The sequence below is a fragment of the Streptomyces sp. NPDC059009 genome (assembly GCF_042740175.1).
Lineage (GTDB): Bacteria > Actinomycetota > Actinomycetes > Streptomycetales > Streptomycetaceae > Streptomyces.
Genome location: NZ_JBHYJB010000045.1, coordinates 6,684 through 58,772 on the forward strand (window position 1 = coordinate 6,684; position 52,089 = coordinate 58,772).

A 52,089-nucleotide genomic window follows, 5' to 3' on the forward strand; every position below is an offset into this window, starting at 1 on the left:
GCGGGTGGGGTTTTTCACAACCACCGCATGCGCCCCGCCCAAAACCTGTGCCATGGGGACTGCCCCCCTCACCCCCCCCGGGGGGGGGGGGGGCAAAACTCATCGAGCCCGCCCGGCCCTCGCCGTTGCTGCTGCGCCCCGGCTCCGTACGGCAGCTGCGCCCCGGTCCCGTATGACATCTGTCATCTCCGACTCACCACACTCGACACTGCCGCCCCGCGCCTGTGACCAGCCACGATGGATCACATGACGACGACAGCAGGAGGAGCTGCCCCGGTCGCCCCCGTGGTGAGCTTCACGCAGGTGAGTAAGAGTTACGGAGACGTCCGCGCCGTGGACGCCCTCACGCTCGATCTCCATCCGGGCGAGACGGTGGCCCTCCTCGGGCCGAACGGCGCGGGCAAGTCCTCCACGCTCGACCTGCTGCTCGGCCTGCGGCAGGCCGACAGCGGCACCGTCCAGGTCTTCGGCACCCCGCCGAGGGACGCCATCACGGCGGGCCGGGTCGGGGCGATGCTGCAGAGCGGCGGCCTGATGGACGAGGTCACGGTCCGCGAACTGGTGCGGCTCGCCTGTGCGTTGCACCCCCGGCCGTACCCGGTCGGCGACGTCCTCGCGCGCGCCGACATCAGCCAGATCGCGGACCGCAAGGTCAACAAGCTCTCCGGCGGCCAGGAGCAGCGCGTCCGCTTCGCGCTCGCCACCGCGGGTGCCAACGACCTGATCGTCCTGGACGAGCCGACCACCGGCATGGACGTCACCGCGCGCCAGGCATTCTGGGCCACCATGCGCGAGCAGGCGGACCAGGGCCGCACGGTCCTGTTCGCCACCCACTACCTGGAGGAGGCCGACGCGATCGCGGACCGGGTCCTGGTCCTGCACCGCGGCCGCCTCCTCGCCGACGGCACGGCCGCCGAGATCAAGGCCAAGGCGGGCGCCCGCAAGGTCGCCTTCGACCTGGAGGTCATCGACGCGGCGCTCGCCGAGCAGCTGCGCGCGCTGCCGTTCCTCACCACGCTCGACGTGTCCGGCCACACGGTCCGGCTGCAGTCGACCGACGCCGACGCGACCGTGCACGCGCTGTACGGGCTCGGCGTCTACCCCCGCAATCTGGAGGTCGCGGGCCTCGGCCTCGAGCAGGCATTCGTCGCGATCACCGCAGCCGAGGAGGCCAAGGCGGCATGACCAACACCCTGAGCGCGCCCGGGACTTCGTACGTCCGCAGCGCCTTCGCCTCGCGGGCGCTGATCAAGCTGGAGATCACCCGGGCCCTGCGCAACCGCAAGTTCCTGTTCTTCTCGGTGATCTATCCGTCGATCCTCTTCCTGATCGTCGCGGGCAGCCAGGACAGCGGCAGCCGGGTCGACGGCACCGGGCTGAGCGTGCCCGCGTTCATGATGGTCTCGATGGCCTCGTTCGGCGCCCTGACCGCCGTCCTCATGGGCAACAGCGAGCGCATCGCCAAGGAGCGCGAGAGCGGCTGGGTGCGCCAGCTGCGGCTGACGAGCCTGCCGGGGCGCGGCTACGTCCTCGCCAAGACGGCGAGCGCGGCCGTGGTCAGCCTGCCGTCGATCATCGTGGTCTTCGCCGTCGGCGCGCTCGTCAAGGACGTCCGCCTGGACGCCTGGCAGTGGCTCGCGCTGACCGGCGCGATCTGGGCGGGCAGCCTCTGCTTCGCCGCGCTCGGCGTCGCCATCGGCTATCTCGCGTCCGGCGACGCGGTCCGCCCGATCACGATGATCATCTACTTCGGGCTCTCCATCCTCGGCGGCCTGTGGATGCCGACGACGACCTTCCCGCAGTGGCTGCAGGACATCTCCTCATGGCTGCCCACCCACGCGTACGCTGCCCTCGGCCGGGCCATCGAACTGGGCGACGCCCCGCACGCGAAGGACGTCGTGCTCCTCGTGGCGTACTTCCTGCTCTTCGCGGGCGGCGCGGCGTGGCTGTACCGGAAGGACACACTGAAGGCGTGAGCGTGACAGACGCGGAGGGCACCGGGGCGGGGGGTACCGGTGCCGGGAGCGGCGGGAGCGGCGGGAGCGGCGGGAGCGGCGATTCCCATGAGTCCCATGAGTCCCACCCCCTGCACACCTTCGGGCGGCCCCCGCAGGGCCGCCGGGCGATCCTGACGAAGTCGCTCTGGATCGGCATCTGGCTGGTCTTCCTCGCCTCTCCCGCCAAGGACCTGGCCGACGGCCACCACTCGGGCCCGGCCACCCTCCTCGGCTGGTTCGGCCTCACGGCCTTCGCGGTCTGCTATCTGACGCTGGTCTTCCGCTACACCACCAAGATCATCGACTGGGGCGTGGTCCTCGCCTCGATCGCGCTGCTGTTCGTCCTCGCCGTGGTCCTCGCCTTCTGCTTCGGCGACGCGTGGCTCGGCCTCTTCGTGTACGTGGCGGTGTCCGTCGCGGCGGTCCTGCCGATGCGGTACGCGCTGTGGGCCATCCCCGGCGTCACGCTCGTCATGATCCTGGTGGGGCTGCGCGACGACGGGCTCGGCGACCTCATCACCAACCTCGGCATCATCACCCTCCTCGTGGGCTTCGCGATGACCGGCGTGCGCGAACTGGTGCGCACGACCATCCAGCTCCGCCAGGCGCGCGCGACCGTCGCCCAACTCGCCGCCAACGAAGAGCGGTTGCGGCTCGCCCGCGACCTGCACGACCTCCTCGGCCACTCGCTCTCCCTCATCACGCTCAAGAGCGAGCTCGCCGGGCGCATGCTCCCCGACCACCCCGACAAGGCCGCCCAGCAGGTCGCCGACATCGAACAGGTCAGCCGCCAGGCCCTGGTGGACGTCCGCCAGGCGGTCACCGGCTACCGCAGGCGCACCCTCGCGGGCGAGCTCGCCGGGGCCCGTACGGCGCTCACGGCGGCCGGCGTCGAGGCGGACGTCCCGCTCGAGGCGGAGCGGCTCCCCGGCCGGGAGGAGGAGACCGCGCTCGCCTGGGCGCTGCGGGAGGCCGTCACCAACGTCGTACGGCACAGCGGCGCCCGCCGCTGCACGGTGACCCTCGCCGCCCGCGAGACCCTCGGCGGCCCCGTCCTCCAGCTGACGGTCACCGACGACGGCACGGGGCCGGGTGGCGCCCCCGGTGGTGCGGCCCCGGGCAACGGCAACGGCAACGGCCTGACGGGGCTGACCGAGCGGCTCGCGGCGGTCGGCGGCGTCCTGGAGACGGCCCCCGCACCCGGCCGCGGCAGCGGCTTTCAGCTCACCGCGCGGGTCCCGCTGACCGCCGGCGAGGGTGATGCGCCGGGCGCCCAGGCGCCCGCCATAGGATCACCGGCATGAGCGACGACCGCAGCATCCGAGTCCTCCTGGCCGAGGACCAGTCCATGGTCCGCGAGGCGCTCGCAGCGCTGCTCGGCCTCGAGCCGGACATCGACGTGGTGGCCCAAGTGGCGCGCGGCGACGAGGTGTTGGACGCGGTGCGCGCCCACGAAGTGGACGTGGCGCTCCTGGACATCGAGATGCCGGGACAGACGGGGATCGAGGCGGCCGCCGAGGTCAGGGCCGCGCTCCCCGGCGTGAAACTGGTGGTCCTCACGACGTTCGGCCGCCCCGGATACCTCCGCAGCGCCATGGAGTCGGGCGCCGACGCGTTCCTGGTCAAGGACGCCCCGGCGGCCCAACTCGCCGAGGCGGTGCGCAAGGTGCTCGCGGGCGAACGGGTCATCGACCCCACCCTCGCGGCGGCGGCCCTGGCCGAGGGCGCGAACCCCCTGACGGACCGCGAACGCGAGGTCCTGCGCGCGGCCGCGGACGGCTCCACGAACGCGGAACTGGCGGCGGCCCTGCACCTGTCGCAGGGGACGGTGCGCAACTACCTGTCGACGGCGATCCAGAAACTGGCGGCACGGAACCGGGCGGAGGCGGTACGGATCGCGCGGGACAAGGGCTGGCTCTAGCTCGCGCCTGTCCGGTCCTGCCCTGTCCTGCCCTGCTCTGCTCTGCCCCGTCGCGTCGTGGGGGCGGGGTGGGGACGCGGCGGTATGTCCGTCCTCGAAAAGCCGGGGGCGCCGGACGAGTTCATGAGTACTGGCTTGGGTTGCTTGCTGTACTGCGGGCGGACATACCGCCGCGTCCCCACCCCTTGCGCCGTCGTCCGCCTGCGGGCCGTCGCCCCTTCCCTCGCTACTCGCCTCTTGGCCGTCGCGCGTCTGTAGGCCGTCCTCGCTTACCTGCCCCTTGGCCGTCGCGCGTCTGCAGGCCGTCCCCGCTTCCCGCCCGTCCCCGGCTTCCCTCCCGCCTTGCCCCTGCCTTTCCCTCCCGCCCGGCCTCCCCTTCCCGCCCTTCCCACCCCCCCAACGGGGTGCCTCGTCAGCCTCGCTCCGGGGGGTGCCTTTCAGCCCGTCCGGCATTTGAGGACGAGGCCGTTCAGGCCGATGGGGGTCTGGGGGCGGAGCCCCCAGGAGGGTGCGCCAGGGCCGACGGAGTCGGCGGATTCGGGAAGGGGCGGGATTGGGGAAAGAGCCCCGCAGGGACCACCCGCACCCCCCGGCGAACGGTGCCCCACCCAAAAGCCCAGCCCCAGGGACTAGTTCAGCCGAGCTCTCGCCGCCCGCGCCAGCGCCCGCACACGCTCCGCCGCCTCCTCGTCCACCGCGGTCACCACCTCCGCGTAACCCTCCAGTTCCGCCGCCCCCTCCAGGAACTCCCCACGCTGTACGAGGAGTTGAGCCCGCTCATAGCGCAGCCGGGCCGGGTGGGAGGGGAGGAGGAGGGAGAGCTCCACGGCCCACAGGGCGACGTCCGAGCGCTCGGGCCGGGCGGCGGCCCATGCACGGATGTTGTTGAGCACGCGCAGCACGATGTCGAGCGGATCGGCGGGGCTCAGCATCGACGGGTCGAGCGGCGCCCCCGTCGCCCCGGCCACCAGCAGCTCCGCGTCCGTACCGGTCAGGACCCGTCCGCTGTCGAACGGGTCGGCGAGGACCTGGTTCTCCAAGTCGCCGCCGGGAACGCCCCCTTGAGGGCCGAAGCCGACCACGAAGTGACCCGGCAGGGCCACCCCGTACACCGGCGCCCCGGCCCGCCGCGCGACCTCGATCCACACCACGGACAGCAGGATCGGCAGGCCCCTGCGGCGCCGCAGCACCTCATGAAGGAGCGAGGACTCCAGGCGCTGGTAGTCGGCGGGCGTGCCCTGGAAACCGCAGCGGACGCCGAGGAGTTCGGCCAGCGCGGTGGCCCACTGCCGGGGGCCGCCGGGCCGGAAGGGGACCAGCCCGGCGAGCCGGTCGAGCTCGATCTGGGCCGCGTCGAGCCCCGCCTCGTCCAGGCCGGGGTCCGCCTCGGCGCCGATGAGCAGACAGAGCAGGGCCAGGTCGGGCCGCTCGGACCTGGCCTCTTCGGCGAATCGACGGCGCCACTCGGCGGAGCCGGATCGGGGATGCATAGGAGCCTCGTGCCCTCTCAGTCCGATCGCTAGCGGTCGGAGTCGGGAAGTCGGAGTCGGGAAGCGGGTGGGTCGGCGGGTGGTGGCCGGGGCCTCGGCCACCCCCGGCCGCGCGCCCCCGGCAGAGGGCGTCCGAGGGCGGCCCGGGGCTCTACGGGCGCTCTCGGCCGTGGTCGGCCGTGCGGCCCTGCGCGGGCTCCCGGTAGTGGTGGTAGGCGTGGTGCCGCGCGAAGCCCATCCCGTCGTACAGCGCCCGCGCACCCTCGTTGTCGTCCTCGACCTGGAGCCATGCCGCCGACGCCCCCTCCGCCAGGGCCTGCCGGGACAGCGCGGCCATCACGGCGGTGGCGAGCCCCTGCCGCCGGCACCCGGGGTCCACCTCGACGGCCATGAAGCCCGCCCAGCGGCCGTCCACCACACAGCGCCCGATCGCCGCGGGCCCCGCGTCGGGGCTCTCGCCGGGCACCGTCGCGAACCACACCGAGGGGCCGCTGCCGAGCACCTTCAGGACGTCGGGGCCCGGCGTCCCGAGCCGCTGGTAGCGGCCGAGCCAGGCGTCGTCCACGGAGCGTGCGAGCCGCACCCGGTCCGCGTCGGCGTCCAGGTCGGCGACCGGGGCGAGCCCGCCGATGTGCACCGCGGCCGAGACCTCCAGGGACCAGCCCCGCTCCGCCAGCTGCGCACAGAGCGTCTCCTGCGTTCCCTCCGCCCCGGTGGCCGTCTGGACGTAGGCGGGCAGGGAGCGATCGGCGTACCAACGGCGTACGTACGCAAGGGCGTCGTCCAGCGGCCGGTCCGGATCGCCGGTCGGCAGCACCGAGTTGGCCCGGCGGGTGAAGCCGGACGCCGCCCGCAGCTCCCAGTCGCCGAGCCGCTCGCTCTCCACCGGCTGCCAGGCCCGCGCCGTGACCCGCGCCAACTCCTCGTACGAGGCGGCAGGACCGCGCCGGCGCGCGGGGGCTGCGGGGACCACCTTGCCCGCGACCAGCGTGTCCTCGGCGATCCGGACACTCTCGCCATTTCGTCGTGTGATCACCACCACACCGTTGTCCCACGATGTGAGAACACCCACCGTGTCGGTGAATGTGCCATCTGTTGTTGCCGGTTCGTATCGGCGCCGAACAGAGACACGTTTGCCCACGTCAGATGGGGTGATTCGGACTTCTAGCCGTCCGCCCGCAGTGAATTCCACAGCTCTGTTCGCCCCTCCTGTACGGATCATGCCCGGGAACGGTGATACTAGGGGCGGGCATCGACGACGCCGCGCTCCCGCGCGCCAGGCGAGCGGAGCCTGAGGACGGCCCGCCAACGCCCGTATCGAGGAGGAACGACAGCGTGACCTACGTCATCGCGCAGCCTTGTGTCGACGTCAAGGACAAGGCGTGCATCGAGGAGTGCCCGGTCGACTGCATTTACGAGGGCTCCCGGTCCTTGTACATCCACCCGGACGAATGCGTCGACTGTGGAGCCTGTGAACCGGTCTGCCCGGTCGAGGCGATCTTCTACGAGGACGACACTCCGGAAGAGTGGAAGGACTACTACAAGGCGAACGTCGAGTTCTTCGACGAGCTCGGTTCGCCCGGCGGTGCGAGCAAGCTCGGTCTCATCGAGCGGGACCACGCCTTCATCGCCGCGCTGCCGCCGCAGAATCAGTAGCAGCGGCCGCTCGGAGCGTCATGCCCCGGTCCCGTACGGCAGTCTGCCGTGCGGGACCTCGGCATGTACGCCGAAGCCGTCGCACCGCACGGACGATCGGCACGACGGCCGCAAGTAACCTGCGCACCACGGGAGTTGCCCCATGACCACACTGAATGACCGCCTTCCCGCGTTCCCCTGGGACAAGCTGGAGCCCTTCAAGGCCACGGCCAGGGCCCACCCGGGCGGCATCGTCGACCTCTCCGTGGGCACTCCCGTCGACCCCGTGCCCGAGCTCGTCCAGAAGGCGCTGACCGCCGCCTCCGACTCCCCGGGCTACCCGACGGTGTGGGGTACCGCTGAGCTGCGTGACGCCATCGCCGGCTGGTGCGAGCGCCGGCTGGGCGCCCGTGGTGTCACCCACCAGAACGTGCTCCCGGTCGTCGGCTCCAAGGAGCTGGTGGCCTGGCTGCCGACCCAGCTCGGCCTCGGCCCGGGCGACGTGGTGGCCTACCCGCGGCTCGCCTACCCGACGTACGAGGTCGGCGCCCGCCTCGCCCGCGCCGAGTACGTGACGTACGGGGACGACCCGACCGCGCTCGACCCCACGAACCTCAAGCTCCTCTGGCTCAACTCGCCCTCGAACCCCACCGGCCGGGTGCTCTCCAAGGAGGAGCTGACCCGCACCGTCGCCTGGGCGCGCGAGCACGGCGTGCTGCTCTTCAGCGACGAGTGCTACCTGGAGCTCGGCTGGGAGGCGGAGCCCGTCTCGGTCCTGGACGAGGAGGTGTGCGGCGGCTCGTTCGAGGGCATCGTCGCCGTCCACTCGCTCTCCAAGCGGTCCAACCTGGCGGGCTACCGGGCCGCCTTCATCGCCGGTGACGCGGACGTCCTCGGCGACCTGCTGCAGATCCGCAAGCACGGCGGCATGATGACCTCCGCGCCGACGCAGGCCGCCACCGTCGCGGCCCTCGGCGACGACGCGCACGTGCACGAGCAGCGCGCCCGCTACGTGGCCCGCCGCACCGCCCTGCGCGACGCGCTCGTCGGCCACGGCTTCCGCATCGAGCACAGCGAGGCCAGCCTCTACCTCTGGGCCACCCGCGACGAGTCCTGCTGGGACACCGTCGCGCACCTCGCCGAGCTCGGCATCCTCGTGGCGCCCGGCGACTTCTACGGCCCGGCGGGCGACCGCTTCGTACGGGTCGCGCTCACGGCGTCGGACGAGCGCGTCGCCGAGGCGGTCGAGCGGCTCTCCTGAGCGGGCCCACGGCCTGGCCGGTCCGCGTACGCGAGTCCGAGGGCGACCGCCACGGACACCGTCGAGACCAGGGCCATCGCGTCCGCGGGTGACGTCCACTGCGCCACGGCACCCGCGAGCGCGGCCCCCACGCCCTGCATCGTGAGCATCCCCGAGGCGTGCAGGCCGAGCGCGTGCCCGCTCAACTCGTCCGGCGTCAGGGCCATCAGGCGCTCCTGGTGCAGCAGGCTCGCCGAGTACCCGGCCGAGGACAGCACCACGGCGGCCACCGCGACGGGCAGCGAGGGGTCGAGGGCGAAGGCCAGATAGGGCGCCGCGAGCAGCAGGTTGAGGGGGAGGCGGAGCCGGGAGCGCCAGTGCGCGGGCACGAAGCGGCCGGTCACGATGTCGCCCGCGAGCATGCCGAGCGCGGCGCAGGCGAACAGGAGGCCCGCGTTCCGGGGTGCGTACGGGACGTAGAGCGACTCACAGCCCACGATCAGGCCGTTGGGCACCCACAGGACCAGAAAGGTGTACCGGCGCGGCCTGCTCGACCACAGCAGGGCGTTGGTGCGCCAGGTCGCGCGCGCCGACGCGCGGCCGGTGGCCCGGGGCGGCCTGCGGCTGAGCCCGCAGCGGGCGCAGAGCGCGGCGGCGGCGTAGAGGGCGGCCCCGGTCAGCAGCGTGCCGCGCGGCGAGAGCGCCGTCACGAGGATGCCGCCGGTGGCGAACCCGCAGATCTGCATGGCCCCCGCCGCCATGTTGAACACGGACCGGCCGAGCAGGTAACCGTCCCTCGGCAGCACCTCGTTGAGCAGCCCGTATCGCACCCCGCCGCCGAGCGAGCCGAGCACGCCCAGGGCGAGCACGACCCCGAAGGCCGCCCCCACCGCAAGGCCCGGCAGCGCGAGCGCGGCGGTGCCCACGGCGAAGGCGAGGGCGAGCAGGCTCAGCGCGGCGCGCGGCGGCAGCCGGTCGGCGGCCGACAACAGCACGGTCGCGCCCACGACTTGGGCGAGCGAGGGCCCGAACATGGCGAGGGCGGACAGCAGGGGAGAGCCCGTCGCCGCGTAGATGAGCGTGGCCAGGCCCAGCCCGCTCACGGTCTGGGCCGCCACGGTCGCGGCGGCCGTCAGGAAGAGGGGCGTGAACTCCGGGGTGCGGAAGAGCTCGCGATAGGTGCGCATGAGCGCCGAGTCTCGGCGGGGGCGGGCAGGGCGCGTTAACGTTTCGCGGCAGGGCGAAAGGTCGAGACGTACGCGGTCCGGGGCGGCTGGGCGGGCGAGCGGCCGGGCGGGCGGGGGAGGGGCACGGCGATGAGCCAGTGGCGGATCAGCGCGGACACGCTCGCGGAGACCCGGTTCACCGTGTCGCCGCTGGCGGAGACCACCGCGTGCCTCTTCGCGCTGGCCCGCGAGGCGGCCACGCACCCGGGGGAGCGGGCCTGGCTGCGGGACCATCTCCCCGCGTACCGGCGGCGGTTGGCGGCCGACCCGGTCACCGCGCGCCTCGTCCCGGCCGCGACCGGCGACGCCACCCGCTGGATCGCGGACTTCCTGACGCCCGCGCCCAGCGGCGAGGGCGAGCGCTCGTTCGCGGACGAGGTCGCGGAGGTGCGGGCGGCGCCTGCCGAGTCCGCCCGCGCGGACCTGACCGTCTCGCACGGCGGCCCGCTCCCCGCCGAACTCCGGGAGAGGTCGGATCTGCCGGACCGTGCCGCCGATCTCCTGGAGTGGGTGTGGGAGACGGCGGTGCTCCCGGACTGGCCGCGGCGGCGCCGGATCATCGAGGCCGATGTGCTCGCCCGCACCGCCCAGTTGGGGCAGGGCGGCTGGGTCGCGGCCCTGGCCGGGATGCGTCCGGGGATGCGCTGGCTCGGGGAGAGCACGCTCCAGGTGAACACGCATGTGTACCCGCCGCGCGATGTGACGGGGGCCAGGCTGCTCTTCGTGCCGGTGACGCCGACGCAGGGCTGGGTCTCCTGGCGGACCTCCGACTCGGCAGATGCGACAGATACGTCGGATGCGACAGATACAGCAGATGTGGCAGATACATCGGATCAATCGGCCCGTGTGCTGGATCAGTACGCGGTGATCTACCCCTGCTCGGGCGCCCTCGCCGACGTGGACCGCACGGTGGCGCCCAAGGCGCTCGCCCGACTGCTCGGCCCGGGCCGGGCGGCCGTCCTCATGCTCCTGGCCACGCCGAAGAGCACGACCCAACTGGTGGCGCTCACGGGGCAGGCGCTCGGCTCCGTGGGCCGCCATCTGCGGGTGCTGCTCGACGCGGGGCTGGCGGGGCGGCGGCGGGCGGGGCGTTCGGTGCTCTATTTCCGGACGGGGGCGGGGGAGGTGCTGGTGAAGGCGCAGTCGGAGGGGGCGGGGGCGCGTTCCTGAGCCGCGTACTTACGGGGGGGGGTGGGCAAGCGAAGAGGGTGTGGGGAGCGTCAACTCCCCACACCCTCATGCGTGTTGCTCGAGCAGCCGGGCTCAGCCGCCCAGCGGCAGGCCCTTGAGCGGGAGCGAGTCGGCGGCGGGCAGGCCACCGGTGGGCAGGCCGCCCTTGGTCACGGCGTCGGTGGGCAGACCGCCGCCGAGCGCGTCGGTCGGCAGGCCGCCCTCGGTGGCCGCACCCGCGGTCTCGCCGAGGACCTCGCCCGCGCTGCCCGCGACGTCACCGGCGGCCTTCTGCGCGGCGGGGGTCGCGGTCTTCGCGCCCTTGCCCACGGCCTTGCCCGCGGTCGGGACGGCCTTCTTCACGGCCTTGCTGCCGGTGTCGCCGGCGAGGCCGCTGACGTTCTGAGCGGCACCGTCGACGGTGTTGCCCAGGCCGGCACCGTCCAGAGCGGTCAGGCCGCCCAGGTCGGGCGCGGCCGGGAGGTCCACGGCGCTTGCGGAGCCGGCCGCACCGACCGCGGAAGCTACGCCGGCGGCACCCAGCAGGGCGGCACGGGCGATCCGACGGGTCAGGGGGAGGGACATGATGCTCCTTCAGACGGGAGAGAACGTTGGGGTGTCCGGAGATCCGGGGAAGCGACCGGGCTTGATCGTCTCCAGCGTTCGGACGCAGTGACTACCGACTCGACGGCCGCGAAGGTTGCGGTGGCCCTGCGTAAAGAGTTGGTAATGCGTCGCATTATCGACCGCGGATAAAATCGGGCAAAGGGCATTGCCCGTCAGGCCCGGACGAATCCTTAATTCCCTTTGTTCTCAAGGGATTTGAAGCCCGTGACGCCTGAGGGGAAAGAAGTGCGCACCGACGTCCAACCGGTGCGCTCGCGGTCGCCTGATCGAGTGAGGCGCCGCACTACTGCGCAGTGACGATTCGGACCTCGTCCGCACCCCGGTCCCCGCCTTCGCCGCCCTTTCCCGCGCCCGCGGCGGACGTCCTGCGCCACTCATTCCCCGCCGCGTCGGCGCTCCACTCCCGGCCCGCGTAGGAGACCCGTTCGATACGCAGCGCGGACGAGTGGGCCACCGCCCAGTGGGCCAGCTCCCAGCCGCGCTGCGGGGCGCCGCCGTCCGTGCCCGCGCGCGTCGCGTACACCGGGACGGCGAGGGTGCGGCCCCGCTCACCACCGGACGCCTTCCCGCTTCTCGCGTTCCCGCTTCTCGCGCTTCCGGGGACCGTGCCCGCGCCGAAGTCGCGGTCCAGGGCGGCCCTGACCTTCGCCGGGTCACCGGCGGCCGCGACCGGGCGGCCCTCGCAGGTGAAGGCCGCGGGGGCGCGGCCGGTGAGCGCGGCGGCGAGCAGTGCGGCGTCCGGCTCGTGCTTCGCGTACGCCTGGGGGAAGCCGCTGCGCTGCACGCGCTGGGCGGCGACCGTCAGGGGCAGCCGGGAGTAGCCGGGGACCTTGTCCAGGTGGGCGTAGAACCGCGCCGCCGAGTACGCCGGGTCCATGATCTGCCGCTCGTTCCCCCAGCCCTGCGAGGGGCGCTGCTGGAACAGGCCGAGCGAATCGCGGTCGCCGTGGCTGATGTTGTAGAGCCCCGACTCCTGCAGCGCCGTCGCGAGGGCGATGGTCACGCCGCGCTCGGGCATGCCGCGCGAGGTGCCGACGGCGGCCACCGTCGCCGCGTTCTCCGCCTGTTCGGCGGTGAACTCGTACGACGCCCCGGCGCCTTCGCGGGAGTTCGCCGACACCACCTCGCAGCGTGGTGCGGGCTTGCCCCCGGAGACGTAATCGACCACCACATAGCCCGTGACCGCGAGCAGCACCGCGACGGCTGCTCCGATACGGGAGGGGCGGCCGCGCCGGACGAGGGTGGGGGGCTCAGGCACGCGCACCAAGGTACTGGAGGGCCCAGAGGGCGCTGACAAGGCGGCGCGCCGAGGTGGCGTGGGGTGGCGTTAGGGTCGAAGTCATGGCTGACACGTCGCTTGACCTCACGCTGGACGCCGCCGCGCTCACCGCCCGGCTCGTCGACTTCCCGTCCCCGAGCGGCGCCGAGAAGGCCCTCGCGGACGCCATCGAGGCGGCCCTGCGCCCGCTGCCGCACCTCACCGTCGACCGGTACGGCAACAACGTGGTGGCCCGCACGAACCTGGGCCGCGCCGAGCGCGTGATCCTCGCCGGGCACATCGACACGGTCCCGATCGCGGACAACCCGCCGAACGTCCCGTCCCGCCTCGACGAGGACGGCGTCCTGTGGGGCTGCGGCACCTGCGACATGAAGTCCGGCGTCGCGGTCCAGCTGCGCATCGCCCAGACGGTCACGGAGCCCAACCGCGACCTCACCTTCGTCTTCTACGACAACGAAGAGGTCGCCGCGCACCTCAACGGCCTCGGGCACGTCGCCGAGGCCCACCCGGACTGGCTGGCGGGCGACTTCGCGGTCCTCCTGGAGCCCACGGACGGCCAGGTCGAGGGCGGCTGCCAGGGCACGCTGCGCGTCTTCCTGAAGACGACGGGTGAGCGGGCGCACTCCGCGCGCGCGTGGATGGGCGACAACGCGATCCACAAGGTGGCCCCGATCCTCGCCAAGCTCGCCGCCTACGAACCGCGCACGCCCGTCGTCGACGGCCTCCAGTACCACGAGGGCCTCAACGCCGTCCGCGTCGAAGCGGGCGTCGCCAACAACGTCATCCCCGACGCCTGCACCGTGGTCGTCAACTTCCGCTACGCGCCCGACCGCACCGAGGCCGAGGCGGAGAAGTTCGTACGGGACTTCTTCGCGGACTGTGACATCGCGGAGTTCATCGTGGACGACCACACCGGAGGCGCCCGGCCCGGCCTCACCCACCCCGCGGCTGTCGCCTTCATGGCGGCCGTCGGCGGCGAGGCCCGCCCCAAGTTCGGCTGGACCGACGTCTCCCGCTTCAGCGCGCTCGGGGTGCCCGCGGTGAACTACGGCCCGGGCGCCCAGCTGCTCGCCCACAAGGTCGACGAGCGCGTCCAGGCATCCCTGATCCCCGAGGCCGAGGAACGCCTGCGTGCGTGGCTCACCTCCTGAGTGACGCCATGAGTTACGCCATTCGTCACCCCCGTCCACCTACGCTGAAGTGGCACTTCCAGCAACACCAGGCAAGACCGTCAGCGGAAGGGGACGTTCATGGGCAGTCCGGAAGCGCAGGGTCCGCCGGAGGAGCAGTACTTGGGGCCGGTGGTGAGGCGGCGCGAGCAGATCACGCCCGGCACCACCGACCAACGCCTCCTCGACTCCGAAGGTGACTCGGAGTGGGTGCACACCGACCCCTGGCGGGTCATGCGCATTCAGTCGGAGTTCGTGGAGGGCTTCGGCGCCCTCGCCGAACTCCCGTCCGCCATCAGCGTCTTCGGCTCGGCGCGCACCCCGGCCGACTCTCCCGAGTACGAGGCGGGGGTGTCGATCGGCCGGGCGCTCGTCGACGCGGGCTTCGCGGTGATCACGGGCGGCGGCCCGGGAGCCATGGAGGCGGCCAACAGAGGAGCGCGTGAGGCGAAGGGCGTCTCCGTCGGCCTCGGCATCGAGCTCCCCTTCGAGCAGGGCCTCAACCCGCACGTCGACATCGGCGTCAACTTCCGCTACTTCTTCGTGCGCAAGACCATGTTCGTCAAGTACGCCCAGGGCTTCGTGGTCCTGCCCGGCGGCCTCGGCACCCTCGACGAACTCTTCGAGGCGCTCACCCTGGTCCAGACCCGCAAGGTCACCCGCTTCCCGATCGTCCTCTTCGGCTCGGCGTACTGGGGCGGCCTCGTCGACTGGCTCCGCGACACGGTGGTGGCCCAGGGCAAGGCGTCGGAGCGCGACCTGCTCCTGTTCCACGTGACGGACGACGTGGACGAGGCGGTGGCGCTGGTGACGAAGGAGGTCGGCCGCTAGTTCCTCATCCGCTGGACGGGCTGGACCACTCAGCCCGTCCGGCGTTTGAGGACGAGGCCGTTCAGGCCGATACGGGGGTCTAGGGGCGAAGCCCCAGGAAGGCCCGCCCAGGGGCGACGGAGTCGCCGTTTCGGGAAGGGGCGGGATCGGGGAAAAGAGCCCCCGGCAGGGCCCCCTACGCCAGCCCCCGCCGGGCGACAGCAGGCGCACGATGCCCCGCGATCGTCGCCACCATGTCCACCACCTGCCGTGTCTCCGCGACCTCATGCACCCGGTACACCTGCGCCCCCAGCCACGCGGACACCGCAGTGGTCGCCAGCGTCCCCACCACCCGCTCCTTCACCGGCTTGTCCAGCGTCTCGCCCACAAAGTCCTTGTTGGACAAGGAGACGAGCACCGGCCACCCGGTGTCGACCATCTCGCCGAGCCGCCGCGTCGCCTCCAGCGAATGCCGCGTGTTCTTCCCGAAGTCGTGCCCCGGATCGATCAGCACGGACTCCCGCTCCACCCCGAGCTCCACGGCCCGCTCGGCGAGCCCCACGGTCACCCGCAGGATGTCCGCCATGACGTCCTCGTACGTCACCCGGTGCGGCCGCGTCCGCGGCTCCGCGCCCCCGGCGTGCGTGCAGACGAGCCCCACCCGGTACCGCGCCGCGACCTCCGCGAGGCGCGGATCGACGCCGCCCCACGCGTCGTTGAGCAGATCGGCGCCCGCCTCGCAGACGGCCTCGCCGACCTCGTGGCGCCAGGTGTCGACGCTGATGACGACGTCGGGGAAGCGCCGCCGCACCTCGGCCACGAAGCCCACGGTGCGCCGCACCTCCTCCTCGGCGCTCACCTCGTCGCCGGGACCGGCCTTGACCCCGCCGATGTCGATGATGGCCGCGCCCTCGGCCACCGCCTGCTCCACGCGCGCGAGGGCGGGCTCGTCGCGGAACGTGGCGCCCTGGTCGTAGAAGGAGTCCGGGGTCCGGTTCACGATCGCCATGATCACCGGCTCGTGCGCGTCGAACTCGCGCCGCCCAAGCCTGAGCATCCGCCGTGGCCCTCCTCGTGGTTGTTGCCGTTGGTGCCGATCAGCCGCCTGCGACCTTAACTGTCACACCCGCATGGCACGATCGGACCCTGACACTTGCAACACAGTCCGGCAGTCGAGCGTGGGGACCGAAGAGATGGTCTTGTTCTTGTTCTTGGTCATCGCCCTCGTCGTGGTGGTCGCGGCGGTGACCCTCTCCGTCGTCGGAGGGGGCGGCGGCGCGCTGCCCGAGACCGCGCCCGAGCACCTCGCCGACCCGCTGCCCCAGGACCGCCCCCTGCGCCGCGCCGACGTGGACGCGCTGCGCTTCCCGATGACCCCGCGCGGCTACCGCATGGCGGACGTGGACGAGGCGCTGGCCCGCGTCGGCGCCGAGCTCGCCGAGCGGGACGCCCGTATCGCGGAGCTGGAGGCGGCGCTCGCCGGCGCCCAGGCGACGGCGGTCGGCGGCCCCGCCCTCTTCAAGGAGTACGGTGCGGCGCGCACCGCCAAGAACCCCTCCGGCACCCAGGACCAGCCGGATCAGCTGGACGCACCGGACGCACAGGAACCGCAGGACAAGCAGCCCGAGCAGGGCGAGCGGACGGGGGACGACAAGTGATGACGACGGACGCACTCCGCGGGCCCGACGGCGGCCTGCGCTGCCCCTGGGGCCTGTCGGCCGAGGACTATGTGGCGTACCACGACGACGAGTGGGGCCGCCCGGTCCACGGCGACGACGCGCTCTATGAGCGGCTCTGCCTCGAAGCCTTCCAGTCGGGCCTGTCGTGGCTCACGATCCTGCGCCGCCGCGAGGGCTTCCGCACCGCCTTCGCGGGCTTCGAGATCGCCAAGGTGGCCGCGTTCACGGAGTCGGACCGGGAGCGCCTGCTCGCCGACCCGGGCATCATCCGCAACCGCGCCAAGGTCGACGCGACGCTCGCCAACGCGCGCGTGCTGGCCGACTGGTCCGAGGGCGAGCTCGACGAGCTGATCTGGAGCCACGCCCCGGACCCCGCGAGCCGCCCGGCCCCCTGCACCCTCGCCGACGTCCCGGCGATCACGGACGAGTCGACGGCCCTCTCCAAGACCCTGAAGAAGCGCGGCATCCGCTTCGTCGGCCCCACCACGGCCTACGCCCTGATGCAGGCGTGCGGCCTGGTCAACGACCACCTCGCGGACTGCGTGGCCCGCGAGGCGTCGGGTGCCCGCTGACGTTCAGCTGCTCGTTCAGCGGCTCGTTCAGCGGCCCAGATACGTCGGCTTCTCCTTGGCGATGAACGCCTTGACGGCGATCGTGTGGTCCTCGGAGTTGCCCGCCCGCTCCTGGAGCTCGTCCTCCTTCTCCAGTGCCTCGTCCAGGGAGTGGCTCGCGGCGTAGGCGAGGGACTCCTTGAGCGCGGCGTAGGCGAGGGTCGGCCCCTCCGCCAGCACCCGCGCCACCTTCCGCGCCTCGTCCGCCAACTCCGCCGCCGGTACGACCCTGTTGGCGATCCCCAGGTCCAGGGCCTCCTGCGCCTTCACGGTGCGCGGGAACAGCAGCAGGTCGGCGGCGCGGCCGGGCCCGATGAGCCGGGGCAGCGTCCAGGAGACCCCCGAGTCGGCGGTCAGGGCGACCCCGGCGAAGGACGTGTTGAAGGAGGCGGTGTCCGCGACGACCCGGAAGTCGGCGGCGAGCGCGAACCCGAAGCCCGCCCCCGCGGCGACGCCGTTGACCCCGGCGACCACCGGCTTCGGCATCCCGGTCAGGGCCCGCACGATCGGGTTGTAGTGCTCGGAGACGGTGCTCATGGTCTTGCCGGAGCCCGCGTCGCGCGGCGCCGAGAGCGAGCCGATGTGCTCCTTCAGGTCCTGGCCCACGCAGAAGGCGCGCCCGGTCGCGGTCAGCAGCACCGCCCGCACCGCGGGGTCCGCCTCGGCCGAGCGCGCCGCCTCCCGCAGGGCGACCTTGGCCTCGGTGTTCATCGCGTTCATCGCCTCGGGGCGGTTCAGCGTGATCGTCGCGAGTCCGTCGCTCACTTCGTAGAGCACGGTGTCGGCCATGGTGGGTCCCCTCCGCTGTCCTGCGCTGGTCTGCGCGGTCGTGGTCGTCCGGTACGTCCGAGCCCAGCATGACGGAGATCATCGGCCGCGGACATGAGCCCGGATATGTGACCTGCGTCAAACAATTCCGGCGCGCAGGGACACGAGAGGCGGCGAAGTATCGCAGCCACATCCCCGAATTGAGTGGTTTTGCGGGCGCGCGTTGCCCAAGCGATGCCGACCGATGTTGGTCATCGGGTCCTGCGATGCGGGATAATGGCCTGGAAGCAATGTGTTCGATGCCGGTGACACCTGGGTTGTCGGCTGCGATGAGCTGGTTTCAGGAAGGGGAACGAGCATGGCGGCCATGAAGCCGCGGACGGGCGACGGCCCGCTCGAGGTGACCAAGGAGGGGCGGGGCATCGTCATGCGCGTTCCCCTCGAAGGCGGCGGTCGACTTGTCGTCGAACTGACCCCGGACGAGGCCGACGCGCTCGGCGACGCCCTGAAGAAGGTCGTCGGCTGACGCGGAAGCGCCCACACTTTTCATGCACTGCCCCGGCATCGTACGACGGTCCGGGGCAGCGCTGTGTCCGGGGTCCCGAGGCCGTACGTGATCTTGATGGGGCCGCCTTCGCGAGGGCCTACTTCTTGACCGCGCAGAGCAGTCCGTCACCCACCGGCAGCAGCGTGGGCACCAGGTCCTGGCTCTCCCGCACCGTCCGCAGCAGCTCGCGCAGGCGCAGCACCTCCACGGGCTGCGGCCCCGAGTCCACCGTCCGCCCGTCCGAGAAGACGCCCTCGAAGCAGACGAGGCCGCCGGGGCGGAGCAGGCGCAACGATTCAGCGAGATAGTCGAGGCACTCCATGCGGTCGCCGTCACAGAAGACGAGGTCGTAGCCCCCGTCCGCGAGGCGCGGCAGGACGTCGAGGGCGCGGCCGGGGATGAACCGCGCGCGGTTCCCGGCGAAGCCGGCCGCCCGGAACGCCTGCCGGGCGAACTGCTGGCGCTCCGGCTCCGGGTCGACGGTGGTGAGGACGCCGTCGGGGCGCATGCCGTGCAGCAGATGGATGCCGGACACGCCCGTGCCCGTACCGATCTCGGCGACCGCCTTGGCGTCGGCGGTGGCGGCGAGCAACCGCAGCGCGGCGCCGGTGCCGGGCGACACCGAGGGCAGCCCCGCCTCGCGGGCCCGGTCCCGGGCCCAGCGCAGAGCTTCGTCCTCGGCGACAAAGGCGTCAGCGAACGCCCAGCTCGTCTGCCGGTTGCCGGTAATGGCCCTCTCCTGTCCCCGTGTATGCCTGGCCGTGACTGTATCCGTTGGGGGCGGGAACCCGCAGATGGGACCGGGCGTTTAGAAGGGGTGTGAGGGCCTGCGGCCGAGACGGGGCACAACCCGTTGAGGCGCGTACGGAATTCACGTACGGCCAACTGGCAAATCTCGGTAAAAACGCTTATCCGGAGCTAACGGGCGGGGTGGTTATGGTAGGGGCTCCACTGGACACCACCAGAGCCGACAGGGGAGGTGCGGCTGCGTCCGCGGATCGGGGAGGAGCGCTGAGGCGCTTTCTCGGATTGGCGGGTGAGCCGAAATCCGTGACCAACAACGCTGCACGAACCCACGCCGCCGACTCCGCGCAGACCGCGACCTTTGCCGCTGACGCGGAATCGCAGGCGTGGACTCCGCCCACCTGGGAGGAGATCGTCAGCACGCACAGCGGCCGCGTCTACCGCCTCGCCTACCGCCTGACGGGCAACCAGCACGACGCCGAGGACCTCACGCAGGAGGTCTTCGTCCGCGTCTTCCGCTCGTTGTCGACGTACACGCCGGGCACCTTCGAGGGCTGGCTGCACCGCATCACCACCAACCTCTTCCTGGACATGGTGCGCCGCAAGCAGCGCATCCGCTTCGACGCCCTGGGGGACGACGCCGCCGAGCGCCTCCCCAGCCGTGAGCCCTCCCCGCAGCAGGCGTTCAACGACACGCACTTCGACGCGGACGTCCAGCAGGCCCTCGACACCCTCGCCCCCGAGTTCCGTGCCGCCGTGGTCCTCTGCGACATCGAGGGCCTGTCGTACGAGGAGATCGCCGCGACCCTCGGGGTCAAGCTCGGTACGGTCCGCAGCCGTATCCACCGTGGCCGCTCGCAGCTGCGCAAGGCCCTGTCCCACCGCTCGCCCGAGGCCCGCGCCGAGCGCCGCTCGCTCGCGGTCACCGGAGCCCTGGCGCTGGGAGGAGGGGGCGCGACCGCGTGAGTGGATCACGGTCGAATCCTGCCGAACGGCATCTCGCCGAGGCCGAGCAGCATCTGGGGGACCGACTCGCCGCCCTGGTGGACGGGGAGTTGGGCCATGACGCGCGCGAGCGCGTCCTCGCACATCTGGCGACCTGCGCGATGTGCAAGACCGAGGCCGACGCGCAGCGGCGGCTGAAGAGCGTCTTCGCACAGACCGCACCGCCGCCTCCGTCCGACAGCTTCCTAGCCCGCCTCCAGGGCCTCCCCGGAGGTGACCCGTCAGGCCCGAGAAGCCCCTTCGGTGACGAAGGCTTCGCCACGGGCTCCACCGACTCGGCCGGGCTGCCCCCGTCCGGGCTCTTCGGATCCCGCGCCGAGCCCTTCGAGTACGTGCCCTCGGGCGCCCATGCCGCCGTGCTGCCCAGCGCGGGGCGGGGCCTGCGCATCCATGACGTCAGCCGCCACGAGGCGGAGCGGTCGGCCTGGCGCGGGCGGCGGTTCGCCTTCGCCGCGGCGGGCGCGGTCTCGCTCGCGGCGATAGCGCTCGGCGGCGTCTCGGCGGGTGTCCCCACGGACACGACGGACCGCGCGAGCGGCTCGGGCAGCAACAGCAATGTGACGCCGCAGCGTTCGGCGGGCACGGGCGCCTCGGCGGCCACCCCCGACTCCCTGCGCCGCCGGAGCCCGGGTCCCTTCGCCCTGCGCGGCCAGCGGCCCGGCGCCCTGTCCGCGCCGGTCTCCCCGACCGAGGCGGCGGCGCCGCTGCTGCCGGGGGTGCCGTCGATGCCCGCTCCGCCCGTGGACGGGGGCGCGTCGCTGCCCGGTCTGCATGAGCTCACGGCGCCGCTGAGCGCCGGGGCCGCGGTGATGTCCCCGCTGATACGCCCGGCGACACCGACTCCTCCCTCCGACCCGTCCCCGTCGGCCTCGGTATCGGCCTCGCCCTCCGCGACGGCCGCCGCCGGACCCGTGGTGCCGCCCCTGGGAGCGGCGGGCGCTCCGGCCGACCCCGCGGCCGCACCGTCCTCGACGCCCCTGCGGGCTTCGCAGGCCGGCTCGACGTCCATCCGCTGACGCCCTCTGCGCGACGGCGGCGGAACCTGATTGAATCCTCGGTGGGCCAAGGCCCGCCGGGGATTCCGGCGTGTGCGGGGCCCGGAAAACAGTCAAGGTGCGGCTACCGCCGCGCGGCGGGTGGCTCAACGGGCGCCCGGCGCAGGCCAGTTGTGGGGAGAGCATGGACCAGGGGAAGCCCACGAAGGCGAAGTGGTGGAGCCGTCCCAGGGCCCAGGCGCCGGGGGCGCCCGAGGGCATGGACACGCCGCCGCCCGTCGCCGGGCCGGAGGAACCGCCCATGGCCGGGCCGGGCGTGCCGTCCGTCGCGGGACCGGGTGCGCCGCTGAGCGCCGGGGCGGACGTGCCGCTCACGGCGGGGCCCGATGCGTCTCCCGCCGTGGGGGCGGAGGGATCGCCTGCGGCCGGGTCGGATGTGTCTCTCACAGCTGGGCGTGATGTGCCCTTCGCTGCCGGGACGGAAGGGGCGCCTGTCGTGGGGCCGGAGGGAACGCCCACGGCCGGGCCCGAAGCGCCGTTCACCGCAAGGGCGGACGCGATATCCGCGCAGGACGCGATACCCCCGCAGGGGACGGCCCCCCACGCGGACGCGGCCCCCCACAGCGACACCATGAGCGCCTCGACCCCGGCGGATGCCGCACCCCGGACGCCCGCGCCCACCCCGGCCGACACCGAGCGCCCCCGCCCCCTCCACGACCCCGACCCCTACAGCACCCCGCCCTACGGCGAGCCCGGCCCCTGGGCGCCCGCACCGCCCGTCCAGCACCCGGTGGCGACCCCGGCCCACGGCACCCAACTGCCGCCGCAGGCCCCGCAGCCCCCGGCCCCGCAGCCCCCGGCCCCGGCGGTCACCACCCCGACGCACGGCACCCACCTCCCCCCGCAGGCGCCCCAGCCACAGCTCCAGCCGCAGCCACTGGCACCGCAGGCGCCCCAGCCCCCGCAACCGCAGCCGCAGGCCCAGCAGCCCCCCGCCCCAGCGCCCGCCCCGGCCCCCGCCTGGCAGGGCTACGACCCCTGGAACGCGAACGCGCCCCTGCAGCAGAACGGGGCCCTGCCGCCTCCGTCAAAGGAGAAGCGGCAGAGGAGCAGTCGGCGGATCTTCGTGACCTACACCGCCGTCGTCGCCATCATCTCGGGCCTCATCGGGGGCGTCGCCGGGGCCTACCTGGAGCGCGACGGCAGCCTCAGCGACGTACAACTGGACCAGCCCGGCGCGGAGTCCAAGGCCCGGCCCAAGGAGAGCGTCGCGGGGATCGCCGCGCGCTCGCTGCCCGGCGTCGTCACCCTGCATGTGCGCGGCGACGACGGACAGGGCACCGGCACCGGCTTCGTCCTCGACGGCAAGGGCCACATCCTCACCAACAACCACGTGGTCGAGCCCGCCGCTGCGGGCGGCGACATCTCCGTGACGTTCAGCGGCGGCCAGAGCGCCAAGGCCAAGGTCGTGGGCCGCGACACCGGTTACGACCTCGCCGTCGTGAAGGTCTCCGGCGTCCGGGGCCTTCGGCCGCTGCCCCTCGGCAACTCGGAGAACGTCCAGGTCGGCGACCCCGTCGTGGCCATCGGCGCGCCCTTCGACCTCGAGAACACGGTGACCTCGGGCATCATCAGCGCCAAGGAGCGCCCCATCACCGCGGGCGGCGAGAAGGGCGACGGCAGCGACATCAGCTACGTCGACGCGCTGCAGACGGACGCCCCCATCAACCCGGGCAACTCGGGCGGCCCGCTGGTCGACTCGCAGGGCCGCGTCATCGGCATCAACAGCGCCATCCGCTCCGCCGACAGCGGCTCACAGCCCGAGGGCGGCCAGGCCGGGTCCATCGGGCTCGGCTTCGCCATCCCGGTCAACCAGGGCAAGCGCGTCGCCGAGGAACTCATCAACACCGGCAAGGCCACCCACCCGGTGATCGGCGTCACACTCGACATGCAGTACTCGGGCGACGGCGCCCGCGTCGCAGCCAAGGGCAACACCGGCGGCCCGGCCGTCAACCGCGGCGGCCCCGGCGACAGGGCCGGGATCAAGCCCCGCGACGTCATCACCGAGGTCGACGGACAGCGCGTCCACTCCGGCGAGGAACTCATCGTCAAGGTCCGGGCGCACCGGCCGAAGGACAGCCTCCAGCTGACGGTCGAGCGCGGCGGCGCCCAACGGAAGGTGACCCTGGTGCTCGGCGCCTCGGACGGTGGCTGAGGGCGGCGGCTGACGGCGGTCATTGAGGGCGGTCATTGGTGGCGGCACCGATCCTGATCCACGTTGTTGCCCAGCGGCTACCGGACGGACAGCCTCGCCGGGTACCGTGGTCGAGGTTCGGATGGCGAGGAGCTGAAGGTGTTCACAGACGTTGGCCCCCTGGAAGTGGTGGCGCTTGTCGTCCTCGCCGTGCTCATCTTCGGCCCGGACAAGCTGCCGAAGCTGATCCAGGACGCCTCGCGCACGCTGCGCAAGATCCGCGAGTTCTCGGACGGCGCGAAGCGGGACATCAGGGACGAGCTCGGCCCGGAGTTCAAGGACTTCGAGTTCGACGACCTCAACCCGAAGAAGTTCATCCGCAAGCAGCTGGACAACGACGAGCTCGGTCTGAAGGAAATCCGTAACGGATTCGACCTGAAGAAGGAGATCAACGAGGTGGCGGACGCGGTGCACGGCCGCGACAGCGACACCTCCGACGCCGACGGCGACTCGTCCGGCGGCAAGCTCGACATGCGCAAGAAGCCCGACATGGTGAAGAAGCCGGAGGCCGTCACGGCCGACGAGCGACCCCCGTTCGACGCCGACGCCACCTGACTCACACGGGGTCCGGCCGCCCGCTCAGGAACCGTCTGAGACCGGCCAGATGACCTGCCGCCGCCCCCTGCCTCGAACCCCCGCGCAAAAGGTGTGGCTATCCTGCCTTGTTGTCCGGCGTGAGGACGCCCGAGGGGGGCGGGCCGCTCCGGACCGACGAGAGCGAGGAGGCGGCCGGGTACATGGAGACGACAAGTCGGGTGGGCGCGCAGGCGCCGACCGAGGACGGCACTGCCCAAGCGGTGCCCTCCGCCCGACGCACGGTCGACGGCTACCTGCTGGCGCCCTTCCCCTGGTACGGCCTCGACGAGGCGTTCACGGGACAGCGCTGGCTGATGCAGGTCGGCACGGCTGCGGACGGCGCGGTGGAGCACGGTTCGATCGGCCACGGCGATGAGCCCTCGGTCCGCGCCGAGGGGAGCCTCGGCAACAGCGACAAGGAGCGCTTCGCGGTCGTGGTGACCGTCGCGGCCAACCCCGTGCGGCGCAGCGCCGACGGCACGGGCGTCCTGGAGGCCACCTCGGTCTCCTCGGCGGCCTGGCTGGCCGGCGTCGGACTGCTGTCCTTCACCTGGCCGGGCCAGATGGACCACACCCTGCGCGACGACTGGCTGGACCAGCAGACCGAGACCGCGTGGGTGCTCGCCGACGATCTGCACGGCGCGGACTGGTCCACGCTCTCGCTGCCGGTGGACGGGGTCCCGACGCCGTTCCACTACCGCGAGTCCGAGTTCGGCTGGGTGCTCGCGGGCTCCACCAAGGAGGGGGTGCACCTGGGCGCGTACGGGCGCGGCATGAGCGCGTACGGGCTGGGCTTCTCGGTGGTCAAGGACATCACCGAGTACTCGGGTTAGCGCTCCGGTACGTACGAGAAGGGGGCGCCGTCGCGATGACGGCGCCCCCTTCTCGTATGCCGGAGGACCCGAAAGACCCCGGAACCGCTCAGAACTTGTTGCGCGGCGTGATCCCCAGGGACATCCCCGAGAGCCCGCGCTGGCGCCCGCCCAGCTTGCCCGCGATCGTGCGCAGCGCCGAGCCCGCGGGGGAGTCCGGGTCGGACAGGACGACCGGCTTGCCCTCGTCGCCGCCCTCGCGCAGACGGACGTCGATCGGGATGGAGCCGAGGACGGGGACGTTGGCGCCCGTCGTCTTGGTGAGGCCCTCGGCGACCTTCTGGCCGCCGCCGGTGCCGAACACGTCGACCATCTCGCCGCAGTGCGGGCAGGGCAGCCCGGACATGTTCTCGACGACGCCCACGATCTTCTGGTGGGTCTGCACGGCGATGGAGCCCGCGCGCTCGGCGACCTCGGCGGCGGCCTGCTGCGGGGTCGTCACGACGAGGATCTCGGCGTTCGGCACGAGCTGTGCGACCGAGATGGCGATGTCGCCGGTCCCCGGCGGCAGGTCGAGCAGGAGCACGTCCAGGTCGCCCCAGAAGACGTCCGCGAGGAACTGCTGGAGGGCGCGGTGGAGCATCGGGCCGCGCCAGACCACCGGGGCGTTGCCGGGCGTGAACATGCCGATCGAGATGACCTTCACGCCGTTCGCCGACGGGGGCATGATCATGTTCTCGACCTGGGTGGGCCGGCCCTCGGCGCCGAGCATGCGGGGCACACTGTGGCCGTAGATGTCCGCGTCCACGACGCCGACCTTGAGGCCGTCCGCCGCGAGAGCGGCCGCGAGGTTCACCGTCACCGAGGACTTGCCGACGCCGCCCTTACCGGACGCGACCGCGTAGACCCGGGTCAGCGAGCCCGGCTTGGCGAAGGGGACCTCGCGCTCGGCGGTGCCGCCGCGGAGCGCGGCGGCGAGCTCCTTGCGCTGCTCGTCACTCATCACGTCGAGGGTGACGTCGACGCGGGTGACGCCCTCGACGCGGCCGACCGCCTCCTGGACGTTCGTGGTGATGGTGTCGCGCATCGGGCAGCCGGAGACCGTCAGGTACACGGTGACCGCGACGGTCCCGTCCGCGCCGATGTCGACCGATTTGACCATCCCCAACTCGGTGATGGGTCGCTGGATCTCGGGGTCGTTCACCGTCGCCAGTGCTTCGCGCACCGCGTCTTCCGTAGCCATAGGGTCGATAGTACGGCGCGGTAACCCGGGCCCGGAAAGGGCCGTCAGCGGTCGCCTACGTCACGTCCGCCGCCCGCCTCCGGCGGGAATAGTGCGCGCTGCTCCTCCAGCTCCTTGACCAGGTCCTGGAGTTCGGAGCGGATCCAGTCGCGGGTCGCCACCTCGCCGAGGCCCATGCGGAGCGAGGCGATCTCGCGGGTCAGGTACTCGGTGTCCGCGATGGACCGCTCGTTCTGCCGCCGGTCCTGTTCGAGGTTGACGCGGTCGCGGTCGTCCTGGCGGTTCTGCGCGAGCAGGATCAGCGGGGCCGCGTACGACGCCTGCAGGGACAGCATCAGCGTGAGGAAGATGAACGGGTACTGGTCGAAGCGGAGGGCGTCCGGCGCCGCGATGTTCCACACCACCCACAGGATGATGATGACCGTCATCCAGACGATGAAGCGCCCCGTGCCGAGGAACCGCGCGATCCGCTCCGAGAGCCGGCCGAACGCCTCCGGGTCGTAGTCCGGCAGCAGCTTGCGCCGGGGCGCCCGGGGCTGGTCGAGGCGGAGCCGGGGCGGCCGGGCCGCCTCCGGCCTGGCGCCGTCCCGCTCGCGGTCAGCCGCCGCCATGGTGGTCGCCCCCTTCCTCCTGGTGGAACTCGGTCTCGCGCCAGTCGTCCGGCAGCATGTGGTCGAGCACGTCGTCGACGGTGACCGCGCCGAGCAGCGAGCCGCTGTCGTCGACGACGGGCGCCGCCACCATGTCGTACGTGGCGAAGAACCCGGCCACGGCGGGCAGCGGCGCCTGCGGGCTCAGCGGCCGCAGGTCGTCGTCGAGGATCGAGCTGACCAGGGTGTACGGGGGATCGCGCAGCAGCCGCTGGAAGTGCACGGTGCCGAGGTACTTGCCGGTCGGCGTCTCGTCCGGCGGGCGGCACACATAGACCTGGGCGGCGAGCGCGGGGGAGAGGTCCTCCATGCGGACGCGGGCGAGGGCGTCGGCGACGGTGGAGTCGGGGCGAAGGACGATCGGCTCGGTGGTCATGAGACCGCCCGCGGTGCGCTCCTCGTAGGCCATCAGGCGCCGCACGTCGGCCGCGTCGTCCGGCTGCATGAGCGTGAGCAGCCGCTCCTTGTCGTCCTCGGGGAGCTCGGCGAGGAGGTCGGCGGCGTCGTCCGGGTCCATGGCCTCCAGGACGTCGGCGGCGCGCTCCTCCTTCAGCTTGCCGAGGATCTCGATCTGGTCGTCCTCGGGGAGCTCTTCGAGGACGTCGGCGAGCCGGTCGTCGTCGAGGGCCGCGGCCACCTCCGCGCGCCGCTTCGCGGACAGGTGGTGCAGGACGTTGGCGAGGTCGGCGGGGCGCAGCTGCTCGAAGGTGGCGAGGAGGTTCTCGGCGCCCTGCCCGTGTTCTTCGAGCGAGAACCCGGTGACGGCGGACCACTCCACGGTCAGCGTCTCGCCCTTCCGCCGCAGCGCCCCCGCCTTCCCCTTCCGTACGAAGACCCGGTCGATCTCCCAGTCCCGGCGGGCCGGGAGCTGCTGCACGGAGACGTCGAGGACGGCCACCTCCTCGCCGGTCTCGACGAGCCGGACCCGGCGGTCCAGCATCTCGCCGAGGACGAGCCGCTCGGTGGGCCGCTGCTCGAACCGGCGGACATTGACCACGCCGGTGGTGATGACCTGGCCCGACTCGATGCCGGTGACCCGGGTCATGGGCAGGAAGATGCGGCGCCGCGTGGAGAGTTCGACGACGAGTCCGAGCAGTCGCGGCGGCTTCTTGCCGACCCGCAGCATGGCCACCAGGTCGCGCACGCGGCCCACCTGGTCGCCGTTGGGGTCGAAGACGGCGGTGCCGGACAGATGGGAGACGAAGATCCGGGGGGCGCCTGCCGCCATGCCACGCGCCTCCCTTTCATACGGATCTGTCTACTCATCCAGGCATATATGCGCTGATACGGGCTTCAGGCTAGCCCGTCCCGGTCCTTCGCGCTCCGGCACCGGGTCCGGACGGACTGACGCCGATCTGCGTAGGCGGCACGGGTACGCTGCCGTACTGCTGGATCCGCCGGACTCCGCATCCCGTACGAGAGGCAGCCCACCAGTGACCGTCATTCCGCAGGGTCGCCACGGCCGCAGGGCGGCCCTCCTCGGCGCGGCGTGCGCGGGCCTCGTCGTCGCCGGCGCCGGGCTCACGGGGTGTGGCAGCGGCGACGACGAGGACGCGGGCACGAACGGCGTGGGCAAGCTCTCCGCCCAGCAGATCCAGAGCAAGTCCCGGGCCGCCGCGCAGGCCGCGTCCTCGGTGCGGCTCTCCGGGTCGCTGGTCAGCAAGGGGCACACGTACAAGCTCGACATGCGCCTGAAGGACGACGGCGGCACCGGCTCCGTCACCTCCAAGGGGCAGACCTTCCGGCTGCTGCGGGTCGGCGAGGAGCTCTATCTGAAGGCCGACTCGGAGTTCTGGAGCCACCAGGACGGCCAGGGCGGCCAGGGCGGCGGCAAGGGCGAGTCCGCCGGTTCGCCGTCGGACAGCACGGCGGCGGCCAAGCTCGACGGCAAGTACGTCAAGGTGCCCAAGGGCGATCCCTCGTACGAGCAGCTGAGCGGCTTCACCGACAAGGACGTGCTGCTCGCGGGGATGCTCACGCTCCACGGCGAGCTGGCCACGGGCGACCGGGGCGAGACCGCCGGGACCCCCACCATCAAGATCACCGGCGACGACGGCTCCGGCGGCACCCTGAACGTCTCCCTGAACGGCAAGCCCTACCCCCTGCTCCTGGAGCGGGCGGGCGGCGCGGGCACGCTCCAACTCGCCGACTGGAACAAGGACTTCGCGCTCAAGGAGCCGGACAAGAGCGAGATGGTGGACTACGGGAAGCAGCTTCCTACGTCGTAGCAGGGGCGCCCCGTAAGGGGCGCGGGGCTGTGTCGATTTGCGGCTCCGCCGCGTGGGCGCGACAAGCCCCCACCGGCGCGCAGCCGGAGAACCTCCAGCAGAACCCCTACCGCTTCTTCCGCTTCAGCAGCAGCCGGGGCAGCGCCTCCGGCGCGGCATGCCGCGTCGTGGCGGACGTCGGCAGCGGAGGCGCCGCCAGCGAGGCGTCCGGCAGGTCGGTGCGGGCGTCCCGCGGCGTCAGCCGGAGCACCCGGCACTCGGCGGCCCACCGCCCCGTCATCCGCTCGCCGTCGGGGGCGTTGAGCCGCTTCCCCTTGAGCTCGGCGACCGCCGCCTCCCACGCCTCGCTGTGCGGGGCGAGTTCGGTGACCGTGGCGGTCCAGGCGACCAGGCGGCCGCCCTTGTCCTTGCTGCGGACGGTCACTTCGGCGCTGCCGCCGTCGGTGAGCCCGGCCAGCGGCTGCTCGCCGGGGCCGTCGCCGACGAGGTGGGCCGCGCCGTCGTGCCATGCGTGCCACAGGGCGCGGGCGGGCCCCTCGCCCTGGACCCAGATGAGGCCGGACTTCTTGGTGGCCTCCTCGACGAGGGCCTGCCCCAGCAGCGCGTCGGCGGACGTCTCAGCAGCAGTCATGGGCGCAGCCTACCGAGCGGGTGAAAGGGGCGGTCTACAGCCAGCCGTTCCGCTTCAGGGTGCGGTGGATGGTGTAGCACGCGGTGCCGATGAGGCCGAGCACCAGCGGGTAGCCGAAGCGCCAGTGCAGCTCCGGCATGTGGTCGAAGTTCATGCCGTAGACCCCGCACACCGCCGTGGGCACGGCGATGATGGCCGCCCAGGAGGTGATCTTGCGCATGTCCTCGTTCTGGGCGACCGCGGCCTGGGCGAGGTTGGCCTGGAGGATCGAGTTGAGGAGTTCGTCGAAGCCGACGACCTGCTCCTGGACGCGTGCGAGGTGGTCGGCGACGTCGCGGAAGTACTTCTGGATGTCGGGGTCGACGAGCCGCATGGGCCGCTCGCTGAGCAGCTGCATGGGGCGGAGGAGCGGCGACACGGCCCGCTTGAACTCCAGGACCTCGCGCTTGAGCTGGTAGATCCGCCCGGCGTCGACACCGCGCGAGACGCCCTTGCCGGGGGCCGCGAACACCTCGTTCTCGACGTCGTCGATGTCGACCTGCATGGCGTCGGCCACCGCGAGGTAGCCGTCGACGACGTGGTCGGCGATGGTGTGCAGGACGGACGAGGGGCCCTTGGCGAGCAGCTCGGGGTCCTCCTGGAGGCGGCGGCGCAGGGAGCGCAGCGAGCCGTGGCCGCCGTGCCGCACGGTGATGAAGAAGTCCCGCCCGGTGAAGCACATCACCTCGCCGGTCTCCACCACCTCGCTGGTGGCGGTGAGTTCGGCGTGCTCCACGTAGTGGATGGTCTTGAAGACGGTGAAGAGCGTGTCGTCGTAGCGCTCCAGCTTGGGGCGCTGGTGGGCGTGGACGGCGTCCTCGACGGCGAGCGGGTGCAGCCCGAACTCGGCGGCGATGCCCGAGAATTCGGCCTCCGTCGGCTCGTGCAGGCCGATCCAGGCGAAGCCCCCGTCGCGCCGCACCTGCAGCATCGCCTCGTGCGGGGTGAGGCAGTGGTCGCTCTCGACGCGGCGGCCCTCGCGGTACACGGCGCAGTCCACGACGGCGCTGGCGGCTTCCCGGGTGGCGTCGTACGTGTCGTACGAGGTGCCGTAGCCGGTGCCGGGCTCCTTGCGGAGGGAGGGGCGGACGGCGGCGCGCAGGTCACGGATCATCGACATGGGCAGGCTCCTTCGCGGGCATGAGCCGCCGCCCCTCAAAGAGGTTCGGAACTACCCGGAATGAGGACGTCTGCGACTGCGGGACTGTGCACGTCCACAAAGCGGGGAGCACCGCGCCATCGCGGTGGCGGCTTCGCTGCTGAAACGGATCAGACGAAAACGACGTGCTCTTCCGTCGTACGCGGGGATGCGTGCGCGAGGCGGCAGCTGCTGTGCGGAGCTACGTGACTCAGTGACCGGAAGAGCGGGTGGTACTGCACGGTCGACTTCGATCCATTGACAGCCCCACCTCCTCCGGCCGGTCCCCCGTAGGGGAGTCTCATGGTGCGGGGCTTGAAAACGACGCTTCTGCGTGTCGCCCTGAACCAGCGGCCAACACTATCAGCCGACCGGAGAGCGAAGGCCCTTCTTTACCCGCCACGTACGAGTTCTATGCTCGCCGCATGGAAGATGTTCTTGCTCTGGTCGAGGCCCGGCTGCGCACCGCCCTGGGGGAACCGGACGCGCGCGCCGCGGTGACCTTCCTCGGCACGGACCGCATTGAGGTGCTCCGCTTCACCGGTACGGAAGGCGGGAACGACGGCGGGGACATCGTCCGTTACGCCACGCTCGGCATGTCCGCCGCCCCGATGGCCGACCCCACCGCCACCCTCGCCGACCCCGTCAAGGGCCCGCGCGCGGAGCTGGTCCTGTCGGTGCGCGGGGGCCTCGCGGAGACCGACAAGGTGCTCCGCCCGCTCGCCGTGCTCGCCGCTTCGCCGCAGGTGGAGGGCGTGATCGTGGCGCCGGGTGCCTCCCTCGACGTGGGTGAACCGCTGTGGCCCGGCGCCCCGTTCACCTCGGTCCTGGTCGCCGAGCCGGGCGGCCTCGTGGCGGACCTGGAGCTCGACGAGCCGAAGGAACCCGTACGGTTTCTGCCCCTGCTCCCGATGACGCAGAACGAGGCGGCGTGGAAGCGGGTGCACGGCGCGCAGGCGCTCCAGGAGCGGTGGCTGAACAGTGGGACGGACCTGCGCGATCCGCTGCGCAGGTCCGTGGCGCTCGACTGAGTCCCGGCTGAGTCCGTCCGGGGAGTGTGACGGATTCAACTCCGTTGGGGCGGTGGCCGGTTGAAGGCGGCGGCCGCCAGTTGAACGACGGGGGAGGCCGGGTGGCCGATTTGCTTCGGCCACCCGGCCCCGCCCCGTCCGGGCTCCGGTGTCGGCTCTAGTTGGCGAAGACCGTGACCCCGTCCTCCGTCGCGTGCCGCGGCTCCAGTTCCTCGGCCTCGTGCGCGAGCGCGCTCCCGCGGACCCAGACCACTCCGGCGCCGAGCACCGCGGTCACGGCCGCGACCACGAACGGGATGTGGATGTTGCTCCACTCCTCGATCTTCGGCGCGAAGAACGGGGCGGCGGCCGCGGCGAACCAGCGCACGAAGTTGTATCCGGCGCTGGCCACGGGGCGCGGCGCGTCCGAGACGCCGAGCGCGAGCTCCGTGTAGACGGTGTTGTTCACGCCGATGAAGGCGCCGGACAGGACCGTGCAGACGACGGCCGCGGTGTGGTTGCCGTAGCCGAGCACCAGGACGTCCGCGGCGAGCAGCAGCAGCGAGCCGCCGAGCACCTTCAGTGAACCGAACCGCTCCTGCAGACGCGGCGCGACGATCACCGAGAAGACGGCGAGCAGCACGCCCCAGGCGAAGAAGACCGCACCCGACTTGTACGGGGTCATGTTGAGCACGAACGGCGTGAAGGCCAGCACCGTGAAGAACGTGTAGTTGTAGAAGAACGCCGAGGCGGCGGCGGAGGCGAGCCCGCCGTGGCCGAGCGCCTTGATCGGATCGAGCAGCGAGGTCTTCTGCGCGGGCCTCGGCTGCTCCTTCAGGAACGCCGAGATGCACAGGAAGCCGATGGCCATCAGAGCCGCGGTGCCGAAGAACGGGTAGCGCCAGCTGGCGTCCCCGAGCAGGGCGCCGAGCAGCGGCCCGCACGCCATGCCGAGGCCGAGTGCCGACTCGTACAGGAGGATCGCGGCGGCGCTGCCCCCGGCGGCCGCGCCCACGATGACGGCGAGCGCGGTGGAGACGAAGAGCGCGTTGCCGAGGCCCCAGCCCGCGCGGAACCCGACGAGCTCACCGACCGAGCCCGAGGTGCCGGAGAGCCCGGCGAAGACGACCACGAGCGCGAGGCCGAGCAGCAGGGTCTTCTTGCCGCCGATGCGGCTGGAGACGAAGCCGGTCACCAGCATCGCGACGGCGGTGATCAGGAAGTACGAGGTGAAGAGCAGCGAGACCTGACTGGCGCTCGCGTCCAGGCCCTTGGCGATGGAGGGCAGGATCGGGTCGACGAGCCCGATGCCCATGAAGGCGACGACGGAGGCGCCGGCCGTCGCCCATACGGCCTTCGGCTGCCGCAGGAGGCCGCCCGCCCCGGCGTGGAATTCAGCGGGTGCCGCGCGCAGCGCGTCCGGCAAGGGCGGTGGTGGGAGACGGGTGGGCGGGTCCCCTTCGGCGGGGCCTCCTGTGCTGCTGTTCATACAGCCGCTCCTTCACTGCTCACGGAGAGATCGTTGACGTATGCACATATTAAGTTAGGGAGACTAAAGGGTGCAAGTTACATCTAGTTTTGCCTGGTGAGGGGCACGGGAAAGCGGTGTGGAAGTGCGGTGCCGACGGACTCCGGACGGGTGATCGTCCTTGACGCGGCGACGACCGGGGAGGACCCTCGGTCGCTATGAGGGGCGAACCCAGTTGCCCGAAGTGTGGTGGCCGGGTCAGGGCTCCCGGTCTCTTTGCCGACTCCTGGCAGTGCGATGTGCACGGCACCGTGCACCCGCTGCAGCCCGTGATCCCGCCCAGCGTCGAGGCCCTCAGTGTCGTGGTGCACCGTGCGCACGTGCCGGTGTGGATGCCGTGGCCGCTTCCCGTCGGCTGGCTCTTCACCGGGGTGGCGTGCGCGGGCGACGACCGCAGCGGCGGCCGGGCGACCGCCGTGGCCTGCTCGGGGCCCGCGCCGCTCGGCGGGGTCGGCGAGCTGGTCCTGGTCGCGGAGGAGCTCGGCGTCGGCCTCGGTGCGCGCTACGCGGGCATCGACGGACCCGACCCGGGACCGTCGCTGAGCGTCGAGAAGCCACCCCAGGCGAAGGTCCTCGCCGCCGGGCGGCCGACCCCGCTGTGGCATGTGTCGGGCACCCCGGACGACCGCGCGGTCTTCGCGGGCGAGGCGCGTGGCCTGTGGCTGTGGGCGATCGCGTGGCCGGAGCAGTCGGGGCTCTTGATGTACGACGAGCTGGTGCTCACGGACTTGCGGGACGCGGGGGCGGAGGTCGAGCTGCTGCCGTGCGGGGCGTTGTCGCCACGGCTGTTGATGCCTTGAGGGTGGGGTGCCCTCTCGTCTTTTGGTCCCCTGCGGGTGGGGCGCCCGTGGGGCTTGCGGCTTCGTCGTCGCCGCTCTGCCCGTCGTCGCTCATGGGGCTGCGCCCCTTGCCCCCCATCGGCCTGGACGGCCTCGTCCTCAAACGCCGGACGGGCTGATGGGTGCCCGACGGGCTGATGGGTGCCCGGCGGGCTGGACGGTGGTGGCTCTTGTCACGGACTGAAGCCGAGTGGCCTGCCGTTATCCTTAACTGTCCCCTTACGGTCCCACGCTGCCCTTTCGCGTGCCCGTGTCCGTCCCCGCAGTGGTTGGAGTGCTCCTCGTGCGCATCGATCTGCACACCCACTCCACCGCCTCCGACGGCACGGACAGCCCGGCCGAGCTCGTTCGGAACGCTCGCGCCGCCGGGCTCGACGTCGTCGCGCTGACCGACCACGACACCACCCGCGGGTACGCCGAGGCGATCGGGGCGCTGCCCGAGGGGCTGACCCTCGTCACCGGGGCCGAGCTGTCGTGCCGGCTCGACGGGGTGGGCCTGCACATGCTGGCGTATCTCTTCGACCCGCAGGAGCCGGAGCTCGCGCGGGAGCGGGAGCTGGTCCGGGACGACCGGGTGCCGCGGGCGCAGACCATGGTGCGCAAGCTCCAGGAGCTCGGCGTGGGGGTGACCTGGGAGCAGGTCGCGCGGATCGCGGGCGACGGGTCCGTCGGGCGGCCGCACGTCGCGGAGGCCCTCGTCGAACTGGGCGTCGTGGACAGCGTCTCGGACGCCTTCACGCCCGAGTGGCTCGCCGACGGCGGGCGCGCCTACGCCGAGAAGCACGAGCTCGACCCCTTCGAGGCGATCCGCCTGGTCAAGGCCGCGGGCGGGGTCACCGTCTTCGCGCATCCCGCCGCCGCCAAGCGCGGCCAGGTCGTGCCCGAGGCCGCGATAGCCGAACTCGCCGCCGCCGGACTCGACGGCATCGAGGCGGACCACATGGACCACTCGGCCGAGACCCGCGCCCGGCTGAAGGGCCTCGCGGGCGACCTGGGGCTGCTGGCCACCGGGTCCAGCGACTACCACGGCAGCCGCAAGACGTGCGTGCTCGGGGAGTTCACCACCGACCCCGAGATCTACGGCGAGATCACGCGCCGGGCGACCGGGGCGTTCCCGGTGCCGGGCGCGGGCGGACGGCCCACCGTCTGACCGAGCCATCGGCCATCGGCCACCGGCTGTTCCTTCGCGCGCCGCGCCCCGCGGCGCCCGCTCACCGCGCCCGTGCGCGGCTCCTCGTACGACTCTCTGCAAGGCCACACTGTGTTCGACTTCGCTGTCTTCGGATCCCTCTTTCTCACGCTTTTCGTGATCATGGACCCCCCGGGGATCACCCCGATCTTCCTCGGCCTGACCGCCGGCCGCCCCGCCAAGGTGCAGCAGCGGATGGCCTTCCAGGCCGTCTGCGTCGCCTTCGGCGTGATCACGGTCTTCGGCCTCGTCGGCCACCAGATCCTCAACTATCTGCACGTCTCCGTGCCCGCGCTGATGATCGCGGGCGGACTGCTGCTGCTCCTCATCGCGCTCGACCTGCTCACCGGCAAGACGGACGAGCCGAAGCAGACCAAGGACGTCAACGTCGCGCTCGTGCCGCTCGGCATGCCGCTGCTCGCCGGACCCGGCGCGATCGTCTCGGTGATCCTCGCCGTGCAGAACGCGCACGGCGTCGGCACCCAGATCTCCGTCTGGGCCGCGATCGTCGCGATGCACGTCGTGCTCTGGCTGGTGATGCGCTACTCGCTGCTGATCATCCGCGTGATCAAGGACGGCGGCGTGGTCCTGGTGACCCGGCTCGCGGGCATGATGCTCTCCGCGATCGCCGTGCAGCAGATCATCAACGGCGTCACGCAGGTGATCAAGGGCGCCTGACGCAGTCAGCCCGGGAACGCGCGAAGGGCCCCTCGTACGCGAGTGCGTACCGGGGCCCTTCGGGCGTCTCGGCGGCCTGCCGTCGTGCGGCGTGCGGCGAAGATCAGGTGTGCGCGTTACGAGGCCGTGGCCTCGGCCGGGCGGATGTAGATGCGCTGGCCGATCGCTGCGGCCTGCTGCACGATCCGGTTGACGGAGGCGGCGTCCACGACGGTGCTGTCCACGGCGGTGCCATCGACGTCGTCGAGTCGCATGATTTCGAAGCGCATAAGGCTTCTCCCTTCGTCTGGTCATCCTCCTGAAGGAGAACTGCTGGTGTGGGCGGTGCCTCGACCGCCCGCTACGGGTGGATTGCGTGGCTGCAGTGCCCCGCGTTCCATATGGGTACAACGGGTTGCCCCCTGCAAACATTCCCTACGCTAAAGAAATTTTTCGAGCGCCTAATTACTCACGAGTAGCGGCACTGGTTGTGTTCGCAGCGTGACCGGCGGGACAATGGGTTCCGTATGAACGACGAGATGAGCGCCCAGCTGGAACAGCTGGAGCGCGCCAACGGACTCCTTGAGCGCATGCTCGCCGAGGTGGCGAAGGCCCCCTCGACCCACGCGATCTTCGTCGACGCCGGATACCTGTACGCGGCCGCGGGCCGCCTCGCCGCGGGCACCGAGGACCGGAGGTCCTTCGACCTGGACGCGGAAGGTCTCATCGAGGCGCTCATCGACAAGGCGCGCACGATCTTCGCGGACAGCAGGCTGCTCCGCCTGTACTGGTACGACGGCGCGCGCCGCCGCATCCACACCACCGAGCAGCAGTCGATCGCCGAGCTCCCGGACGTGAAGGTGCGGCTCGGCAATCTGAACGCCAACAACCAGCAGAAGGGTGTCGACTCACTCATCAGGTCGGACCTGGAGTCCCTCGCCCGGCACCGCGCGATCAGCGACGCGGCGCTCATCGGCGGCGACGAGGACCTGGTCTCCGCCGTCGAGGCCGCGCAGGGGTACGGCGCGCGCGTCCACCTCTGGGGCATCGAGGCGCCCGACGGCCGCAATCAGGCGGAGCCGCTGCTCTGGGAGGTCGACAGCCAGCGGACCTTCGACCTCGCCTTCTTCAAGCCGTACGTGACGCGGCGGGCCACCGCGGCGTACGAGCCGTCGGCCGCGGTGCCCCGGCCCTCGCGCGACGACGTCCGCTTCGTCGGCGCGCAGATCGCCGCGAAGTGGCTCTCGGCGCGCGGGCGTGAGGCGCTGATGGGGCTCATGCCGGGGCACCCGTACCTGCCCGGCTCCGTCGACCAGGAGCTGCTCGTCGACGCGGAGCAGGTGCTTCAGTACTCGCTGCGCGGACAGGCGGATCTGCGGCGGGCGCTGCGGGACGGGTTCTGGGACCACTTGCAGACGCAGTACTGAGCGCGGCTGCGGTACTGACTCACTTCTGGGGGGCGTGCCGGTCCCAGAAGGCGAGCAGGGCCGCGGCGGTCTCCGCGGGGCGGTCGGTGTTGGGGGAGTGGTCCGCGTCCGCGATCACGGAGCGGTGCGCGCCGAGCCGGGCGGCCATGTCGTCGAGCCACGGCACCGGCCAGGCGTCGTCGTGCGCGCCGGAGATCACGTGCTTGGGCAGGGCGGTGGCGGCGAGCTCCGCGACCCGGTCCGGTTCGGTGCACAACTGTCGTGCGGTGGCGGCGAGTTGGGCGGGGTGGTGGCGCAGCCAGCGGGCGCGGAGCGCGGGCTCGTCGCTGTCGGCGTCGGCGTCTGCGTCGGCCGTGGACCCGGTGGCTTCGGCTGCTTCAGCGGCGTCCGCGGGGGGATCCATGGCGCGCATCGCGTCCCAGATCTCCGCCATCGACAGCACGCCCAGGGCGTCGGCCAGCATCTTCGCGCGGGCCTGCTGGCCGGGGGAGACCGCGGCGGGGCCCGAGGACATCACGGTCAGCGAGGCGAAGGCGGCGGGGTCCAGAAGGGCGGCGGCGCGGGCCACCAGGCCGCCGAGCGAGTGCCCGAGCAGATGGGGGACCCGGCCGTCCTCGGCGGTGAGGGCGGCGGCCTGCGCGAGCACGTCGCGCGCCAACTCACCCTGGGCGTACGCCGATTCGTCGTCGGGTCCCGGAGTCTCGTACTGCCCGCGGCCGTCCACGGTGACGGCGCGGTAGCCGGCGGCGGCGAAGGGTTCGAGGAGGGCGATGAAGTCCTCCTTGCTGCCGGTGAACCCGGGCAGCAGCAGCACGGTCCCCTTGGTGCTCCGCCCGCCCACGGGCCGCGCGTCCAGCACGGCGAACCCGCCTCGCGCGGTGGCCAGCCTGCGGGCACGGGCGCAGGGGGGCGGGACGAAGGTGGGGGGCCTGCTCATGGGGTGAGCGTAATCGAGGCGGGGTGGCGGGCCGGCGTGCTGGTCACTCGTAGGTGCCCCGGTACGAGCGAGGGCCCGCCCCTCCCCGGTGGGGAAGGACGGGCCCTCGTGCGAGAGGAACCTCGAAAGCTGTCAGCTCTCGGCTGTGAGCTGTCAGCTGTCAGCTCTCGGTCGGCTCGGCCGCCGGGGCCGTCGCCTTGCGGGTACGGCGGCGCGGCTTGGTGGCCGGGGCCTCCTCCGTGGCCTCCGCCTTGGGGGCGGCGGCCTCGGCGGTCGCCTTGCGCGTACGGCGGCGGGGCTTGGCCTCCGGCTCCTCGGCCTGGGTCTTGCCCTCGGCCGTGTCAACGGCGGCCTCCGCGGCGGCAGTTGCCGTCTTGCGGGTGCGGCGGCGCGGCTTGGTGGCCGGAGCCTCCTCCGTGGCCTCCGCCTCGGCGGCGACCGGCTCGGCAGCGGCAGCCTTGCGGGTGCGGCGGCGCGGCTTGGTCTCCGTCGTCTCCTCGGCGGGGGTCTTGCCCTCGGCCGTGTCGACGGCTGCCTCGGCGGCCGGGGTGGTCGCCTTGGGCGTACGGCGGCGGGGCTTGGCCTCCGGCTCCTCGGCGGGGGCCTTGCCCTCGGCCGTGTCGACGGCTGCCTCGGCGGCCGGGGCCGTCGCCTTGCGGGTGCGGCGGCGCGCCTTCGTGGCCGGGGCCTCGTCCGTGGACTCCGCTGTGGCGAGCGCCGTCTCGGCGGGCGTCTCGGCCGGGGTCTCCACCTGCGGGGCCGTCGGCTCCGACGTGGCGCCCGCACGCGTGCGGCGGCGACGGCGCGGGGTGCGCGGCGCGGTGTCCGCCTCGGGCGCCGGGGTCACCGGAGCCGCCGGGCTCTCGGGGGCCTGGGCGGCCTCGGTCGACGCCGGGGCGTCCAGGGGCTCGCCCGAGCGGGTGCGGCGGCGACGGCGCGGCGTGCGGGCCGGACGCTCCGCGCGCTCGCGGTCGGCAGCGCGGTCGCGGTCGCGGTCGGACGAGCGGGAGCGGTCGCCACGGCCACCGCGGCCGCCACGGCCACCGGTCTCGCCCAGGTCCTCGATCTCCTCGGCGTCGAGCCCGGCCCGGGTGCGCTCGGCGCGGGGCAGGATGCCCTTCGTGCCGGCCGGGATGTCCAGGTCCTCGTAGAGGTGCGGGGAGCTGGAGTACGTCTCGACCGGGTCGTTGAAGTCCAGCTCGAGCGCCTTGTTGATCAGCTGCCAGCGCGGGATGTCGTCCCAGTCGACCAGCGTGATCGCGGTGCCCTTGGCGCCCGCGCGGCCGGTGCGGCCGATGCGGTGCAGATAGGTCTTCTCGTCCTCGGGGGACTGGTAGTTGACGACGTGCGTGACGCCCTCGACGTCGATGCCGCGCGCGGCGACGTCGGTGCAGACGAGCACGTCCACCTTGCCGTTGCGGAACGCGCGCAGGGCCTGCTCGCGGGCGCCCTGGCCGAGGTCGCCGTGGACCGCGCCGGAGGCGAAGCCGCGGCGCTCCAGCTGCTCGGCGATGTCGGCCGCCGTGCGCTTCGTACGGCAGAAGATCATCGCGAGCCCGCGGCCTTCGGCCTGCAGGATGCGGGAGACCATCTCGGGCTTGTCCATGGAGTGCGCGCGGTAGACGAACTGCTTCGTGTTCGCGACCGTCTGGCCCTCGTCGTCCGGCGCGGTGGCGCGGATGTGCGTGGGCTGCGACATGTAGCGGCGGGCGAGGCCGATGACGGCGCCCGGCATCGTCGCGGAGAAGAGCATCGTCTGGCGCTTCGCCGGAAGCATGTTGATGATCTTCTCGACGTCGGGCAGGAAGCCCAGGTCGAGCATCTCGTCGGCCTCGTCGAGGACGAGGCACTTGATGTGCTTCAGGTTCAGCTTGCGCTGGCCCGCGAGGTCGAGCAGGCGCCCGGGGGTGCCGACGACCACGTCGACGCCCTTCTTCAGGGCCTCGACCTGGGGCTCGTAGGCACGGCCGCCGTATATGGCGAGGACGCGGACGTTGCGCGCCTTGCCCGCGGTGAGGAGGTCGTTGGTCACCTGCTGGCAGAGCTCGCGGGTGGGGACGACGACGAGGGCCTGCGGCGCCTCGGTCAGCTCCTCGGGCCGGGCGCGGCCCGCCTCGACGTCGGCGGGGACGGTCACGCGCTCGAGGAGCGGGAGTCCGAAGCCGAGCGTCTTGCCGGTGCCGGTCTTGGCCTGGCCGATGACGTCCGTGCCGGAAAGGGCGACGGGGAGCGTCATCTCCTGGATGGGAAAGGGATTGATGATGCCGACGGCCTCAAGGGCCTCGGCCGTCTCGGGAAGAATCCCGAGCTCTCGGAAAGTCGTAGTCAGGGCTATGCCTCTTCTGTGAGACGCGGCGCGAGGCGAACGCTGGGGGTCTTGACCGTGCCGGTGACCGTCCGCCGCCTTGGTGGCGCGGGCCGGGTGGCGCGGGACCACTGCCTGCGCTCGAGCGCTCGTACCGCTGTGAGGTTCCCTCCGCATGCCGTACGCACCACTGCGCACTGCCTGGAGGGCTGTCGGGTCGGAGCCGATCGGGCCACCGACCGGGCATCCTCATTCATACGGCCCGACGAATATTCGGCGGGCGCAATACCACTGTACCCCGGAATCTCGCATGGATGTCTGGGTCATTCGTCACGTCGCCGTCGTCACAGTGACTGACCAGGGCCTTACGCACCACGGGGAGCGGGCTATTGTGCGCTTCATGGAGACGCCTGACACGCCCGACCGCACCGACCGCACCTCCGAAGAAGCAGCCGAGGGACCCACCGGGGTCGCCGCCCAGGACTGGGCGAAGGCTTCCGGCGACCCGAACTACCGCGCCGCCGTCGTGGACCTGCTCGGTGCGCTCGCCTACGGGGAGCTCGCGGCGTTCGAGCGGCTCGCGGAGGACGCGAAGCTCGCGCCCACCCTCGCCGACAAGGCGGAGCTGGCGAAGATGGCGTCGGCCGAGTTCCACCACTTCGAGCAGTTGCGCGACCGGCTCTCCGCGATCGGCGCCGAGCCGACCGGCGCGATGGAGCCCTTCGTCGCCGCGCTCGACGGCTTCCACCGGCAGACGGCGCCGTCCGACTGGCTGGAGGGCCTGGTCAAGGCGTACGTCGGCGACTCGATCGCCAGTGACTTCTACCGCGAGGTGGCGGCGCGGCTCGACGGCGACACCCGCGACCTCGTCCTCGGCGTCCTCGACGACACCGGGCACGCCAGCTTCGCCGTGGAGAAGGTGCGCGCCGCGATCGACGCGGACCCGCGCGTGGGCGGACGGCTCGCGCTCTGGGCGCGGCGCCTGATGGGCGAGGCGCTCTCGCAGTCGCAGCGGGTGGTCGCCGACCGCGACGCCCTGTCGACCATGCTGGTCGGGGGCGTCGCCGACGGCTTCGACCTGGCCGAGGTCGGCCGGATGTTCTCGCGCATCACCGAGGCGCACACGAAGCGGATGGCGGCGCTCGGGCTTGCGGCCTAGCTCGTGACGGGGCCCGTCACGCCGTCGAGGCGCGGCGGAGCCTTCCTTCAGGGCGGAGCAGGAGCGACAGCAGTGCCGCCGCCACGGCCACCGCGCCGATGAGGGTCGCGACGGCGTGGCCCGGGCCGAGGGCCGTGTGCATGATGAACGCGCCGATGAGGGCCCCGGCCACCCCGGTGGCGAGGACGAGGCTGCGGGCGGGGAGCCGGTGGTGCAGGCGGTGGACGGCCGACCAGGCGGCGGCCAGGCCGAGCAGCGCGGAGCCGAGTGCTTCCAGGATCACGGGTGTTCCCTCCCTCACTGTCCCCCTCGGGCAAAACGGTTGTAGCCGGTCTTACCCGTAGCGGCCGGAACACAATCCTCCGCGGGGCGCGCGACGCGTTCGCGCAACGCGCAAGAACGGCCCGGTGGTTGAGGCAACCACCGGGCCGTTCTCCGTGTGTTTTCCGAGCGTTCCCCGAACGTTCTCAGAGGGCGCTGAAGCCCACCTTGCGCGTCGTCGGCTCGCCGAGCTCCACGTACGCGAGGCGGTCGGCCGGAACCAGGACCTTGCGGCCGTGGTCGTCGACCAGGGTCAGCAGCGGCGCCTTGCCGGACAGGGCCTCGGACACGGCGCGCTCGATTTCCTCGGCGCTCTCGCCGCTCTCCAGCACGATCTCGCGGGGCGCGTGCTGCACGCCGATCTTGACCTCCACGGCTTTGTCCCTCCGACGGTCAGTGATGTGCGCGGGCGTCCGCGCCGTACCCAGCACACATTAGCCCGGTGAGGGGACCGCCAGGGGGCGCGGACGGCTTGCCCGTGCACGCCGGTAGCGAACAGAGATCGGGAACAAACCCGCGCTCCGGGCCTCGGTGTCAGTGGCCCTCGGTGCCGTGCAGCGGGAAGCCGGCGATGCCGCGCCAGGCGAGCGACGTGAGCATCTGCACCGCCTTGTCGCGCGGGACGGAGCTGCCGCTGGCGAGCCAGTAGCGCGCCACCACCTGCGAGTAGCCGCCGAGGCCGACGGCGAGCAGCATCGCCTCGTCCCCGGGCAGGCCGGTGTCCTCGGCGATGACCTCGCAGATCGCCTCGGCGCACTGGAGCGTGACGCGGTCGACGCGCTCGCGCACCGCGGGCTCGTTCGTCAGGTCCGACTCGAAGACCAGGCGGAAGGCGCCGCCCTCGTCCTCCACGTACGCGAAGTAGGCGTCCATCGTGGCCGCCACGCGCAGCTTGTTGTCCGTGGTGGAGGCGAGCGCCGTGCGGATGGACTGGAGCAGGGCCTCGCAGTGCTGGTCGAGCAGGGCCAGGTAGAGGTCGAGCTTGCCCGGGAAGTGCTGGTAGAGGACCGGCTTGCTGACGCCCGCGCGCTCGGCGATGTCGTCCATCGCGGCCGCGTGGTAGCCCTGTGCGACGAAGACCTCCTGGGCCGCGCCCAGAAGCTGGTTCCGTCGGGCACGGCGCGGCAGGCGTGTGCCCCGCGGGCGTGCTGCCTCTGTCTGCTCGATGGCTGTCACGCCGCCTCCCAAGATCGTCCATGTGCTGCGGTGTGCGCCGCGCCGCCATCGTACTTTTCGGTAACCGTGATGCGCGCGGTGCGAGCGCAGAATTTCACGGACTGGATGGCCTCGGCACGGCCCGTAAGCCGTGCGTAGCAGGGCAAACACGGGCACAAGTCCGGGGCGCCCGGGTCCGGTGGGGTGGTCGTCAGCGGTAGTCGTCCTCGTCGAGGCTCACGACGCGTGCCTGTTCGGCGAGGTCGGCCACGTTCGCGGTGTCCTGGTCGGTGCCCCGGACGGTCTCGTCCTGCTCGGGGGTCAGGTCCGTGTGCTGTTCCGCGGAGTCCGCCTCGGGGGTCTCCATGGGGGCCGCGCCGGGATCTGATTCCTCTGCGGTCTCGGACGCGAAGGTGTCGGGGTCACTCGGGTCGACGGTCATCAGTGCCTTCTTCGCTCGGGTGCGAGTGTCAGGTGCGAGATCCGTCATTCGCCCTCTCCCTCCGAGCGTAGGAGACACCCGATCGAGGCGCTACGCGATCTCAGGGGGGACAGTGGAGGGACGGGGGAGGCAGCAGGGGCCGGGACGGAGGGGAGGGGTCCTTTCCGGCCTGTGATGGCGAACACACGATCCCCTGCGTGATCGTCTCGTAACATTGCCGCATGTCTTCGACCGAACTGCCGCGCGCGCTGGCCACCGCTGCCGCGCCCAAACCGGGTGCCGTGGCCGTCGCGGAGGGCGAGCGGCTCGATTCGGTCGGGCTTCCCGGGCTCACGCTGAGCGTGCGCTCCCGTCCCTCGGCGGGGGCCGGCCTGGAGCGGGCGCTGTTCGTGCACGGGCTCGGCGGCTCCTCGCAGAACTGGTCGGCGCTGATGCCGCTGCTCGAGGACGTCGTGGACTGCGAGGCGATCGACCTGCCCGGCTTCGGTGACTCGCCGCCGCCGGACGACGGGGACTACTCGGTGACCGGGCACGCCCGGGCCGTGATCCGTTACCTGGACGCACGTGAGCACGGCCCCGTGCACCTCTTCGGCAACTCGCTGGGCGGGGCCGTCACGACGCGCGTCGCCGCCGTCCGCCCCGACCTCGTGCGCACCCTCACGCTCGTCTCGCCCGCCCTGCCCGAGCTGCGGGTGCAGCGCACGGCGGTGCCGACCGGGCTGCTCGCGGTGCCGGGCATCGCGGGGCTCTTCACCCGGCTCACCAAGGAGTGGACGCCGGAGCAGCGGGTGCGCGGGGTCATGGCGCTCTGTTACGGGGATCCCGGCAAGGTCTCGCCGGAGGGGTTCCGTGCGGCGGTGCGGGAGATGGAGCGCAGGCTCGAACTCCCGTACATGTGGGACGCGATGGCCCGGTCGGCGCGCGGGATCGTGAACGCGTACACGCTGGGCGGTCAGCACGGACTGTGGCGGCAGGCGGAGCGGGTGCTCGCGCCGACGCTGCTCGTCTACGGCGGCCGGGACCAGCTCGTCTCGTACCGGATGGCGCGCAAGGCGGCGGCCGCGTTCCGGGACTCGCGGCTGCTCACGCTGCCGGAGGCCGGGCATGTGGCGATGATGGAGTATCCGTCGACGGTCGCCACGGCCTTCCGTGAACTCCTCACGGACGTACGGGAATTGAGTGCCCGTCAGGGTGCACGTGCCGCTGTCGCCGGGTCGGGGAGCTGAGTCGGGGCGTGGGACGTCACAGCCGCCGCGGTCCGGCGGGCACCTCGGACACCACCAGCACCTCTGGCATACCCGGCACGCCGGACACCCGGCCGTCGGGGCCCGGCACCGGACGCCGTCGGCGCGTGCCCCAGCCCGGCGGGCCCGGGGCCGGGTCCGAGGGCGGGGCGCCCATGCCCCGGCCGCAGCCCCAGGTCCGGCCTCAGCCTCAGGGCCAGCCGCAGCCCCAGGCCCGGCCGCAGCCCCAGCCGCGTCCTCCGTACGGGACTCCGCCGCACGGCACCCCCGCCCACGGATTCCCGCAGCCCACCCCGCCCCACGGCGTCCCGCACGTACGCGGCGGGCACCCCGAGCAGCGGGAGCCGGGGGGCGGCTGGGGCAGCGTCACCGGCAGTGGCTCCGGGCCCCGGCTCGGCGCGGCCTACGGCGTGCCGCAGGCGCGGCCCGTCCCGCCGCCCCGGACGCGTCCGGAACCCGCCGACCTCGATCTCGACCCGGACGGCCGGCGGGACGAGGACGTCTTCGTGCCCCGGCAGGCCCGGGACCCGTATGCCTCCGTCACCGACTGGCACGCCGACGGTGGTCCCGCGCCTCTCGGTCTCGACGACGACGGTGACGACGGCGGGGATGAGCCGCCGTACGAGCACCCCGACGCGGACGGCAAGGGCGAGAAGGGCGGCCGGGGACGGACGTTCACCGGGATCGCGGCCGCCGCCGTGACCACCGTGCTCGCCGTCGTCGTGGCCGGGCAGGTGGCCGACCGGGGCGACGACTCCGCCCCGTCGCAGACGCAGGCCGCGAAGGGCGGCGGCGCGGACCGCGACGACAGCTCCGCCTCCCGCTCCGACGACCGGCCCACCCCGCCCGAGCCCTCGCCGGCGAGCTACGAGGCGAAGATGGGCAAGAAGTACCCGCTGGACGCCAAGCTCGCCGCGTCCGGTGACTTCGAGGCGATATCCGGCTTCGACAAGGCCCCCGGAAAGGGGAAGGTGTTCCGCTATCGCGTGGACGTCGAAAAGGGGCTCGGTCTGGACGGCGGACTGTTCGCGCAGGCCGTGCAGAAGACCCTGAACGACGACCGGAGTTGGGCGCACGGCGGCGGCCGCACCTTCGAGCGGATCTCCTCGGGGCACCCCGATTTCGTGATTACGCTGGCGAGCCCGGGAACGACCGCGAAATGGTGCGCGAAATCGGGGCTCGACACGACCGAGGACAATGTGTCGTGCGACTCCGCCGCCACCGAACGCGTCATGATCAACGCCTATCGGTGGGCGCAGGGCTCGAAGACGTACCACGACGCCCACGTCGGCATCTTCACCTACCGGCAGATGCTGATCAATCACGAGACCGGCCACCGGCTCGGCTTCAACCACACCGACTGCACCAAGGACGGGGACCTCGCGCCCGTCATGCAGCAGCAGACGAAGTTCCTCGATCATGACGGGATTCGCTGCAAGCCCAACCCGTGGGCGTTCCCGGGGAGTTGAGCGGCGCCCGGGGGCTGTTCCCGCCGGGCTCCCGGGCGGTTTCATGGAACGGCTTTGACATTCGTCGCGCGTTCGTTCATATTTCTGCGCATGTCGCCTCGTCACGCCTCCTCGTGCGCCGCCCTTGAGCTGGCGCTCTTCGGCGTGACCGCGCACTGCGTGGCCGACATTCACTGTTGCTGACGCCCGCCCCGGCGAGTGCGTCGCTTTTCTCTCTTTCTGCACCGTTGTGCCGCCTTTTCTGCGGCTTTTCACGGCTGCGGTCCGGCATTCGGCGTGCCCGGGGTGGTTCCTGTGCGTCCGCACCACCTCAACTCCCTTTCCCCGAGAGGCACTCCGATGCGTCAACCGTCCGTCATAGCCCGCCGCGTGGCAGCGGCATCCGTCAGCCTGGTCCTGGCCTCGGGCGCCGCCGCCTGCGCGGGCCCCAAGGACAACGACGCCGGGAGCGGCGGCGACGGGAAGCCCGCGAAGGGCGGCACGCTCACCGTCCTCAACCGTGACCCGCAGGTCGACTTCGACCCGGCGCGGCTCTACACCTCGGGCGGCGGCAATGTGCCCAGCCTCGTCTTCCGCACGCTGACCACGCGCAACCGCGAGGACGGCGCCGAGGGCGCGAAGGTCGTGCCCGACCTCGCCACGGACCTGGGCACGCCGAGCAAGAACGCCACCGTGTGGACGTACCACCTGAAGAAGGGCCTCACGTACGAGGACGGGTCGCCGATCACCAGCGGTGACATCAAGTACGGCATCGAGCGCTCCTTCGCGGCCGAACTCTCCGGCGGTGCGCCCTACTTGAGGGACTGGCTCATCGGCGGGGCCGACTACGACGGGCCCTACAAGGACAAGGAGGGGCTCGACTCGATCGAGACGCCCGACGACTCCACCATCGTCTTCCACCTCAACAAGCCCGAGGGCGAGTTCCCCTTCCTGGCGACCCAGACGCAGACCACCCCCGTCCCCAAGAGCAAGGACAAGGGGACGAAGTACGAGAACCACCCGCTGTCCTCGGGGCCGTACAAGGTCGTCAAGAACGAGAACGACGGTGAGCGGCTGCGCCTCGAGCGCAATCCGCACTGGTCCGCGAAGACCGACCCGGAGCGCAAGGCGTACCCGGACGTCATCGATGTGCGGTCGGGGCTCGACTCGTCCGTGATCAACCAGCGGCTCGCGGCCTCGCAGGGCACCGACGCCACCGCCGTCACCACCGACACCAACCTCGGCCCGGCCGAGCTCGCCAAGCTCGGCGGCAAGGACGACCAGGCGGCCAACGTCGGCACCGGGCACTTCGGCTACACCAACTACCTGGCCTTCAACCCGAAGGTGAAGCCCTTCGACAACCCGAAGGTGCGGCAGGCCATTTCGTACGCCGTCGACCGTTCGTCGGTGATCAATGCCGCCGGCGGATCCTCGCTCGCCGAGGCCGCGACGACGTATCTGCCCAACCAGAAGTCCTTCGGATACACGAAGTACGACCACTTCCCGGCGGGCGAGAGCGGCAACCCGAAGAAGGCCGAGGAGCTCCTGAAGGAGGCGGGCTACAAGGACGGGCTCACCGTCACCCTGGTGCACTCCAACGCCAAGGACTTCGAGACCAGCCCGGAGATCGCCACCGCCCTCCAGGACGCCCTGAAGAAGGCCGGAATCACCGTCAAGCTCAAGGGACTTGAGGACAACGACTACAAGGACACCGTCCACAGCGCCAAGAAGGAGCCCGGTCTCTTCCTCGCGCACTGGGGTGCCGACTGGCCCTCCGGCGGTCCCTTCCTCGCCCCCATCTTCGACGGCCGGCAGATCGTCCAGGACGGCTACAACTTCAACTCCGGCTTCCTGAACGACAAGTCGGTGAACGACGAGATCGACGAGATCAACAAGCTGACCGACCTGAAGGCCGCGGCCAAGCGGTGGGGCGCCCTCGACAAGAAGATCGGTGAGCAGGCCCTGACCGTGCCGCTGTTCCACCCCGTCTACAAGCGGGCCTACGGCAAGGACGTCAAGAACATCGTCATCAGCGACTGGACGGGTGTCCTCGACATCTCGCAGGTCGCGGTCAAGTAGGGCGAACGGTTCAACACACCATGAGCGAGGCCCTGTTGGCCTCGGAAGCGGGGACGGGCGTGGACGCGCCCGCCCCGGCTTCCGGTGCCCGTCAGTTCTGGCGGCGGCTGCGTGCGCAGCGGGCCGCCCTCGTCGCGGCGGCCGTCGTCGCGCTGCTCGTCCTGGTCGCGCTCGGCGCGCCGCTGCTCACCGCCCTCGAGGGCCAGGACCCGACCACCTACCACCCGAAACTCATCGACTCCGCGCGCGGGGGCGTGCCCATCGGCTCCTTCGGCGGCATCAGCGCCGACCACTGGCTCGGCGTCGAACCGCAGACCGGGCGCGACCTGTTCGCCCGCCTCGTCCACGGAGCGCGCGTCTCGCTGGGCGTCGCGCTCGCCGCGACCCTCATCCAGGTGCTGCTCGGCGTCGCCGTCGGCATCGCGGCGGGGCTCGGCAGCCGCTGGGTCGACCAGGTGCTGAGCCGGGCCACCGACGTCATCGTGGCGATGCCGCTGATGATCCTGTCGCTCGCGCTGATGGCGGTCGTGCCCAGCGGATTCCCGCGGCCCGCCCTCGTGGCGCTCGTCATCGGGCTCGTCGCCTGGGGCAACACCGCGAAGATCGTGCGGGCCAAGACCATCACCCTCAAGGAGCTGGACCACGTGGCCGCCGCGCGGCTCAGCGGCTGGCGCACCGTGCAGATCGCCCGCCGCGAGCTGCTGCCCGCGCTCGCGGCGCCCGTCCTCACCTATGCCGCGCTGCTCGTGCCCATGAACATCACGGTGGAGGCGGCGCTCTCCTTCCTGGGCGTCGGTGTGAAGCCGCCGACCGCGTCCTGGGGGCAGATGCTCACCTCGGCGGACGTCTGGTACCAGGCGGCGCCGCAGTACCTGCTGCTGCCCGCGGGCGCGCTGTTCGTGACCGTGCTCGCGCTGACCGTCCTCGGTGACGGGGTGCGCACCGCGCTCGACCCGCGCGCGGCCTCGCGGCTGCGGATCGGGACCGGGCGGAAGCGGGAGGGGGCCGCATGAGCGGGTTCCTCAGCCGTGCGACCGGGTTCTTCGGCGGCATGGGCGGGTTCCTGCTGCGCCGTGCCGTCGCCGCCGTCGTCACCCTGTTCGCCATCTCCGTCATCATCTACGCGGTCTTCTACGTCGCTCCGGGCGACGTCGCGCAGATCACCTGCGGGCCGCGCTGCTCGCCCGAACAAGTCCGCCAGGTCGCCGGGCAGTTGAAGCTCGACGACCCCGTGTACGTGCGCTACTGGGACTTCCTCCAGGGCATCGTCGCGGGCCGCGACTACTCCACCGGGACCGGCACCGAGCACTGCTCGGCGCCCTGCCTCGGCCTCTCCTACCAGAGCGACCAGCAGGTCACGCAGCTCATCCTGCACAAGCTCCCGGTCACCGGCTCGCTCGCGCTCGGCGCCATGGTGCTGTGGCTGATCCTCGGCGTCGGCACCGGAGTGCTCTCCGCGTGGCGGCGCGGGCGGCTCAGCGAGCGCGTCCTGACCGGCGTCACGCTCGCCGGGACGGCCACGCCCGTCTTCGTGATCGGCCTGGTCCTGATGATCGTCGTCTGCGGACAGCTGCAGTGGCTGCCCTTCCCGCAGTACGTGAACTTCACCGACGACCCGACGCAGTGGGCCTGGAACCTGCTCCTTCCCTGGCTGTCGCTCGCGCTCATCGAGGCCGCCAAGTACGCGCGGCTGACCCGGGCCTCGATGCTGGAGACGCTCGCCGAGGACCATGTGCGCACCTTCAGGGCGTACGGGGTCGGGGAGCGGTCCATCATCGGGCGGCACGCCCTGAAGGGGGCGCTCGCGCCCGTCATCGCGCTCACCGCCAACGACTTCGGCACGATGTTCGGCGGCGCCGTGCTCAGCGAGACCCTCTTCGGGCTCCCCGGCATCGGGCGCGAACTCGTGCACGCCGTCAATGTCGTCGACCTGCCGGTGGTGGTCGGCCTCGTCCTGGTCACCGGCTTCTTCGTGGTGCTCGCCAACGCCGTCGCGGACGTCCTGTACGCGGTGGCCGACCGTCGGGTGGTGCTGACATGAGTCTCGTACAAGTCGAGGATCTGACCGTCGAGTTCGGCTCCCTCAAGGCCGTCGACGGGCTCTCCTTCGAGCTCGCCGAGGGGGCGGCCCTTGGGCTCGTGGGGGAGTCGGGGTCCGGCAAGTCCACCGTGGCGGCCGCGCTGCTCGGGCTGCACCGGGGGACCGGGGCGCGCGTCGGCGGGGGCGTGCGGGTCGGCGGCGTCGACCCGGGGGAGGCGTCCGAAGCGGAGCTCAGGCGGCTGCGCGGCGGGACGGCCGCCATGGTCTTCCAGGACCCGCTCTCCTCGCTCGACCCGTACTACGCGGTGGGCGACCAGATCGCCGAGGTGTACCGGGTGCACACGCGGGCCTCGCGGAAGGCGGCCCGCGCGCGTGCCGTGGAGGTGCTCGACCGCGTCGGCATCGCGGACGCGGCGCGGCGGGCCCGCTCGCGGCCGCACGAGTTCAGCGGCGGCATGCGCCAGCGCGCGCTGATCGCCATGGCCCTCGCCTGCGAGCCGCGCCTCCTCATCGCCGACGAGCCGACCACCGCGCTCGACGTGACCGTCCAGGCCCAGATCCTCGACCTGCTGCACACGCTGCGCGCCGAGACGGGCATGGGGCTGCTCCTCGTCACCCACGACGTGGGCGTCGCCGCCGAGAGCGTGGACGACGTGCTCGTCATGCGGGGCGGCCGGGCCGTGGAGCGCGGACCGGCCGGGGAGGTCCTGCGGGCGCCCCGGGAGCCGTACACGCGCGAACTCCTCGGCGCGGTGCCGAGGGTGGACGCGGTGCGTGCCGAGAGTGCCGAGCGGAAGGGCGAGCCCGGCGAGATCGTGCTCGAAGCCACCGATCTGCGGCGGGAGTTCGGGCGCGGCAAGCGCTCCGTCGCCGCCGTCGACGGGGTGTCCCTCACGGTCCGCGCGGGCGAGACGCTCGGCGTCGTGGGCGAGAGCGGCAGCGGCAAGACCACCCTGGGCCGGATGCTCGTCGGCCTCCTCGAACCGACGTCCGGCCGACTCCGTCACGGGGGTACGGAGCAGGCCGGGCGGGCGGAGCGAGCGGGTGGGGCGGGGCGGACCGGGCGCCGGGGCGCGGTGCGCGACGTGCAGATGGTGTTCCAGGACCCGGTCTCCTCGCTCAACCCGCGCCGCTCCATCGGCGAGTCCGTCGCCGACCCGCTGCGCGCCCGGGGCGACCGCGACGAGCGGCTGATCCGCGGGCGTGTGGCGGAGCTCCTGAAGCGCGTCGGACTCGAACCGGCGCACTACGGCCGCTATCCGCACGAGTTCAGCGGCGGTCAGCGCCAGCGTGTCGGCATCGCACGGGCGCTCGCCGCCGAGCCCCGCCTGATCGTCTGCGACGAGCCGGTCTCCGCGCTCGACGTGACGACGCAGGCCCAAGTGATCGCGCTGCTGGACGAGTTGCGGAGCGAACTGGGGCTCGCGCTGGTCTTCGTCGCGCACGACCTGGCGGTGGTACGGCAGGTCAGCGACCGGGTCGCGGTGATGCGGGCGGGCCGGATCGTCGAGACCGGGACGGTCGACGAGGTGTACGACGCACCCCAGGACCCGTACACGCGCAGCCTGTTGGCGGCCGTGCCCGCGCTCGACCCGGACGTGGCGGCGAGCCGCCGGACGGCCCGGAGGGAGCTGGCCGCAGCCTGACGCTCCGTAACGAAAAGCCGCTCTGAGAGCGTTATAGCGCGACGGAACGCAACCGGCGCGGGAAAGTTACGGCCGTTCACCCCTTTTGGTGGCGCGATGGACAACCGTCCATAGCCCCACCCGCAAGTCCCCCAACGATCGTTCCGCAGCGAGCCGCCCGGTCAAAGGCGCCAACCAA

Annotated in this window: 52 protein-coding genes; 31 read left to right on the forward strand and 21 right to left on the reverse strand. The window is 72.2% G+C overall.

The genetic code is table 11. The features are described from left to right. The first annotated feature begins 246 nt into the window (after positions 1 to 246). The 4 genes from ACFWYM_RS35475 (at position 247) to ACFWYM_RS35490 (ending at position 3,918) form a co-directional block, all read left to right on the forward strand. Positions 247 to 1,185, forward strand: a complete 939-nt coding sequence (locus ACFWYM_RS35475) for an ABC transporter ATP-binding protein (RefSeq protein ID WP_384846681.1) — start codon at positions 247 to 249, stop codon at positions 1,183 to 1,185. Further along, the gene (locus tag ACFWYM_RS35480) at positions 1,182 to 1,976 is read left to right on the forward strand and encodes an ABC transporter permease (protein ID WP_384846683.1); all 795 of its coding nucleotides are present in this window, start codon (positions 1,182 to 1,184) and stop codon (positions 1,974 to 1,976) included. The genes ACFWYM_RS35475 and ACFWYM_RS35480 overlap by 4 nt, the downstream gene beginning before the upstream one ends. Before the next feature lie 110 nt (positions 1,977 to 2,086). Next, positions 2,087 to 3,301: a sensor histidine kinase gene (locus ACFWYM_RS35485; RefSeq protein WP_384846826.1), complete on the forward strand. Its 1,215-nt coding sequence runs from the start codon at positions 2,087 to 2,089 to the stop codon at positions 3,299 to 3,301. Next, positions 3,298 to 3,918 carry a response regulator transcription factor gene (locus tag ACFWYM_RS35490; RefSeq protein WP_384846685.1) on the forward strand — a complete coding sequence of 207 codons (621 nt, stop codon included), beginning with the start codon at positions 3,298 to 3,300 and terminating at the stop codon, positions 3,916 to 3,918. The genes ACFWYM_RS35485 and ACFWYM_RS35490 overlap by 4 nt, the downstream gene beginning before the upstream one ends. A 629-nt stretch (positions 3,919 to 4,547) precedes the next feature. Here ACFWYM_RS35490 and ACFWYM_RS35495 read toward each other — a convergent pair. Then, on the reverse strand, positions 4,548 to 5,408 hold the full coding sequence (locus ACFWYM_RS35495; protein WP_384846687.1) for a tetratricopeptide repeat protein: 861 nt from the start codon (positions 5,406 to 5,408) through the stop codon (positions 4,548 to 4,550). Between the two features lie 151 nt (positions 5,409 to 5,559). Next, positions 5,560 to 6,600 (reverse strand): GNAT family N-acetyltransferase, encoded by a 1,041-nt coding sequence (locus ACFWYM_RS35500; RefSeq protein WP_384846689.1) that lies wholly within the window; start codon positions 6,598 to 6,600, stop codon positions 5,560 to 5,562. Between the two features lie 143 nt (positions 6,601 to 6,743). On the opposite strand from ACFWYM_RS35500, the gene fdxA reads away from it, so the two are divergent. Both fdxA and dapC read left to right on the forward strand, forming a co-directional pair. After that, positions 6,744 to 7,064: a ferredoxin gene (fdxA, locus tag ACFWYM_RS35505; protein ID WP_030573070.1), complete on the forward strand. Its 321-nt coding sequence runs from the start codon at positions 6,744 to 6,746 to the stop codon at positions 7,062 to 7,064. Between the two features lie 142 nt (positions 7,065 to 7,206). Further along, positions 7,207 to 8,304, forward strand: a complete 1,098-nt coding sequence (gene dapC / locus ACFWYM_RS35510; RefSeq protein WP_384846691.1) for a succinyldiaminopimelate transaminase — start codon at positions 7,207 to 7,209, stop codon at positions 8,302 to 8,304. Here dapC and ACFWYM_RS35515 read toward each other — a convergent pair. Next, positions 8,217 to 9,470, reverse strand: a complete 1,254-nt coding sequence (locus ACFWYM_RS35515; RefSeq protein ID WP_384846693.1) for an MFS transporter — start codon at positions 9,468 to 9,470, stop codon at positions 8,217 to 8,219. The genes dapC and ACFWYM_RS35515 overlap by 88 nt on opposite strands. A 129-nt stretch (positions 9,471 to 9,599) precedes the next feature. Between ACFWYM_RS35515 and ACFWYM_RS35520 the strand changes: the two genes are divergently transcribed. After that, on the forward strand, positions 9,600 to 10,679 hold the full coding sequence (locus tag ACFWYM_RS35520; RefSeq protein ID WP_384846695.1) for an ArsR family transcriptional regulator: 1,080 nt from the start codon (positions 9,600 to 9,602) through the stop codon (positions 10,677 to 10,679). Positions 10,680 to 10,772: 93 nt separating this feature from the next. Here the strand turns inward: ACFWYM_RS35520 and ACFWYM_RS35525 are convergent, their stop codons facing one another. Continuing rightward, entirely contained in the window at positions 10,773 to 11,264 is a 492-nt protein-coding gene (locus tag ACFWYM_RS35525; RefSeq protein ID WP_384846697.1) for an ATP-binding protein, read from the reverse strand. 325 nt (positions 11,265 to 11,589) lie between these two features. Then, a complete protein-coding gene (locus ACFWYM_RS35530) occupies positions 11,590 to 12,564 on the reverse strand; it encodes a heavy metal transporter (protein WP_384846699.1) in 975 nt (324 codons plus the stop codon). 83 nt (positions 12,565 to 12,647) lie between these two features. Between ACFWYM_RS35530 and dapE the strand changes: the two genes are divergently transcribed. Together dapE and ACFWYM_RS35540 are read left to right on the forward strand one after the other, a co-directional pair. Then, a complete protein-coding gene (gene dapE, locus ACFWYM_RS35535; RefSeq protein ID WP_384846701.1) occupies positions 12,648 to 13,736 on the forward strand; it encodes a succinyl-diaminopimelate desuccinylase in 1,089 nt (362 codons plus the stop codon). A gap of 99 nt (positions 13,737 to 13,835) precedes the next feature. After that, positions 13,836 to 14,585 (forward strand): TIGR00730 family Rossman fold protein, encoded by a 750-nt coding sequence (locus tag ACFWYM_RS35540; RefSeq protein WP_384846703.1) that lies wholly within the window; start codon positions 13,836 to 13,838, stop codon positions 14,583 to 14,585. A 175-nt stretch (positions 14,586 to 14,760) separates the two neighbouring features. On the opposite strand, the gene folP is transcribed toward ACFWYM_RS35540, so the two are convergent. After that, positions 14,761 to 15,621: a dihydropteroate synthase gene (folP, locus tag ACFWYM_RS35545; RefSeq protein ID WP_384846705.1), complete on the reverse strand. Its 861-nt coding sequence runs from the start codon at positions 15,619 to 15,621 to the stop codon at positions 14,761 to 14,763. A gap of 142 nt (positions 15,622 to 15,763) precedes the next feature. Here folP and ACFWYM_RS35550 point away from each other — a divergent pair, with 142 nt between their 5' ends. Both ACFWYM_RS35550 and ACFWYM_RS35555 read left to right on the forward strand, forming a co-directional pair. Then, complete coding sequence (locus tag ACFWYM_RS35550) at positions 15,764 to 16,222, forward strand: DivIVA domain-containing protein (protein WP_384846707.1); 459 nt, start codon at positions 15,764 to 15,766, stop codon at positions 16,220 to 16,222. Next, complete coding sequence (locus tag ACFWYM_RS35555) at positions 16,222 to 16,815, forward strand: DNA-3-methyladenine glycosylase I (RefSeq protein ID WP_384846709.1); 594 nt, start codon at positions 16,222 to 16,224, stop codon at positions 16,813 to 16,815. Before ACFWYM_RS35550 ends, ACFWYM_RS35555 begins: the two co-directional genes overlap by 1 nt. Positions 16,816 to 16,842: 27 nt before the next feature. Here the strand turns inward: ACFWYM_RS35555 and ACFWYM_RS35560 are convergent, their stop codons facing one another. Then, complete coding sequence (locus tag ACFWYM_RS35560) at positions 16,843 to 17,643, reverse strand: enoyl-CoA hydratase/isomerase family protein (protein WP_384846711.1); 801 nt, start codon at positions 17,641 to 17,643, stop codon at positions 16,843 to 16,845. A gap of 337 nt (positions 17,644 to 17,980) precedes the next feature. Here ACFWYM_RS35560 and ACFWYM_RS35565 point away from each other — a divergent pair, with 337 nt between their 5' ends. Further along, positions 17,981 to 18,148: a DUF3117 domain-containing protein gene (locus tag ACFWYM_RS35565; RefSeq protein WP_003966491.1), complete on the forward strand. Its 168-nt coding sequence runs from the start codon at positions 17,981 to 17,983 to the stop codon at positions 18,146 to 18,148. Between the two features lie 118 nt (positions 18,149 to 18,266). Here the strand turns inward: ACFWYM_RS35565 and ACFWYM_RS35570 are convergent, their stop codons facing one another. Further along, entirely contained in the window at positions 18,267 to 18,965 is a 699-nt protein-coding gene (locus tag ACFWYM_RS35570) for an O-methyltransferase (protein WP_384846828.1), read from the reverse strand. A 140-nt stretch (positions 18,966 to 19,105) separates the two neighbouring features. Between ACFWYM_RS35570 and sigE the strand changes: the two genes are divergently transcribed. From sigE to ACFWYM_RS35595, 5 genes are all read left to right on the forward strand, one after another. Continuing rightward, a complete protein-coding gene (gene sigE / locus ACFWYM_RS35575; protein ID WP_384846713.1) occupies positions 19,106 to 19,879 on the forward strand; it encodes an RNA polymerase sigma factor SigE in 774 nt (257 codons plus the stop codon). Then, positions 19,876 to 20,934 carry a zf-HC2 domain-containing protein gene (locus ACFWYM_RS35580; protein ID WP_384846715.1) on the forward strand — a complete coding sequence of 353 codons (1,059 nt, stop codon included), beginning with the start codon at positions 19,876 to 19,878 and terminating at the stop codon, positions 20,932 to 20,934. The genes sigE and ACFWYM_RS35580 overlap by 4 nt, the downstream gene beginning before the upstream one ends. A 163-nt stretch (positions 20,935 to 21,097) precedes the next feature. After that, on the forward strand, positions 21,098 to 23,128 hold the full coding sequence (locus ACFWYM_RS35585) for a trypsin-like peptidase domain-containing protein (protein ID WP_384846717.1): 2,031 nt from the start codon (positions 21,098 to 21,100) through the stop codon (positions 23,126 to 23,128). A gap of 138 nt (positions 23,129 to 23,266) precedes the next feature. Then, positions 23,267 to 23,722: a sec-independent translocase gene (locus ACFWYM_RS35590; protein ID WP_384846719.1), complete on the forward strand. Its 456-nt coding sequence runs from the start codon at positions 23,267 to 23,269 to the stop codon at positions 23,720 to 23,722. Between the two features lie 182 nt (positions 23,723 to 23,904). Next, positions 23,905 to 24,576: a hypothetical protein gene (locus tag ACFWYM_RS35595; protein ID WP_384846830.1), complete on the forward strand. Its 672-nt coding sequence runs from the start codon at positions 23,905 to 23,907 to the stop codon at positions 24,574 to 24,576. A gap of 88 nt (positions 24,577 to 24,664) precedes the next feature. Here ACFWYM_RS35595 and ACFWYM_RS35600 read toward each other — a convergent pair whose 3' ends face one another. Genes ACFWYM_RS35600 through ACFWYM_RS35610 form a run of 3 tightly spaced genes read right to left on the reverse strand, consistent with a single transcriptional unit; the run spans position 24,665 to position 27,676 of the window. Beyond that, positions 24,665 to 25,798, reverse strand: a complete 1,134-nt coding sequence (locus ACFWYM_RS35600; RefSeq protein ID WP_384846721.1) for an Mrp/NBP35 family ATP-binding protein — start codon at positions 25,796 to 25,798, stop codon at positions 24,665 to 24,667. Between the two features lie 44 nt (positions 25,799 to 25,842). After that, positions 25,843 to 26,409 (reverse strand): DUF1003 domain-containing protein, encoded by a 567-nt coding sequence (locus ACFWYM_RS35605; protein WP_384846723.1) that lies wholly within the window; start codon positions 26,407 to 26,409, stop codon positions 25,843 to 25,845. Next, positions 26,396 to 27,676, reverse strand: coding sequence for a magnesium transporter MgtE N-terminal domain-containing protein (locus ACFWYM_RS35610; RefSeq protein WP_384846725.1), 1,281 nt, complete (start codon positions 27,674 to 27,676; stop codon positions 26,396 to 26,398). The genes ACFWYM_RS35605 and ACFWYM_RS35610 overlap by 14 nt, the downstream gene beginning before the upstream one ends. Positions 27,677 to 27,881: 205 nt before the next feature. Between ACFWYM_RS35610 and ACFWYM_RS35615 the strand changes: the two genes are divergently transcribed. Continuing rightward, positions 27,882 to 28,676 (forward strand): hypothetical protein, encoded by a 795-nt coding sequence (locus ACFWYM_RS35615; protein WP_384846727.1) that lies wholly within the window; start codon positions 27,882 to 27,884, stop codon positions 28,674 to 28,676. A gap of 106 nt (positions 28,677 to 28,782) precedes the next feature. On the opposite strand, the gene ACFWYM_RS35620 is transcribed toward ACFWYM_RS35615, so the two are convergent. Further along, the gene (locus tag ACFWYM_RS35620) at positions 28,783 to 29,307 is read right to left on the reverse strand and encodes a hypothetical protein (RefSeq protein WP_384846729.1); all 525 of its coding nucleotides are present in this window, start codon (positions 29,305 to 29,307) and stop codon (positions 28,783 to 28,785) included. Between the two features lie 34 nt (positions 29,308 to 29,341). After that, positions 29,342 to 30,466: a magnesium and cobalt transport protein CorA gene (locus ACFWYM_RS35625; RefSeq protein WP_384846731.1), complete on the reverse strand. Its 1,125-nt coding sequence runs from the start codon at positions 30,464 to 30,466 to the stop codon at positions 29,342 to 29,344. 443 nt (positions 30,467 to 30,909) lie between these two features. Here ACFWYM_RS35625 and ACFWYM_RS35630 point away from each other — a divergent pair, with 443 nt between their 5' ends. Then, complete coding sequence (locus ACFWYM_RS35630; RefSeq protein ID WP_384846733.1) at positions 30,910 to 31,515, forward strand: suppressor of fused domain protein; 606 nt, start codon at positions 30,910 to 30,912, stop codon at positions 31,513 to 31,515. A 157-nt stretch (positions 31,516 to 31,672) separates the two neighbouring features. On the opposite strand, the gene ACFWYM_RS35635 is transcribed toward ACFWYM_RS35630, so the two are convergent. Continuing rightward, positions 31,673 to 32,983 carry an MFS transporter gene (locus tag ACFWYM_RS35635; protein ID WP_384846735.1) on the reverse strand — a complete coding sequence of 437 codons (1,311 nt, stop codon included), beginning with the start codon at positions 32,981 to 32,983 and terminating at the stop codon, positions 31,673 to 31,675. A 197-nt stretch (positions 32,984 to 33,180) separates the two neighbouring features. Here ACFWYM_RS35635 and ACFWYM_RS35640 point away from each other — a divergent pair, with 197 nt between their 5' ends. From ACFWYM_RS35640 to ACFWYM_RS35650, 3 genes are all read left to right on the forward strand, one after another. Further along, positions 33,181 to 33,822, forward strand: a complete 642-nt coding sequence (locus ACFWYM_RS35640) for a DUF6758 family protein (protein WP_384846737.1) — start codon at positions 33,181 to 33,183, stop codon at positions 33,820 to 33,822. A 322-nt stretch (positions 33,823 to 34,144) separates the two neighbouring features. Then, on the forward strand, positions 34,145 to 35,011 hold the full coding sequence (locus tag ACFWYM_RS35645) for a PHP domain-containing protein (protein ID WP_384846739.1): 867 nt from the start codon (positions 34,145 to 34,147) through the stop codon (positions 35,009 to 35,011). 111 nt (positions 35,012 to 35,122) lie between these two features. Further along, a complete protein-coding gene (locus tag ACFWYM_RS35650; protein ID WP_384846741.1) occupies positions 35,123 to 35,728 on the forward strand; it encodes a MarC family protein in 606 nt (201 codons plus the stop codon). A gap of 116 nt (positions 35,729 to 35,844) precedes the next feature. On the opposite strand, the gene ACFWYM_RS35655 is transcribed toward ACFWYM_RS35650, so the two are convergent. Then, complete coding sequence (locus ACFWYM_RS35655) at positions 35,845 to 35,997, reverse strand: hypothetical protein (protein WP_167357870.1); 153 nt, start codon at positions 35,995 to 35,997, stop codon at positions 35,845 to 35,847. Between the two features lie 237 nt (positions 35,998 to 36,234). Here ACFWYM_RS35655 and ACFWYM_RS35660 point away from each other — a divergent pair, with 237 nt between their 5' ends. Further along, complete coding sequence (locus ACFWYM_RS35660) at positions 36,235 to 37,134, forward strand: NYN domain-containing protein (RefSeq protein WP_384846744.1); 900 nt, start codon at positions 36,235 to 36,237, stop codon at positions 37,132 to 37,134. 19 nt (positions 37,135 to 37,153) lie between these two features. Here ACFWYM_RS35660 and ACFWYM_RS35665 read toward each other — a convergent pair whose 3' ends face one another. Together ACFWYM_RS35665 and ACFWYM_RS35670 are read right to left on the reverse strand one after the other, a co-directional pair. After that, positions 37,154 to 38,071 carry an alpha/beta fold hydrolase gene (locus ACFWYM_RS35665; RefSeq protein WP_384846746.1) on the reverse strand — a complete coding sequence of 306 codons (918 nt, stop codon included), beginning with the start codon at positions 38,069 to 38,071 and terminating at the stop codon, positions 37,154 to 37,156. Positions 38,072 to 38,231: 160 nt separating this feature from the next. Then, positions 38,232 to 40,307 carry a DEAD/DEAH box helicase gene (locus tag ACFWYM_RS35670; RefSeq protein WP_384846748.1) on the reverse strand — a complete coding sequence of 692 codons (2,076 nt, stop codon included), beginning with the start codon at positions 40,305 to 40,307 and terminating at the stop codon, positions 38,232 to 38,234. A gap of 469 nt (positions 40,308 to 40,776) precedes the next feature. Between ACFWYM_RS35670 and ACFWYM_RS35675 the strand changes: the two genes are divergently transcribed. Further along, positions 40,777 to 41,535, forward strand: a complete 759-nt coding sequence (locus ACFWYM_RS35675; protein WP_384846750.1) for a ferritin-like fold-containing protein — start codon at positions 40,777 to 40,779, stop codon at positions 41,533 to 41,535. Between the two features lie 16 nt (positions 41,536 to 41,551). On the opposite strand, the gene ACFWYM_RS35680 is transcribed toward ACFWYM_RS35675, so the two are convergent. The 4 genes from ACFWYM_RS35680 to ACFWYM_RS35695 all read right to left on the reverse strand — a co-directional run bounded on the left by ACFWYM_RS35680 (position 41,552) and on the right by ACFWYM_RS35695 (position 43,453). Then, on the reverse strand, positions 41,552 to 41,818 hold the full coding sequence (locus ACFWYM_RS35680) for a hypothetical protein (RefSeq protein ID WP_384846752.1): 267 nt from the start codon (positions 41,816 to 41,818) through the stop codon (positions 41,552 to 41,554). Positions 41,819 to 42,002: 184 nt separating this feature from the next. After that, entirely contained in the window at positions 42,003 to 42,230 is a 228-nt protein-coding gene (locus tag ACFWYM_RS35685) for a DUF3107 domain-containing protein (protein WP_384846754.1), read from the reverse strand. Positions 42,231 to 42,390: 160 nt separating this feature from the next. Next, the gene (locus ACFWYM_RS35690; RefSeq protein ID WP_384846756.1) at positions 42,391 to 43,032 is read right to left on the reverse strand and encodes a TetR/AcrR family transcriptional regulator; all 642 of its coding nucleotides are present in this window, start codon (positions 43,030 to 43,032) and stop codon (positions 42,391 to 42,393) included. A 190-nt stretch (positions 43,033 to 43,222) separates the two neighbouring features. Further along, positions 43,223 to 43,453, reverse strand: a complete 231-nt coding sequence (locus ACFWYM_RS35695) for a hypothetical protein (RefSeq protein WP_384846758.1) — start codon at positions 43,451 to 43,453, stop codon at positions 43,223 to 43,225. 221 nt (positions 43,454 to 43,674) lie between these two features. Between ACFWYM_RS35695 and ACFWYM_RS35700 the strand changes: the two genes are divergently transcribed. The 7 genes from ACFWYM_RS35700 (at position 43,675) to ACFWYM_RS35730 (ending at position 51,911) form a co-directional block, all read left to right on the forward strand. Next, positions 43,675 to 44,679, forward strand: coding sequence for an alpha/beta fold hydrolase (locus ACFWYM_RS35700; protein ID WP_384846760.1), 1,005 nt, complete (start codon positions 43,675 to 43,677; stop codon positions 44,677 to 44,679). An 8-nt stretch (positions 44,680 to 44,687) separates the two neighbouring features. Next, positions 44,688 to 46,166 carry a DUF3152 domain-containing protein gene (locus ACFWYM_RS35705; protein ID WP_384846762.1) on the forward strand — a complete coding sequence of 493 codons (1,479 nt, stop codon included), beginning with the start codon at positions 44,688 to 44,690 and terminating at the stop codon, positions 46,164 to 46,166. A gap of 90 nt (positions 46,167 to 46,256) precedes the next feature. After that, positions 46,257 to 46,349 carry an Ms4533A family Cys-rich leader peptide gene (locus ACFWYM_RS35710; protein WP_384846764.1) on the forward strand — a complete coding sequence of 31 codons (93 nt, stop codon included), beginning with the start codon at positions 46,257 to 46,259 and terminating at the stop codon, positions 46,347 to 46,349. A gap of 156 nt (positions 46,350 to 46,505) precedes the next feature. Further along, positions 46,506 to 48,224, forward strand: coding sequence for an ABC transporter substrate-binding protein (locus tag ACFWYM_RS35715; RefSeq protein ID WP_384846766.1), 1,719 nt, complete (start codon positions 46,506 to 46,508; stop codon positions 48,222 to 48,224). A gap of 20 nt (positions 48,225 to 48,244) precedes the next feature. After that, the gene (locus ACFWYM_RS35720; protein WP_384846768.1) at positions 48,245 to 49,237 is read left to right on the forward strand and encodes an ABC transporter permease; all 993 of its coding nucleotides are present in this window, start codon (positions 48,245 to 48,247) and stop codon (positions 49,235 to 49,237) included. Continuing rightward, on the forward strand, positions 49,234 to 50,265 hold the full coding sequence (locus ACFWYM_RS35725) for an ABC transporter permease (RefSeq protein WP_384846770.1): 1,032 nt from the start codon (positions 49,234 to 49,236) through the stop codon (positions 50,263 to 50,265). Before ACFWYM_RS35720 ends, ACFWYM_RS35725 begins: the two co-directional genes overlap by 4 nt. Next, positions 50,262 to 51,911 (forward strand): dipeptide ABC transporter ATP-binding protein, encoded by a 1,650-nt coding sequence (locus ACFWYM_RS35730; RefSeq protein ID WP_384846772.1) that lies wholly within the window; start codon positions 50,262 to 50,264, stop codon positions 51,909 to 51,911. The genes ACFWYM_RS35725 and ACFWYM_RS35730 overlap by 4 nt, the downstream gene beginning before the upstream one ends. Positions 51,912 to 52,089: the final 178 nt, after the last annotated feature.

Bases quoted from the DNA above. Each gene is read 5' to 3' on its own strand.
- ACFWYM_RS35495 (WP_384846687.1), bottom strand. From the start codon at position 5,408: ATGCATCCCCGATCCGGCTCCGCCGAGTGGCGCCGTCGATTCGCCGAA.
- ACFWYM_RS35640 (WP_384846737.1), top strand. From the start codon at position 33,181: ATGAGGGGCGAACCCAGTTGCCCGAAGTGTGGTGGCCGGGTCAGGGCT.
- ACFWYM_RS35725 (WP_384846770.1), top strand. From the start codon at position 49,234: ATGAGCGGGTTCCTCAGCCGTGCGACCGGGTTCTTCGGCGGCATGGGC.
- ACFWYM_RS35715 (WP_384846766.1), top strand. From the start codon at position 46,506: ATGCGTCAACCGTCCGTCATAGCCCGCCGCGTGGCAGCGGCATCCGTC.
- dapE (WP_384846701.1), top strand. From the start codon at position 12,648: ATGGCTGACACGTCGCTTGACCTCACGCTGGACGCCGCCGCGCTCACC.
- ACFWYM_RS35630 (WP_384846733.1), top strand. From the start codon at position 30,910: ATGGAAGATGTTCTTGCTCTGGTCGAGGCCCGGCTGCGCACCGCCCTG.
- ACFWYM_RS35595 (WP_384846830.1), top strand. From the start codon at position 23,905: ATGGAGACGACAAGTCGGGTGGGCGCGCAGGCGCCGACCGAGGACGGC.
- sigE (WP_384846713.1), top strand. From the start codon at position 19,106: ATGGTAGGGGCTCCACTGGACACCACCAGAGCCGACAGGGGAGGTGCG.
- dapC (WP_384846691.1), top strand. From the start codon at position 7,207: ATGACCACACTGAATGACCGCCTTCCCGCGTTCCCCTGGGACAAGCTG.
- ACFWYM_RS35520 (WP_384846695.1), top strand. From the start codon at position 9,600: ATGAGCCAGTGGCGGATCAGCGCGGACACGCTCGCGGAGACCCGGTTC.
- ACFWYM_RS35675 (WP_384846750.1), top strand. From the start codon at position 40,777: ATGGAGACGCCTGACACGCCCGACCGCACCGACCGCACCTCCGAAGAA.
- ACFWYM_RS35710 (WP_384846764.1), top strand. From the start codon at position 46,257: ATGTCGCCTCGTCACGCCTCCTCGTGCGCCGCCCTTGAGCTGGCGCTC.
- ACFWYM_RS35665 (WP_384846746.1), bottom strand. From the start codon at position 38,071: ATGAGCAGGCCCCCCACCTTCGTCCCGCCCCCCTGCGCCCGTGCCCGC.
- ACFWYM_RS35490 (WP_384846685.1), top strand. From the start codon at position 3,298: ATGAGCGACGACCGCAGCATCCGAGTCCTCCTGGCCGAGGACCAGTCC.
- ACFWYM_RS35540 (WP_384846703.1), top strand. From the start codon at position 13,836: ATGGGCAGTCCGGAAGCGCAGGGTCCGCCGGAGGAGCAGTACTTGGGG.
- ACFWYM_RS35655 (WP_167357870.1), bottom strand. From the start codon at position 35,997: ATGCGCTTCGAAATCATGCGACTCGACGACGTCGATGGCACCGCCGTG.
- ACFWYM_RS35525 (WP_384846697.1), bottom strand. From the start codon at position 11,264: ATGTCCCTCCCCCTGACCCGTCGGATCGCCCGTGCCGCCCTGCTGGGT.
- ACFWYM_RS35555 (WP_384846709.1), top strand. From the start codon at position 16,222: ATGACGACGGACGCACTCCGCGGGCCCGACGGCGGCCTGCGCTGCCCC.
- ACFWYM_RS35480 (WP_384846683.1), top strand. From the start codon at position 1,182: ATGACCAACACCCTGAGCGCGCCCGGGACTTCGTACGTCCGCAGCGCC.
- ACFWYM_RS35605 (WP_384846723.1), bottom strand. From the start codon at position 26,409: ATGGCGGCGGCTGACCGCGAGCGGGACGGCGCCAGGCCGGAGGCGGCC.
- ACFWYM_RS35660 (WP_384846744.1), top strand. From the start codon at position 36,235: ATGAACGACGAGATGAGCGCCCAGCTGGAACAGCTGGAGCGCGCCAAC.
- ACFWYM_RS35625 (WP_384846731.1), bottom strand. From the start codon at position 30,466: ATGTCGATGATCCGTGACCTGCGCGCCGCCGTCCGCCCCTCCCTCCGC.
- ACFWYM_RS35620 (WP_384846729.1), bottom strand. From the start codon at position 29,307: ATGACTGCTGCTGAGACGTCCGCCGACGCGCTGCTGGGGCAGGCCCTC.
- ACFWYM_RS35635 (WP_384846735.1), bottom strand. From the start codon at position 32,983: ATGAACAGCAGCACAGGAGGCCCCGCCGAAGGGGACCCGCCCACCCGT.
- ACFWYM_RS35695 (WP_384846758.1), bottom strand. From the start codon at position 43,453: ATGACCGTCGACCCGAGTGACCCCGACACCTTCGCGTCCGAGACCGCA.
- ACFWYM_RS35670 (WP_384846748.1), bottom strand. From the start codon at position 40,307: ATGACGCTCCCCGTCGCCCTTTCCGGCACGGACGTCATCGGCCAGGCC.
- ACFWYM_RS35720 (WP_384846768.1), top strand. From the start codon at position 48,245: ATGAGCGAGGCCCTGTTGGCCTCGGAAGCGGGGACGGGCGTGGACGCG.
- ACFWYM_RS35565 (WP_003966491.1), top strand. From the start codon at position 17,981: ATGGCGGCCATGAAGCCGCGGACGGGCGACGGCCCGCTCGAGGTGACC.
- ACFWYM_RS35700 (WP_384846760.1), top strand. From the start codon at position 43,675: ATGTCTTCGACCGAACTGCCGCGCGCGCTGGCCACCGCTGCCGCGCCC.
- ACFWYM_RS35475 (WP_384846681.1), top strand. From the start codon at position 247: ATGACGACGACAGCAGGAGGAGCTGCCCCGGTCGCCCCCGTGGTGAGC.
- ACFWYM_RS35610 (WP_384846725.1), bottom strand. From the start codon at position 27,676: ATGGCGGCAGGCGCCCCCCGGATCTTCGTCTCCCATCTGTCCGGCACC.
- folP (WP_384846705.1), bottom strand. From the start codon at position 15,621: ATGCTCAGGCTTGGGCGGCGCGAGTTCGACGCGCACGAGCCGGTGATC.
- ACFWYM_RS35730 (WP_384846772.1), top strand. From the start codon at position 50,262: ATGAGTCTCGTACAAGTCGAGGATCTGACCGTCGAGTTCGGCTCCCTC.
- ACFWYM_RS35515 (WP_384846693.1), bottom strand. From the start codon at position 9,470: ATGCGCACCTATCGCGAGCTCTTCCGCACCCCGGAGTTCACGCCCCTC.
- ACFWYM_RS35585 (WP_384846717.1), top strand. From the start codon at position 21,098: ATGGACCAGGGGAAGCCCACGAAGGCGAAGTGGTGGAGCCGTCCCAGG.
- ACFWYM_RS35600 (WP_384846721.1), bottom strand. From the start codon at position 25,798: ATGGCTACGGAAGACGCGGTGCGCGAAGCACTGGCGACGGTGAACGAC.
- ACFWYM_RS35560 (WP_384846711.1), bottom strand. From the start codon at position 17,643: ATGGCCGACACCGTGCTCTACGAAGTGAGCGACGGACTCGCGACGATC.